The sequence below is a fragment of the Dyella sp. OK584 genome, from assembly GCF_057787755.1.
This window is the reverse complement of sequence record NZ_CM173542.1, coordinates 3,322,381-3,380,051: the sequence shown is the minus strand read 5'-3', so window position 1 is coordinate 3,380,051 and position 57,671 is coordinate 3,322,381. Positions and strand designations below refer to the sequence as shown.

General features: G+C 61.1%; 49 protein-coding genes and 1 pseudogene (2 of these 50 only partly in view). 28 read left to right on the top strand and 22 right to left on the bottom strand.

The window, feature by feature from the left end; genetic code table 11:
* The 3 genes from AC3CBN_RS15255 to AC3CBN_RS15245 all read right to left on the bottom strand — a co-directional run.
* Positions 1 to 696 carry the 5' portion of an SDR family oxidoreductase gene (locus AC3CBN_RS15255; RefSeq protein ID WP_488633853.1) on the bottom strand. 75 nt of this gene lie to the left of the window's left edge, so 696 of the gene's 771 nt are visible here — the first part of the coding sequence; the start codon lies at positions 694 to 696; its stop codon lies off the left edge, out of view.
* Positions 697 to 784: 88 nt separating this feature from the next.
* Positions 785 to 1,882: a LysR family transcriptional regulator gene (locus AC3CBN_RS15250; protein WP_488633852.1), complete on the bottom strand. Its 1,098-nt coding sequence runs from the start codon at positions 1,880 to 1,882 to the stop codon at positions 785 to 787.
* A 358-nt stretch (positions 1,883 to 2,240) separates the two neighbouring features.
* Positions 2,241 to 2,828 (bottom strand): TMEM175 family protein, encoded by a 588-nt coding sequence (locus AC3CBN_RS15245; protein ID WP_488633851.1) that lies wholly within the window; start codon positions 2,826 to 2,828, stop codon positions 2,241 to 2,243.
* 284 nt (positions 2,829 to 3,112) lie between these two features.
* On the opposite strand from AC3CBN_RS15245, the gene AC3CBN_RS15240 reads away from it, so the two are divergent.
* From AC3CBN_RS15240 to AC3CBN_RS15225, 4 genes are all read left to right on the top strand, one after another.
* Entirely contained in the window at positions 3,113 to 3,877 is a 765-nt protein-coding gene (locus AC3CBN_RS15240; protein WP_488633850.1) for an SDR family oxidoreductase, read from the top strand.
* 226 nt (positions 3,878 to 4,103) lie between these two features.
* Positions 4,104 to 4,583, top strand: a complete 480-nt coding sequence (locus tag AC3CBN_RS15235) for a carboxymuconolactone decarboxylase family protein (RefSeq protein ID WP_488633849.1) — start codon at positions 4,104 to 4,106, stop codon at positions 4,581 to 4,583.
* 57 nt (positions 4,584 to 4,640) lie between these two features.
* On the top strand, positions 4,641 to 5,084 hold the full coding sequence (locus tag AC3CBN_RS15230) for a cupin domain-containing protein (RefSeq protein WP_488633848.1): 444 nt from the start codon (positions 4,641 to 4,643) through the stop codon (positions 5,082 to 5,084).
* Between the two features lie 349 nt (positions 5,085 to 5,433).
* Positions 5,434 to 6,255: an alpha/beta fold hydrolase gene (locus AC3CBN_RS15225; RefSeq protein ID WP_488633847.1), complete on the top strand. Its 822-nt coding sequence runs from the start codon at positions 5,434 to 5,436 to the stop codon at positions 6,253 to 6,255.
* Positions 6,256 to 6,406: 151 nt separating this feature from the next.
* Here the strand turns inward: AC3CBN_RS15225 and AC3CBN_RS15220 are convergent, their stop codons facing one another.
* Positions 6,407 to 7,342 (bottom strand): RNA polymerase sigma-70 factor, encoded by a 936-nt coding sequence (locus tag AC3CBN_RS15220; protein ID WP_488633846.1) that lies wholly within the window; start codon positions 7,340 to 7,342, stop codon positions 6,407 to 6,409.
* Between the two features lie 411 nt (positions 7,343 to 7,753).
* Between AC3CBN_RS15220 and speC the strand changes: the two genes are divergently transcribed.
* Entirely contained in the window at positions 7,754 to 10,006 is a 2,253-nt protein-coding gene (gene speC / locus AC3CBN_RS15215) for an ornithine decarboxylase (RefSeq protein WP_488633845.1), read from the top strand.
* A 348-nt stretch (positions 10,007 to 10,354) separates the two neighbouring features.
* A complete protein-coding gene (locus AC3CBN_RS15210; RefSeq protein ID WP_488633844.1) occupies positions 10,355 to 11,251 on the top strand; it encodes a transporter in 897 nt (298 codons plus the stop codon).
* A 65-nt stretch (positions 11,252 to 11,316) separates the two neighbouring features.
* Here the strand turns inward: AC3CBN_RS15210 and AC3CBN_RS15205 are convergent, their stop codons facing one another.
* From AC3CBN_RS15205 to AC3CBN_RS15170, 8 genes are all read right to left on the bottom strand, one after another.
* Complete coding sequence (locus tag AC3CBN_RS15205; RefSeq protein ID WP_488633843.1) at positions 11,317 to 12,951, bottom strand: 3-(methylthio)propionyl-CoA ligase; 1,635 nt, start codon at positions 12,949 to 12,951, stop codon at positions 11,317 to 11,319.
* 188 nt (positions 12,952 to 13,139) lie between these two features.
* On the bottom strand, positions 13,140 to 15,074 hold the full coding sequence (locus AC3CBN_RS15200; protein ID WP_488636744.1) for a DUF1302 domain-containing protein: 1,935 nt from the start codon (positions 15,072 to 15,074) through the stop codon (positions 13,140 to 13,142).
* A 467-nt stretch (positions 15,075 to 15,541) separates the two neighbouring features.
* Positions 15,542 to 16,093 carry an RBBP9/YdeN family alpha/beta hydrolase gene (locus tag AC3CBN_RS15195; protein ID WP_488633842.1) on the bottom strand — a complete coding sequence of 184 codons (552 nt, stop codon included), beginning with the start codon at positions 16,091 to 16,093 and terminating at the stop codon, positions 15,542 to 15,544.
* A gap of 33 nt (positions 16,094 to 16,126) precedes the next feature.
* Entirely contained in the window at positions 16,127 to 17,443 is a 1,317-nt protein-coding gene (locus AC3CBN_RS15190) for an MFS transporter (RefSeq protein ID WP_488636743.1), read from the bottom strand.
* A 188-nt stretch (positions 17,444 to 17,631) separates the two neighbouring features.
* Entirely contained in the window at positions 17,632 to 18,720 is a 1,089-nt protein-coding gene (locus AC3CBN_RS15185; RefSeq protein ID WP_488633841.1) for a beta-keto acid cleavage family enzyme, read from the bottom strand.
* Positions 18,721 to 18,788: 68 nt separating this feature from the next.
* A complete protein-coding gene (locus AC3CBN_RS15180; protein ID WP_488633840.1) occupies positions 18,789 to 19,637 on the bottom strand; it encodes a TauD/TfdA dioxygenase family protein in 849 nt (282 codons plus the stop codon).
* Positions 19,638 to 19,646: 9 nt separating this feature from the next.
* Complete coding sequence (locus AC3CBN_RS15175) at positions 19,647 to 20,627, bottom strand: quinone oxidoreductase family protein (RefSeq protein WP_488633839.1); 981 nt, start codon at positions 20,625 to 20,627, stop codon at positions 19,647 to 19,649.
* Positions 20,628 to 20,695: 68 nt separating this feature from the next.
* Entirely contained in the window at positions 20,696 to 21,709 is a 1,014-nt protein-coding gene (locus AC3CBN_RS15170; protein ID WP_488633838.1) for a universal stress protein, read from the bottom strand.
* Positions 21,710 to 22,176: 467 nt separating this feature from the next.
* On the opposite strand from AC3CBN_RS15170, the gene AC3CBN_RS15165 reads away from it, so the two are divergent.
* From AC3CBN_RS15165 to AC3CBN_RS15135, 7 genes are all read left to right on the top strand, one after another.
* Positions 22,177 to 24,864, top strand: coding sequence for a LuxR C-terminal-related transcriptional regulator (locus AC3CBN_RS15165; protein ID WP_488633837.1), 2,688 nt, complete (start codon positions 22,177 to 22,179; stop codon positions 24,862 to 24,864).
* A 367-nt stretch (positions 24,865 to 25,231) separates the two neighbouring features.
* Positions 25,232 to 26,581 carry a DUF1329 domain-containing protein gene (locus AC3CBN_RS15160; RefSeq protein ID WP_488633836.1) on the top strand — a complete coding sequence of 450 codons (1,350 nt, stop codon included), beginning with the start codon at positions 25,232 to 25,234 and terminating at the stop codon, positions 26,579 to 26,581.
* Between the two features lie 305 nt (positions 26,582 to 26,886).
* The gene (locus AC3CBN_RS15155) at positions 26,887 to 27,954 is read left to right on the top strand and encodes a WD40/YVTN/BNR-like repeat-containing protein (RefSeq protein ID WP_488633835.1); all 1,068 of its coding nucleotides are present in this window, start codon (positions 26,887 to 26,889) and stop codon (positions 27,952 to 27,954) included.
* A gap of 19 nt (positions 27,955 to 27,973) precedes the next feature.
* Positions 27,974 to 30,418, top strand: a complete 2,445-nt coding sequence (locus AC3CBN_RS15150; RefSeq protein WP_488633834.1) for an efflux RND transporter permease subunit — start codon at positions 27,974 to 27,976, stop codon at positions 30,416 to 30,418.
* Between the two features lie 336 nt (positions 30,419 to 30,754).
* Complete coding sequence (locus AC3CBN_RS15145) at positions 30,755 to 31,096, top strand: VOC family protein (RefSeq protein WP_488633833.1); 342 nt, start codon at positions 30,755 to 30,757, stop codon at positions 31,094 to 31,096.
* 145 nt (positions 31,097 to 31,241) lie between these two features.
* Entirely contained in the window at positions 31,242 to 31,838 is a 597-nt protein-coding gene (locus AC3CBN_RS15140; protein WP_488633832.1) for a hypothetical protein, read from the top strand.
* Positions 31,839 to 32,428: 590 nt separating this feature from the next.
* Positions 32,429 to 33,088 (top strand): DsbA family oxidoreductase, encoded by a 660-nt coding sequence (locus tag AC3CBN_RS15135; protein ID WP_488633831.1) that lies wholly within the window; start codon positions 32,429 to 32,431, stop codon positions 33,086 to 33,088.
* A gap of 428 nt (positions 33,089 to 33,516) precedes the next feature.
* Here the strand turns inward: AC3CBN_RS15135 and AC3CBN_RS15130 are convergent, their stop codons facing one another.
* Positions 33,517 to 33,759, bottom strand: coding sequence for a hypothetical protein (locus AC3CBN_RS15130; RefSeq protein WP_488636742.1), 243 nt, complete (start codon positions 33,757 to 33,759; stop codon positions 33,517 to 33,519).
* 422 nt (positions 33,760 to 34,181) lie between these two features.
* Here AC3CBN_RS15130 and AC3CBN_RS15125 point away from each other — a divergent pair, with 422 nt between their 5' ends.
* Positions 34,182 to 34,322 (top strand): hypothetical protein, encoded by a 141-nt coding sequence (locus AC3CBN_RS15125; RefSeq protein WP_488633830.1) that lies wholly within the window; start codon positions 34,182 to 34,184, stop codon positions 34,320 to 34,322.
* A 106-nt stretch (positions 34,323 to 34,428) separates the two neighbouring features.
* Here AC3CBN_RS15125 and AC3CBN_RS15120 read toward each other — a convergent pair whose 3' ends face one another.
* From AC3CBN_RS15120 to AC3CBN_RS15105, 4 genes are all read right to left on the bottom strand, one after another.
* Positions 34,429 to 34,776 (bottom strand): zinc ribbon domain-containing protein YjdM, encoded by a 348-nt coding sequence (locus AC3CBN_RS15120; RefSeq protein ID WP_488633829.1) that lies wholly within the window; start codon positions 34,774 to 34,776, stop codon positions 34,429 to 34,431.
* A 472-nt stretch (positions 34,777 to 35,248) separates the two neighbouring features.
* Positions 35,249 to 35,605 carry a response regulator gene (locus AC3CBN_RS15115; protein ID WP_488633828.1) on the bottom strand — a complete coding sequence of 119 codons (357 nt, stop codon included), beginning with the start codon at positions 35,603 to 35,605 and terminating at the stop codon, positions 35,249 to 35,251.
* A gap of 76 nt (positions 35,606 to 35,681) precedes the next feature.
* On the bottom strand, positions 35,682 to 36,482 hold the full coding sequence (locus AC3CBN_RS15110) for a hypothetical protein (RefSeq protein ID WP_488633827.1): 801 nt from the start codon (positions 36,480 to 36,482) through the stop codon (positions 35,682 to 35,684).
* The gene (locus AC3CBN_RS15105; RefSeq protein ID WP_488633826.1) at positions 36,466 to 36,699 is read right to left on the bottom strand and encodes a CopG family transcriptional regulator; all 234 of its coding nucleotides are present in this window, start codon (positions 36,697 to 36,699) and stop codon (positions 36,466 to 36,468) included. The genes AC3CBN_RS15110 and AC3CBN_RS15105 overlap by 17 nt, the downstream gene beginning before the upstream one ends.
* A gap of 76 nt (positions 36,700 to 36,775) precedes the next feature.
* On the opposite strand from AC3CBN_RS15105, the gene AC3CBN_RS15100 reads away from it, so the two are divergent.
* The gene (locus tag AC3CBN_RS15100; RefSeq protein WP_488633825.1) at positions 36,776 to 38,476 is read left to right on the top strand and encodes a SulP family inorganic anion transporter; all 1,701 of its coding nucleotides are present in this window, start codon (positions 36,776 to 36,778) and stop codon (positions 38,474 to 38,476) included.
* A gap of 312 nt (positions 38,477 to 38,788) precedes the next feature.
* Here AC3CBN_RS15100 and AC3CBN_RS15095 read toward each other — a convergent pair whose 3' ends face one another.
* Both AC3CBN_RS15095 and AC3CBN_RS15090 read right to left on the bottom strand, forming a co-directional pair.
* Positions 38,789 to 39,403 (bottom strand): nucleotidyltransferase family protein, encoded by a 615-nt coding sequence (locus AC3CBN_RS15095; RefSeq protein ID WP_488633824.1) that lies wholly within the window; start codon positions 39,401 to 39,403, stop codon positions 38,789 to 38,791.
* Positions 39,400 to 40,500 carry an XdhC family protein gene (locus AC3CBN_RS15090; protein WP_488633823.1) on the bottom strand — a complete coding sequence of 367 codons (1,101 nt, stop codon included), beginning with the start codon at positions 40,498 to 40,500 and terminating at the stop codon, positions 39,400 to 39,402. The genes AC3CBN_RS15095 and AC3CBN_RS15090 overlap by 4 nt, the downstream gene beginning before the upstream one ends.
* A gap of 293 nt (positions 40,501 to 40,793) precedes the next feature.
* Here AC3CBN_RS15090 and AC3CBN_RS15085 point away from each other — a divergent pair, with 293 nt between their 5' ends.
* The 3 genes from AC3CBN_RS15085 to AC3CBN_RS15075 all read left to right on the top strand — a co-directional run bounded on the left by AC3CBN_RS15085 (position 40,794) and on the right by AC3CBN_RS15075 (position 44,904).
* Positions 40,794 to 41,273 carry a (2Fe-2S)-binding protein gene (locus tag AC3CBN_RS15085; RefSeq protein WP_488633822.1) on the top strand — a complete coding sequence of 160 codons (480 nt, stop codon included), beginning with the start codon at positions 40,794 to 40,796 and terminating at the stop codon, positions 41,271 to 41,273.
* Positions 41,274 to 41,335: 62 nt separating this feature from the next.
* Entirely contained in the window at positions 41,336 to 43,618 is a 2,283-nt protein-coding gene (locus AC3CBN_RS15080; RefSeq protein WP_488633821.1) for a xanthine dehydrogenase family protein molybdopterin-binding subunit, read from the top strand.
* Positions 43,615 to 44,904 (top strand): c-type cytochrome, encoded by a 1,290-nt coding sequence (locus tag AC3CBN_RS15075; protein WP_488633820.1) that lies wholly within the window; start codon positions 43,615 to 43,617, stop codon positions 44,902 to 44,904. Before AC3CBN_RS15080 ends, AC3CBN_RS15075 begins: the two co-directional genes overlap by 4 nt.
* Positions 44,905 to 45,073: 169 nt before the next feature.
* Here the strand turns inward: AC3CBN_RS15075 and AC3CBN_RS15070 are convergent, their stop codons facing one another.
* Together AC3CBN_RS15070 and AC3CBN_RS15065 are read right to left on the bottom strand one after the other, a co-directional pair.
* Complete coding sequence (locus tag AC3CBN_RS15070; RefSeq protein WP_488636741.1) at positions 45,074 to 45,760, bottom strand: LysR substrate-binding domain-containing protein; 687 nt, start codon at positions 45,758 to 45,760, stop codon at positions 45,074 to 45,076.
* A 99-nt stretch (positions 45,761 to 45,859) separates the two neighbouring features.
* Positions 45,860 to 45,970 (bottom strand): annotated as a pseudogene (locus tag AC3CBN_RS15065) (helix-turn-helix domain-containing protein); the annotation flags it as partial.
* A gap of 189 nt (positions 45,971 to 46,159) precedes the next feature.
* Here AC3CBN_RS15065 and AC3CBN_RS15060 point away from each other — a divergent pair.
* The 9 genes from AC3CBN_RS15060 to fdhE all read left to right on the top strand — a co-directional run bounded on the left by AC3CBN_RS15060 (position 46,160) and on the right by fdhE (position 55,593).
* A complete protein-coding gene (locus tag AC3CBN_RS15060; protein WP_488633819.1) occupies positions 46,160 to 46,360 on the top strand; it encodes a hypothetical protein in 201 nt (66 codons plus the stop codon).
* Positions 46,357 to 47,094 carry an SDR family oxidoreductase gene (locus AC3CBN_RS15055; protein WP_488633818.1) on the top strand — a complete coding sequence of 246 codons (738 nt, stop codon included), beginning with the start codon at positions 46,357 to 46,359 and terminating at the stop codon, positions 47,092 to 47,094. Before AC3CBN_RS15060 ends, AC3CBN_RS15055 begins: the two co-directional genes overlap by 4 nt.
* Positions 47,095 to 47,171: 77 nt before the next feature.
* Positions 47,172 to 48,260, top strand: a complete 1,089-nt coding sequence (locus AC3CBN_RS15050; RefSeq protein ID WP_488633817.1) for an alkene reductase — start codon at positions 47,172 to 47,174, stop codon at positions 48,258 to 48,260.
* Positions 48,261 to 48,650: 390 nt separating this feature from the next.
* Entirely contained in the window at positions 48,651 to 49,325 is a 675-nt protein-coding gene (locus AC3CBN_RS15045) for a VOC family protein (protein WP_488633816.1), read from the top strand.
* Positions 49,326 to 49,744: 419 nt separating this feature from the next.
* Positions 49,745 to 50,587 (top strand): hypothetical protein, encoded by an 843-nt coding sequence (locus AC3CBN_RS15040; protein WP_488633815.1) that lies wholly within the window; start codon positions 49,745 to 49,747, stop codon positions 50,585 to 50,587.
* Positions 50,588 to 50,635: 48 nt separating this feature from the next.
* On the top strand, positions 50,636 to 53,068 hold the full coding sequence (gene fdnG, locus AC3CBN_RS15035) for a formate dehydrogenase-N subunit alpha (RefSeq protein WP_488633814.1): 2,433 nt from the start codon (positions 50,636 to 50,638) through the stop codon (positions 53,066 to 53,068).
* A 10-nt stretch (positions 53,069 to 53,078) separates the two neighbouring features.
* Entirely contained in the window at positions 53,079 to 53,993 is a 915-nt protein-coding gene (gene fdxH / locus AC3CBN_RS15030; protein ID WP_488633813.1) for a formate dehydrogenase subunit beta, read from the top strand.
* Complete coding sequence (locus AC3CBN_RS15025) at positions 53,990 to 54,646, top strand: formate dehydrogenase subunit gamma (RefSeq protein WP_488633812.1); 657 nt, start codon at positions 53,990 to 53,992, stop codon at positions 54,644 to 54,646. The genes fdxH and AC3CBN_RS15025 overlap by 4 nt, the downstream gene beginning before the upstream one ends.
* On the top strand, positions 54,643 to 55,593 hold the full coding sequence (gene fdhE, locus AC3CBN_RS15020; protein ID WP_488633811.1) for a formate dehydrogenase accessory protein FdhE: 951 nt from the start codon (positions 54,643 to 54,645) through the stop codon (positions 55,591 to 55,593). The genes AC3CBN_RS15025 and fdhE overlap by 4 nt, the downstream gene beginning before the upstream one ends.
* Positions 55,594 to 55,612: 19 nt before the next feature.
* On the opposite strand, the gene AC3CBN_RS15015 is transcribed toward fdhE, so the two are convergent.
* Positions 55,613 to 56,665 (bottom strand): permease, encoded by a 1,053-nt coding sequence (locus tag AC3CBN_RS15015; RefSeq protein WP_488633810.1) that lies wholly within the window; start codon positions 56,663 to 56,665, stop codon positions 55,613 to 55,615.
* Positions 56,666 to 57,008: 343 nt separating this feature from the next.
* Between AC3CBN_RS15015 and selA the strand changes: the two genes are divergently transcribed.
* Positions 57,009 to 57,671 carry the 5' portion of an L-seryl-tRNA(Sec) selenium transferase gene (gene selA / locus AC3CBN_RS15010; protein WP_488633809.1) on the top strand. Its footprint extends 771 nt past the window's final position, so the window shows 663 of its 1,434 coding nt (coding positions 1-663); its start codon is at positions 57,009 to 57,011; its stop codon lies off the right edge, out of view.

Sequence of the window (57,671 nt, the reverse complement as noted above, 5' to 3'; positions counted from 1 at the left end):
GCCTTCAGCCGGCAAGAGGGTGTTTGGTTCGAGTTTGGCTCCGAAATACAGCGCCTGGTCGTCTGCAACCACTTCGTGTGGATCGCGAGTGACCGTCAGGTAGCGCTTGACGAGATCCGAAAGGCGAATCTTGTCGGGGCCCGCAATCTCCACCACGCCATTGACCGGGGTGCCCAGTGCGTAGTCCGTCACCGCATCCGCGACGTCATCCGATGCAATCGGTTGCATGAATGCGGAAGAGAGGCGAATTTCCTTTTCGATGCCTCCCGCCTTCACGATGCTGCTGAGAAACTCGAAGAATTGTGTGGCTTGTACGATCGTATAGGGGGTGCCAGATGCACGGATGATCTTTTCCTGCGCGATCTTTCCGCGAAAATATCCGCTCGCCGCAAGACGATCGGTGCCGACGACCGACAATGCCACGTGATGCTTCACCGCTGCTTTCTTCTCTGCTGCAAAGAGATTTCGGCCAGAAATCTCGAAGAAATCCAGGACAGCCTGATCCTCGAACGAGGGGGAGTTTGCGACATCGATGACGACGTCGGTTCCCGCCATCGCTTTGTCCAGGCCTTCGCCGGTAAGGGTGTTGACGCCCAAGGACGGCGACGCAGCCAACACCTCGTGACCGCGCTTACGCAGCCTGTAGACGACCTTGCTGCCAATAAGTCCGGAACCGCCAATGACAACGATTTTCATGAGAGACCCCTGCTCGGTGTAAATGCTGTTGGCGCGGTGAATTCATGCTAGGTCCGGTCCAGGGTGTCCGGTAGGCTCGGCAACGGGCTCACGGTGTTGCCTGCGACGCATCAATCGAGTTGGCATGCGAAAAATGGGGGTGAGAAGTGCTTTGGCCTTGAGCGCGAAGATCACCAGCTTCGCCTGGAGCGGCACGTGTGACTGAGGACAGGCCAGTTACGTACTGAAGATCAAGCGCGCGCACGGCCTCGGTGATGTAGTCGATGAACACGCGGATTCGAGCGGGTAGGTGCTGCCGGCACAAGTAGCACAAGTAATGCCCGCGATCGTCGGGTGCGTACTGAGCAAGGCAAACCACCAGCCTGCCTTCGCGCAGGTGCTCACTTACCTGATAGCAACCCATTTGGGCGACGCCTACACCGTCGAGAACACTTTGCAGGACAAGGTCGGCATCGTTATATGTGCAAGCGGATGGCGGTGTGAATTTCTGCTTTCGGCCGTCGACTTTGAACTCCCATTCAGCAATTCTGCCGGACGACATGCGGAAATTGATGCACGTATGAGCGGCAAGATCTTCCACATGTCGTGGCAGGCCATGCGCCTTGACGTATTTCGGCGATGCACAGACCAGCATCTGCATAGGAACCAGCTGCTTTGCGACAATCTGACTGTCTTCCAGATGCCCGTCGCGAAAGGCCACGTCTACACGGTCCGTGGTGAAGTCAGTGGGCCGATCGTCTAGCAATAGGTCGATGGTGATATCAGGGTAGAGCGCGCGAAAGCCGTTCAACAGGGGCGCAATGATCTGGCGTCCAAACCCTACGGTCGATGAGATCCGCAGGTGTCCCTGAGGAGGACCTTTGCGAAGCTCGCGCATATCTTCCATGGCCTGGACGATCCGTTCGACCCCTGGACGGCAGTTCGCATAAAACAGCTCCCCTTCGCGAGTGAGCGACGTGCTTCGGGTAGTCCTCAGGAAGAGTCGCACGTCGAGTTGGGCTTCAAGTTTCTGCACGCTCCGGCTGACTGCCGATCGGCCGATGCCAAGGCGATCGGCGGCACGGGCGAAGCTGCCCTCATCCGCTACGGCAATGAAGGCGACGACACCGGCGTAGCTGGCCGAAAAGCTGGACGCGAGCGAATCCGTGACCTCACCTTGAGGCTTGTCGTGATTGTTGAGCGTCATGTGCGGGGTACCTCTTGGATTTCTGCCAAATGCAAAGGGCAGAAAACGCAAGAAAGACCTGCGTTGACCGGCCCATACCCCCTAGTCGTATCAGGCACAGCGTTTGTGACATCGAAGGGCAAAAGCGCTTAACGGCGGATGGAGTCATCGCGGGTCCGCTGGTCGCTCGGCCATGAATCCAGGGTTGATGCGTGCTGTAAGCGGGGAAGGCAGGTGCTGGCGCGCGCCAAACATCGCAATCGGCTCATAAGCCATGAGATGCCCGTGCTGAGCTGGACTAGAGCGGCGAGCTCAAGATGTCGGCACAGAGGTTGCTTGTTCGTCGTAGGGCAGGGCAGAGCAAGCCGGCCCGGGGGCGTTACTTCGTGCCCAGTCGCTGCTCGATGCGCTGATCAGGAACGAACCAGATCGCAGCAACAACGGCATACAACACGCAGGAAACCACGGGGCTATAGAACGCCAATCCAATGGCCAGGACCTGGATGACCATCGATATCTTGGATTTCCTGTCACGTCCAAATGCCTTGCGCAATTCCGAGCTCGATCCACCGTTGGCCTTGATGAGCGTCCGCGACAACAACTCCCACGAGACTGCGGCCAACAAAAGGGTGAATCCGTAAAAGATGGTCGGTACCTCAGCCGGTCCTGGGGACGCCTGGTTGAGCCATGTCGTTGAAAACGGAAAAAGGGATAGACAGAACAGAAAGAACAAATTGAACCACAGCACCTCGCCATCGATGCGACTGACCAATTGCATCATATGGTGGTGATTGTTCCAGTAGATGCCGACGTAAACGAAGCTGAGGATGTAACTAAGGAAGACCGTCCCTTCTTCCAGTAGCGCCGTCCAGGTTGGCTCGGTCGGCACTTTCAATTCCAGAACCATGACCGTAATGACCACGGCAACAACGCCGTCGGTGAATGCCTCCATCCGTCCCTTGTCCATGTTCCTGCCTTTTATCGTGCGGGATGCCGTTTGCATCAGCAGATAGGGTCCGAGTATCGACGACTCTTCCTGGCTTGAAAAGTGTTCGTTGCCAACACATTCTCATGGGCAAACACGCGGCATGGCATGGGCGCGTTGCCGGCAATTCGATATATCCCTCTTCGCATCTATCGAGGCAACGACCTCACGCCTACCATGGCCAAGCCACCGAATGACGCGGTGCCCGCTTGTCGCCGCGCTGCCCCATTGGATTCGGAAGCGAGAACTCGCCGATGAGGAAGCTCATGAAAATCGTCGTAGTGGGCGGTAACGGCCTCGTTGGAACCAATATCATCAACGGTCTTCAGGCCGAAGGTCGCGATGTCGTGGCGGTCTCCCGCGTTTCGGGCGTGAATATCATCACTGGCGTTGGTCTGCGGGAGGCGCTGGCCAACACCGATGTTGTCGTTGATGTCAGCAACTCTCCGTCGCTGGAGGGTGAAGACCCTTTCGAGTTCTTCAAGACTGCGGGCATCAATCTCCTTGAGGCCGAAGCCGCTGCGGGCGTTAAGCATCACATCGCGCTTTCCGTCGTCGGTACCGAGCGGCTTGCCGACAGTCCCTACTTTCGGGGAAAGGCCTTGCAGGATGGGATGATCAGAGCATCCGGCATTCCTTTCACCATCGTGCACGCTACCCAATTCTTCGAGTTTCTCCTGGGCATCATTGAGGCGAGCTTGCGTGGCCAAACGGTTCGCTTGTCTCCCGCATACATCCAGCCGGTGGCTTCGGCCGATGTTGCGGCAACGATCGTCGAGCTTGCCATGGGCCCGGCGATAAACGGGGTGATCGAAATTGCAGGGCCTGAGCGCGAGCGGCTTTCAGAGCTCATCCAGCGCTTTCTCACGGAGCTCGAGGCTCCGTATGACGTCATCACCGATGCCCTTGCACCTTATTTTGGCGCCGTACTCAAGGATGACTCCTTGTTACCTCAGGAGGGCGCGCGTATCGGTTCGATGGGATTTGGAGCGTGGCTCGATCAATCCGAATTCTGGGGAGCCGACTGGTAGTCGCACGCTGCGATGGTGCTATCGACAGCGCCCCGCGATGCCGTCCGGTACGTCCAGTGAATGCGCCTTTGCGCCGCATTGATGTCCGACAGGCAACACTGTGGTCCCCTCCACGGAACTACCGAGCGAAAGTGGCCGCGCCTAGGCTTTGAGTGGACTCGCGAGCGATCGCGAACGGATATCTCAGCCGAACTGAGTGAAAGCTCCTACCCAGTCAGGAATCACCATGACCCAACGCATCGACTACCAGAAGCAATCCCCCGAGCTGGTCAAGAAGTTCATCGAGTTCAGCAACGCTCTCAAGAAGTCATCGGTTGAGGAAACGATCCTCGACCTGGTGGATCTCAGGGCATCGCAGATCAACGGCTGCACTTTCTGCGTGGACATGCATGTGAAGGAAGCCATGCTGCATGGCGAGCGTCCGCTGCGACTGCATCATGTGGCGGCCTGGCGCGAGTCCACGTTGTTCAGTCCGCGTGAACGTGCTGCGCTGGCCTGGACCGAAGTCTTGACCCATATCCCTCCCGACGGAGTGTCCGGTGACCTCTACGAGCACGTTCGCGAACAGTTCTCTGAAAAGGAATTGTCCGACCTTACTTTCATGGTGATGTCGATCAACGGCTGGAATCGAATCAATGTGGGCTTCCGCTCAACGCCCGGCACGTTCGACAAGGCACTTGGCCTGGACAAGGCAGGGTTGTCCTGATCAGTCATCGGCGCGATCGCATCAAGGAATGCCGTCGCGCCGGAACGACCTGCGTTTATGTCCCATCCCGACCTTGAGGAACAAATCATGAATATTCTCAAAGCTCTCGCGGCGCTGCTGCTGTTGGCTGCGGGAACTGCTGTCGCACAGCAGGCGGCACCGCAGGCAACCCTGCAAGCGCAGGTGACGCCATTGATGTCCAAGGCACTGAACGACTACCCGGGCAAGGAGGTGGTGATGATCACCGTCGACTATCCGCCAGGTTCCGTGGATCCCGTGCATCGCCACGATGCGCACGGATTCATCTATGTGCTGGAGGGTTCGATCATCATGGGCGTCCGGGGTGGCAAGCCCGTCACACTGACAGCGGGGCAGACCTTCTACGAAGGCCCGAACGATGTGCACACCATCGGTCGAAATGCCAGCCAGACAAAGCCAGCAAAGTTTTTGGTGTTCTTTCTGAAGAACAAAGACGCGCCTATTTTGACGCCGGTGAACTGACGCAAGCACGCATCCTGGATGCGGCCCTTTTGCCACGACTTTGAGCGGCAGCACGGATGCTTGAACGCTTCGTTCTGCTCGCTCAATGCTCGGGTCCTGCCTTTCCTCGCAGCCGATACGACCGGCGCAGATTCTGACGGATAGCGGATCCCGCACGTGACGCGCGGGATCCCTGGCAGGACAGGCGATTGAATCCCGCCAAGAACCACTCTCTTCCCTGATCGGCAGCGACATGCCGCTGCATCGTTCTGCCTGGATATCCGGCTGCTTGCGCTATGGGCAATGGCTTTGGTGCATGCAGCTTCAGGGGCGGCACCTTCTTTCATTCAATAACCATGGAACAAAAGCAATGAGCACCATTACAACCAAAGATGGCACGGAGATCTATTACAAAGATTGGGGAAGCGGTCCTGTCGTCACGTTTTCTCATGGCTGGCCGTTGACCTCCGATGCGTGGGACGGGCAGATGCTCTTCCTGGTGCAGAACGGTTTTCGTGTTGTAGCCCACGACCGTCGCGGTCATGGCCGATCCAGCCAATCGTCGACTGGCAACGACATGAACGGTTACGCCGACGATCTTGCCGCCGTCATGGAGGCGCTTGATCTGCGGGATGCCACCATGATCGGGCATTCCACTGGTGGTGGCGAAGTGGCCCGCTATATCGGGCGCCACGGAACCGGGCGGGTTGCAAAGGCTGTGCTCATCTCCGCAGTGCCGCCGATCATGCTCAAGACACCGGCCAATCCGGAAGGTTTGCCGATGAAGATCTTCGACGATATGCGACGCGTCATCGCGAAAGATCGTTCGCAGTTCTACAAAGATCTCGCTCCGGTGTTCTACGGTGCCAATCGACCAGGTGCGCAGGTTCCACAGGGACTGCTTGACCAATTTTGGCTATGGAGCATGCAGGCCGGACTCAAGAACGTCTATGAATGCATCAAAGCGTTCTCCGAAACGGATTTCTCCGAAGACCTGGCGAAATTCGACGTTCCTACGCTGCTCCTGCACGGGGAGGATGACCAGATCGTTCCGATCAGGGACTCCGCCATAAAATCGGCCCAGATGATCAAGGGTGCCAAGGAAATCTATTACCCGGGTGGGGCTCACGGCATTACTGCTACGCAGCAAGACCAGGTCAACGCCGACCTGCTTGCCTTCATCAAGGGATAGGCTTGGCGATACGCTGCCGGATCAGAGTGACAGCGGGCGACAGCCGTGCGGTGCCGCCTGCTGTCGCTCATCCGCTGAGGTGCCGCCCTCCGAGCGCAGTCATAGATAGACTCCTGATCGCGCGCGCTCTGGCGGAAGAGGCCTGCCAGCCTCAGAGGGGCGTAAACAAACCGACTCCACGCGCGGACGCTATGCCGGCAAGTTTCTCGGGATTTCGCTGGACGCGGACGGAAGTAATAAGGTCGCCATCCGTCTCGAATGTCTGGGCCGACTCCAGCTGATTGTCGATATAGCGCAGCACGGCAGGTTGCCCGTTGATTGACGCCAGCTCGATGCGCACCGCGCTTTTGTATCGCAGCTGGGAGGCGTAAAAGAGCTGAGCGATACGTTGGCCACCAAGCAGTGGTTTACGAAGGCTTTGGACTCTCCCACCGCCGTCGCCAAGGAGCTCGGCGCTATCGGCAAGCATCGATCTCATGATGCCGAAGTCGCCCTTCGCAAGTGCCTGTGCAAAGCGCTGCATGATGCCAAGGTGTGATTCTCGCGACACCGCATAGCGCGGCCGGCGGTCACTCAGCTGGGATTTTGCGCGATGCACGATCTGGCGGCAGGCGGCCTCGCTCTTGTTGATGACCTCGGCAACTTCGGGATAGCTGACATCGAACACTTCGCGCAGCAGGAAAGCAGCACGGGCCTCGGGTGAAAGTCGCTCAAGCAAGTAGAGGAGGGCAATGGAGACCTCGCTGGAACGTTCCTGGATCTGCTCGGGTGTGTCCGGACCCTCGGTAAGCACCGGCTCGGGGAGCCAGATGCCAACGTAATGTTCGCGACGTGCCTTGAGCGCACGCAGCCGGTCAATCGAAACGCGTGTGGTGGCTGCTACAAGCCACGCTTCGGTGTTGTTGATGACTGACTGTTCGGCGCTGTGCCAGCGCAACCAGACATCCTGCACGACATCCTCAGCATCGGCGACGCAACCGAGCATGCTGTACGCAATTCCCTGAAGGCGTGCGCGGAGTCGATGGAAGATGGCATTGGCGTCGTTCACAGCGATGCGTTGCCTGTCGCTCTCGAACGGTTGTGACAACTCGGTTACTTCGCTGCCCCTTGGAGATGCTCTAACCGGGGCGCTTGATTCGAAGTAATCCGGGTGACTTGTTTCGCGGAAACCAACCCGTCCATGCGACGTTGCAGCTTTTCAGCCTGGCGACAAAGCGGCCCTCTGCCGTTGCCGCGAACCAGTGGGTGCCGCTCATGGCATGTTACGCAAATTTTACCCCGCCCATCGATGGAGGGCGACTGGCGGTGTCCGCATCGCCATCCTTGTCGTTCGCGTTGTCACTCCCGTGATGCGGCGAGCCGTTTCACGTCTGATTCGCACCTCCACGAGCAGCATGGGTGGATGCGCCCGGGGTGAGTTGCCCCTTCGAGTTCCCTGGGGATTCATTAGCTACCGGTGAAGAACGACTTGCGCAGCCCTGCTAAGGGAGAGGTAACCATGAGCATCCCCTTCATCCACTATTTTCGCATCCTCGTTGCAGGCGAGCGTAGTGAGGAAGTCAGCAGCATCATCGAGCAGGATCTGCATTTCAGGACAGTCGTCGTGCCGCCGTCGGGCATTGCCGAGGCCATCCGCTCCGGTGCCGACCTGGGCGCCATCGTGGTGTCACGGGAGCTGGCGCCCGCGGCCATTGCGGCACGCGAGGAGCGCGGTCTGCGCATGCCCATCTTCATGATTGCCGATCGCGGCGAGGAAACCTTCAACGATCCGTGCCTCAAGTCGCTCGATGGCATCGTCATCGCCGACCTGGAGAGCCGCGACTTCTACGAGAAGCGACTGCTGTCATCGGTGGAGCAGTACGTATCGAGCCTGCTGACGCCGTTCTTTGGCACGCTGATGCAGTATGACTTCGACGCGAACCGAACGTGGGCCTGTCCGGGGCACCAGGGCGGCCAGATGTTCATGCGCCACCCGGTGGGCCGTCTCTTCTATGAGCACATGGGCGAGAACGTCTTTCGCGACGATATCTGCAACGCGATGGTCTCGCTGGGCGACCTGCTGATCCACGAGGGGCCGGCGCTGGTCGCTCAACAGGCGGCTGCCCGTGTGTTTCAGGCGGACCGGACCTACTTCGTGCTCAATGGCACATCGGCGTCCAACAAGGTCGTCAACACGGCCTTGCTCACCAGCAGGGACATCGTCCTGTTCGACCGTAACAACCACAAATCCAACCACCATGGCGCGCTGATCTTTGCGGGCGCCATACCGATTTATCTTGAGGCGGATCGCAACGGTTTTGGCATGGTAGGCCCGATTGACTGGGCAGCCTTCGACGAGGACGCGATTCGCGACAAGATCAGGAAGCATCCCCGCCTCAAGGACACCGATGCGTGGAAGCGCGAGCGCCCCATCCGCGTCGCGATCATCGAGCAGTGCACCTATGACGGCTCCGTGTACAACGCCAAAAAAGTGCTGGAGAAGATCGGCCACCTTTGCGAGTACATCCATTTCGATGAGGCGTGGGCGGGCTTCGGTGCGTTTCATCCGTTGATGAAAGATCACTTCGGCATGAGCCTGGCACTGACCGAAAAGGACCCGGGCATCATCGCCACGCAGTCAACGCACAAGCAGCTGGCGGGATTCTCCCAGGCCTCCCAGATCCACGTACGGGACGCGCACATCCGGCAGCAGCCCTTCCGACTGAATCACAAGCGGTTCAACGAGATGTTCATGCTGCAGGCATCGACGTCACCGTTCTATCCGTTGTTCTCGAGCCTCGATGTCAACGCGCAGATGCACGCCGACAAGGCGGGACGCGTGCTGTGGGACGACATGGTGCGGCTCGGCATCGATGCCCGCAAGGCGATCCGCAAGCGGTTTGCTGGCTTCCTCAATCCCTTTGTGCCCGACACGGTGAAATACCAGGGCGCGCGCGTAAAATGGGAAGACGTACCCACCGATGTCCTTGCCACCGGGCAGCAGTACTGGCAGCTCGATCCGAGCGAGAAGTGGCATGGCTACCGTCACCTTGGCCACGACGCGGCGATGGTGGATCCGACCAAGCTGATGCTGACGACGCCTGGCGTCGATCCCGAGACCGGCACCTATGCCAGCACCGGGATACCTGCCACGATTCTTGCCAATTATCTGCGCGAGAACCACGTCATCCCGGAGAAGAACGATCTCAACAGCATTCTTTTCCTTATGACGCCCGCGGTGGGCGAAGGCAAGATGGCGATGCTGCTGGCAGCGCTGGAGCGCTTCAGGGATCACTACGAGGCGGACAACCCGCTGACCGAAGTATTGCCAGGCGTCTCCAGTAAATACGCCGAGCGCTACCAAGGCTATACGGTGCGCCAGCTCGCCCAGGAAATGCATGATTTCTATGCGTCAAAGAACGTCAAGGAGCTGCAGCGGCTGTGCTTCCGTCATGAGTCCTTCCCGGAGCAAGCCATGTCGGCACGCGACGCCAACGAAGCGCTCGTCGGCGGTCATGTCGACTTCGTGCCCATGGATGAGGTGAAGGGAAGGATCGCAGCGACCCTGGCGTTGATCTATCCACCTGGCATCGGCATCGTCGTGCCTGGCGAGCGCTACGACGAGCACTCCCAACCGATGATCGACTACTTCCTTGCCTTCGAGGAAAGCTGCAATCGTTTTCCGGGGTTCTCCTATGAGGTGCAGGGTGTCTATCAGGTGCCGGAGGACGGCAAGATCCGGTTCTATACCTACGTGGTCAAGGAAACCTGAGCCGGCCGTGCACAACGAGCAGGCCTGTTGCCCGGCCTGCTCGTCTCCCATGCGCGCCATGGAAGCAACGGCCCGAGATGACGGCCAACTTCAAGCGCAGTCGCCCGCCTGCCGTGCATAAGTAGATTTACCTAACGCCCCGATGGCGTCTGGCGCCAGCGGCATGCGAAGGCGCACCACAATTCCTCAACACAATGAGGCGTTAAAGTAAGGCTGCTCCTGTTGAGTGCGCCTATCCGCTCCGGCTGATGGCGGGCATGACCCGAAGTGTTACTGCCACACGACACCTTTCGCTGCGCAAGTCGTCTGATCGGGTAGACCATGAGGCCATTCCTGACATATCGAGCCGTGCTGCTGGCAAGCGCCTTCGGGTTCCTGCTTCATGCGGGCTTGGTGTCCGCGCAGGAACTGGAGCCTCGAACCTATTCGGCGTCGCCCACCGGCACTAATTTCATCGACGTAGGCTATACCCGGCTGACCGGTGACGTTCTGACGGACCCATCGCTACCCGTCACCGACGTCCACGCCCAGATCAATACGGTTGTGCTCGTCTACGTGCGCAGCTTCGGGTTGGCCGGGCATTCGGCAACGCTGGGCGTGGGCCTTCCCTATCTCGACGGCAACCTGAGTGGCAACGTGATAGACGCTCCGACTGAAATCCACCGCTCCGGCGCGGCCGATATGAGGTTGCGGTTCGGCTTCAATCTCATCGGTAGTCCCGCCATGACTCCGGAGGAGTTTGCACGCCGGACGCCAACCGCCTCGCTTGGCGTGAGCTTGACGATATCGGCGCCGACGGGCCAATACGACTCCGCCCGACTCGTCAACATCGGCACCAACCGTTGGTCGTTCAAGCCGGAGATCGGCATCTCCAAACCCATGGGGAACTGGTTTCTCGAGGCGTCGGCCGGCGCGTATTTTTTCACCACCAACGACAACTTCCACGGTGGGAACGTGCGAAGGCAAGATCCTTTGGCAGTGGTGCAGCTGCATGGTGGCTACACTTTTCGCCCGGGACTCTGGATCGCCGGCGACATCGGCTACGTGGATGGCGGCGGCACGAGCCTCAATGGCGTTTCCAAAAAGGACCGGCAATCGAACGGCCGTTATGGCCTGACCTGTTCAGCACCCATCGCCCGTGGCTGGTCGGCCAAGATCGCGTTGTCCAATGGACTGGTGACGCGCGTCGGCGGCGACTACAAGTCCATTACCTTTGCGGTGCAATACCGATGGTTCGATCGCTGACCGGGTGAAAGCGGCTATTCAATCGGCGAGGTCGATTGATGATGCTGGCTCCCGGATCAGGCGGGCTACGCCGTCGAGCTGACCGCGTAGTGGTCGCCGTACTGCTCTCTAAGCTTGTTCTTGAGCACTTTGCCGGTGGCGCCAAGCGGAAAGCTGTCGATGAAGACGACGTCGTCGGGCTTCCACCACTTCGCCAGCTTGCCTTCAAAGAATGAAAGCAGCTCGTCCTTTTCCAGCGTGCCGCCCGATGTTCTCGTGATCAGCAGCAGCGGGCGCTCGTCCCACTTCGGGTGGCGTACGCCAATGCACGCAGCACTTGCCACGCAAGGGTGAAGGCACGCCACGTTTTCGATGTCGATCGAACTGATCCACTCGCCACCGGATTTGATGACGTCCTTGCTCCGGTCGGTGATCTGCATGAATCCGTCACTGTCGATCTTTGCCATGTCGCCCGTGGGGAACCAGCCATCACGGAGCGATGGGGCAGACAGGTCGCCGAAATAGGCGCTGGCCACCCAGGGGCCGCGGACCAATAGATCGCCAACGGCCTCGCCGTCCCATGGCAACGCATGGCCATCGGGGTCGACGATCTTCATGTCGATGCCAAACACAGCTCTTCCCTGTTTGGCCTGAATGGCATAACGCGCTTCGTCATGGAGTGCGAGCTGGTGTGGCTTGAAGCTGCAGACCGTGCCCAGTGGGCTGAGCTCGGTCATGCCCCATGCGTGCAGCACGTCCACCTGATGCACTTTCTGGAATTGCGCTGCCATGGCTGTGGGGCAGGGCGCTCCGCCAATCACAGTACGCTTCATGGAAGAGAAGGCGTTGGCACGGCCGGAAACATGCGAGAGCAGGCCTTGCCAGATGGTGGGTACGCCGGCGGACATGGTCACTTTCTCGGCTTCGATCAACTCGTAGAGCGACTTGCCATCAAGCGCCGGCCCTGGAAGCACAAGCTTCGCGCCAACCATGCAGGCAATGAATGGCAACCCCCACGCATTGACGTGAAACATCGGCACCACCGGCAGGATGGTGTCGCGTGCGGAGCCATTGAATGCATCCGGCAAAGCACCGGCATACGAATGGAGCACGGTGGAACGGTGACTGTACAAAACGCCTTTCGGGTTGCCTGTGGTTCCTGACGTGTAGCAAAGCGACGAGGCCGTGTTCTCGTCCATCGACGGCCACGTGTAGTTGTCGTCGTAGATGTCGATCAGGTCTTCATAGCAAAGCAACGCGCCATCCGGATGCTCGGCTGGCATGCGGTCCGGATCGCACATGGCTACAAAAAGCCTTGGTGTGGTCAGGCGTGCTCTCAGCGCCTCAATGATGGGCAGGAAGGTCAGGTCAAAGAAGATGGCCCGATCGTCTGCGTGCTCGACGATATAGGCGATCTGGTCAAGATGGAGCCGCGGGTTGATGGTATGCAGCACGGAACCTGCGCCCGATACGGCGAAGTTGAGCTCAAGATGGCGATAGCCGTTCCATGCGAGCGTAGCTACGCGATCGCCTTGACCGATACCGAGACTGGCCAGTGCGTTTGCCATGCGCCGGGATCGCGCAGCAAGGTCGGCGAACCGATAGCGATGAATGTCGCCCTCGACTCGTCGTGACACGATCTTCTGGTCGGCATGGTGTCGTTCGGCGTGGGTCAGCAGGGACGCGACAAGCAGCGGCTGCTGCATCATCAAGCCATTCATGGTCGGGCTCCACGTAGTCGTGAGAGAAGTGGGGCGAAGCTCGCCTCGAACGCGTGTATCGCCCGCTTGCCTCTCAGCATGAGGCGAGGGTTGAAGTGGTTGTCGCGTGATGGTGCCAAGAGCTTCAATCAATACGGGAGTCACCCGGCATCTGCGCTTGTCGCGCGACGATGCCGGGTGGGTCTCGGTCAGAACGTGGTCTGGAAGGTAAGGTCGATATAGTTTCTGTCGCGCAGGAGCGAGGCAAGTCCGGCGCTGGACGTCACCACGCCGGCCGAGTTGGTCGCAATGCGGCCAAGGTAGCCGATGTACTTCAGGTCAAAACGGTAGCGCTGCTGCACATCCGCACCCAGGCCGATGGAGTAGTTGCCGTTATGCTTGTTGCCGCCGAAGGTGACGGCCGAGTTGCCCGACAGGCCCATGGCGTAGGTGAGCGGCATCAGCAGATCCACGCCCGGGTAGACCTGGAACCAGGTCGGTGTGAAGTTCACCTGGGTACCGAAGAAATTGCGCGTTGGCTTGTCGATGCCGGTGTAGGTACTGGCCCCGGTGAACGCTGCTGCGTTCTGGGTCACCTTGTCCCAACGGCTCCACACCAGTTCGACCACGTAGTTGGCGGTATTGAACACCGGGGTCTGCGGAACGATGCCCGCAAAGTCGGTCACCGCGTGCCAGGTGTCGCCGCGGGCGCCCGCGGTCTGGCCGGGTTCGGGCAAGGCGGTAATCGCGCCCGGCACACGGCTGGCCAGTGCCGCCGGCAACACCTGCACCGGAATGCTGGTGAGCGGCATGTTGTGGCGGTAGTTCAGATCCGCACTGACGCTGACGCCAAGAATCTGCTTGGCAAAGCTGAAGCCGTAGATGTCGATATTGTCGGCGTAGCTGGCCATGTACTGGCCGATATTGCCCTGCAGAATCTGGCTGACGCTCGCCGCTGACGGATTGAAGTAACACGCCGTCGTGCCCAGAGGCCTGTAGCCGAGCGCGCGACATGTGGTTGCGGGCAGGGCAGCCACGGCTGGCAGCACGATGACCTGCGGCTGGATATCCGACGTGTTGCGATAGTAGAGGCCGAGCGTGGCATCGAGCACGTCCGGCGTCCAACGTGCGGAAATGCCCCAGTCACCCGACTGGTCAGGCTTGATGTCCTGGCCGCGCAGCACGCGCTGGGTTGCGTTGATGTAGGTCGATTGACCGCCTTGGAGAATGGCATCGTTCGGCGCCATATAGGAGCCGGATTCCGGGTAGTGCACCTGCTGCCAGCCGATGTAGTACTGCGCGGCGAACGAGAGGTTGGGCGTTGCCTGGATCTGCGCGGAAATCTGCGGGCGCGGGCGGAACAGTTCCTTCGCCTGCGCGCCGGGCACCGTCAACAACTTGCCGATGTCCAGCGAGGACTGGCCGTAGCTGATGGCGTGGATCGGATTGAGCAGCGCCTCGCCCCAGAATACGTTGTAACGACCGGCCTTGGCGTTGATGTCGACATCGCCAATGGTGAAGCCGCCGAACACGAACGCATCCAGCAACTCGCCCGAGGGGCCGTGGAAGTATCGGTCGGTGTAACCGGGCAGCCCCAGTGCGGGTGCGCCGTTCACGATGTGGTTGGACGACGCAACGTGATTGTTGTCGAGCTGATCGTAGGCCTGGTCGTACCAGCCCGTGCCACTGAATCGGAAGCCGTAGCGCTTCTGGAAAATGAAATCGAATTCGCTGATCAGATCGACGCGATTGGTGACGATGCTGTTGTTGCCGAAGTTGCGGTCACCGTCATCGTAGTTCGGGCTGGCGAGAATCGCCGTCTCTTGCGAATGCACGCGCTTGCCGAGGTTGTAGCGAACGGTGTTGTCCCACCGTACCTGGAGGTCAGAATTACCCGTGTCGAACTCCACTGCGTGCACCGTTCCTACGGAGCCGAGTGCAACTGCCACAGCAAATGCCATCCGGCGAACGGCTGGCAGGCCGCGACGCTCAATCGCCCCATTCAACTTCTTCATGCAATCTTCCTCCCCCAATGTCTTGTGCAGTGTCTGCAACCCCGGCGAGCGTCCGGCCACTACAAGCAGCGCGTCGCGGTCCTGGCATATGCCGGCCTTGATCACGTTGTTGTTCTGTGGTCGGAACATCACGCACGGGTTCGTTTCGCCAAGCCGCCCAATGAAGTTCCCCCCCCCAGTTGCGCGGCGAATTTCCAAGGAGTGATCACTACTGCCGGACCTGCGCTATCGCTGGTCGCGCGCCATGTCATGGGCCCGCATGGGATGTCTCTCCCTTGTCCAGCGAGGCCGCCAGTGGTGGCTTCTCGTATGACGAGATTCACGCCGATGCTTGCGGAAGGCCCCCCCCAGTCCGGTGGGGGAAGTGGAGGGATGGTGAAAGTCGCGGTGCTGAAAGCCAGCGTTGCGGCCGGGATCGATGAACTGATCAGGTTCGTCGGCCGCTGCGACGCGCGCTAGGTTGCTGCGTCGGTCCGCTCACCCCTGAGGGGCATCAATGATTGCGGCAAGGTGCGGCGGGCAGTTCCGGCGTTCGCGCGCAAGATCGCGATACACGCTTGCCAAGCGAGCGGGTGTGATCGCACCCGCTAATGGATTCAAAGCAACGTATCGATCAACTTCTCAGCCATCGGCCATGGACCATACCCGGCAGCCGGGTTGAGATGACCAGCGCCGCCCAGTTCAAAGAGAAGGCTGCCCCAGCATGCGGCCAGTTCAGCCGCTCGTTGCGCGCTGCACAGCGGATCGTTGTTGCTGGACGCAAGGATGCTTGGGAACGGCAGGCGCATGCACGGTATGGGTAGCCAGTCGTGATCGCGCAGCACGTCCGAGGTTGGATAGCCCGCCGGCAACGGTGTCTCCAGGTCGGCGGGCGCGGCCAGCAATGCGCCATGGATAGGGCGGCGGTGTGTTTGAGCCCAATGCGCGGTGATCATGACGCCGGCACTGTGCGCCACAAGAATCACCGGGCCATCAATGTTGGCGAGTGCCTCGTCCAGTGCGGCCACGCGCGCGTCACGACTGAGCTTGTCGTGTTCCAGTGGTGGCACGGAGCGGGCGTTGGGAAGCTTGGCCTCGAGCAGCGTTTGCCAATGGTCGGCGACATGGTCCCGGAGACCGGGAACCATCAGAATCGTTGGGTTAGTCACGGAATGCATCTGTCAGGTGTTGGTGTCAAAGGGCTACGCGTCAACTGCGAGCGCCTGGGCCTGGACCTTGGCTATGTCTTGCGCGTAGTGCAGACGACCGACCCAGAAAGCGAATGCGGCGAACAGCGCAATCGACGGCACCAGTTTGAACGTATCCAGGAGGCCGACGTGGTCTGCCATGACGCCCGTCAACAGCGGGCCCGGAGCAAGGCCGAGCAGGTTGTTGGCAAGTGTGAGTGTGGCGAAAGCCGTCGCATGAATCGGTGTTGGCGTGAGGTTGGCGACCATGGCGCCAGCAGGGCCACACGTGCCCGCGACGAGGAACATGCCCACGCCGATGACAATGAGCTGCGTCATGCCCGGCGTGAGCTGGAACGCCACGCCGAGGATGACGGCGGTGGTCAGGCAATAGATGATTGCCATCGCCAACTTTCGCGGTGGCGAGTGGCGTGACACGCGATCCGTGACTGCCCCGCAGATGACCATGCCGATGGCCCCGATCAACACGAAGGCGGCAGCGGTGACACCGGCCTTGTCGGGCGTCATCGCGTAGTAGCGATTGAGGTAGCTTGGCATCCAGGCAATGATCGCGGCCATGATGAACAGCTGTAGTCCGCTGCCGATATAGGCGCAGATCACCGAGGTCGTGGAGAAGAGGCCGGCAAACAGGTTGCGCAGGGACAGGTTGAATCCCGGGCGGCTCTTGCGCAGCTGCGTTGCCGCTGCATCGCTACCGCGCAATCGGCGCTCATTGACGGTCAGTGCGTAGGTCACGACGAGGGCTGCGCCGAAGATCGCCATGGCGACAAAAGCCCAGCGCCAACCGAACCGCGCAGCGAATACACCGCCGACGGCCATACCGACCACGGAACCGAACGCGCCGCCGGCCATGAACGCACCGGTCAGCGTCGAGCGCAGATGCACCGGGAAGATGCTGATGATCAGCGCAATGCCGACGCTACCGTATGCCGCCTCGCCGAGACCTACAAAGAAGCGTGCGGTGAGCATTTCACCGTAGTTGGTGGCCACGCCGCAGGCGAGCGTGGCAAGACTCCAGAGCGTGGCCATCAAAATGATGCTGCGCACGCGCCCCCATCGATCCGCAAGCACCGAGAGAGGAAAGGTCAGCACTCCCACCAGCAGCGCAACAATGCCGGAGAGCGAGCCAAGCTGCGTGTCTGACAGACCCCACTCGGCTTTGAGCAGCGGAAAGACTGCGTTGAGCACCTGGCGAGACATATAGTCGGACAGCAACAGTCCAAAGGTGAGTGCAAACACTACCCATGCATACATTCGCGGTGTAACAGACGGTACTGCCAATGTGGCCGGTGACGTCTCAGCAAGTTGCATTTCCACGTTATGTTCCTCGTTGCAGGCCAGGGACCGGCCGTGCGTGGCGAGACAGGCCGCGCGACAGGCGCAGCACGAAGGGCAGGGCGGTCATGCCCGTACCCTTGGTGGCGATGAAGGGATCGTCCATTCCCAAAGCGAACTCATCATCGGCATCTATGCCGGCTTTGACGACGCGACGGCACGCGTCACGCGGTGGCCCGTTCGGCCGTTACGGATGACGCCACGAGGCTGGCAAGACCAGGCTTTGCAGGTTTGCGATTCGGCGCAAGGCCGTTGGCGGCCAGTGTCTCCTCGATGGTGTCGTAGAACACACCGATCTGCAGGATCTCGCGCGCCTCCTTGCCGTTGGCGATGTCGCGACCGAACTCGCGCGAAATGCGCACCAACTGTTCGATCTGTTGCACCGTCGTCATCTTGGCGGTGCGCGACTGGTTCCACAGGTTGTCCTCGATGCCGCAGCGTACGTGCAGGCCCATGGCGATACCCATCATGTTGACGGGCAGCACATTGCGCATGCTGCTTTCCACCGTCAGCATCGAGCCGTCGGGGATGGCGCGCAGGAAGTTGGCCATGTTGTAGATGTTGGGCGCATCCATGCCGCCGCCGATGGCCACCCAATTCATTACCAGCGGCCCCTTGTAGACGCCGCGGCGAACCAGGCGCTCCACCGTCTCGTAGCTGTTGATGTTGTAGAACTGGAAGGCGCTCTGGATGCCGGCGGCGCTGAGGCGTTTGATGTGCTCCTCGATGAAGCCCGGGCCAGACGGCACGATCATCTCGCGATAGGCCTGGTAGGTCTGCGGTTCGGCGATGGAGGTACCGGCGAGGTCAGCCATCTCCATCTGCTCGACGATGTTCATCTGGACCGTATTGACGGTGACCGTCACCTGATCCGGCTTGGGGTCGAGTTCGGCCAGCATGTGGCGGGTGTCGTCCTTCAGCCACTTGGCGCCCGCGCCGTCGGTTTCTGGCGCGAAGGAGATCGAGCCGCCGACCTGGATCACCATGTCCGGCACTGCCTTGCGCACGCCAGCGATCAGCTCATTGAACATGGACAGACGCTTGGAGCCCTTGCCGTCCAGCTCGCGCACGTGCAGGTGCAGCACGCTGGCACCGGCGTTGTAGCAGTCGACCGCCTTCTGGATCTGCGCTTCCATGGTGACGGGAATGTCTTCCGGAAAATCCGAAGGGATCCACTCGGGACCATAAGGCGCCGCCGTGATGACGAGCTTTTGCTGGTATTCGGGGATGAGCGAACCGTCAAGGAAGTTCATAGTCTGTCTCCGCTGGGAATTTCAATCATGCTGTGGGGCTGGGCCGCGCTCAGGCGGTGTCGCGGTGGTCAGTACGGCTTGTCACCAACGATCCCTGCGCGCTCCATCTTGCGATGGCAGGGCGGGTAGTCCATGACGGCGTAGTGCTGAGTGGAGCGGTTGTCCCAGATTGCCACGCTGTTCTTGCTCCAGCGCCAGCGCACCTGGAATTCAGGGATATAGGCCTGGCTGATCAGGTAATTGAGAAGGAGGCCTGCGCCCGGATTCGCATCCTGGCCAAAGCAGACGTTGTCCTTCGTATGGAAATTGCTGAAGTGCGTGGTGAAGGCGTTGACGAACAGCACCTTCTCACCCGTTTCAGGATGCGTGCGCACGACCGGATGCTCGGCATCGGGGTATTGCGCCTTGAGCGCGTGACGACGCTCGACCGGCATGGCGGCGCCAAATGAAGCCTCGATGCTGTGGCGCGCCCGCAGGTTGGCGATCTGCGTCTTCACATGGGGCGGCAGCATTTGGTACGCCGACACCATGTTGACCCACATGGTGTCGCCTCCCACCGGCGGGCACTCCACGCAGCGCAGCACGCAACCCATGGGCGGCGCGTCACGCCAGGTGGCATCGGTGTGCCAAGCGTTCTCGTAGCGATCGACCGGCGCATCGGGTGTCTTGTAGATCTGCACCAACCCAGGCGCATCGGGATGGCTGGGCACGACCGGATGGTCCTCCAGCTCACCGAAACGGCGCGCGAAGGCGGCGTGGTCCTGGCGGCTGATGTCCTGGTCGCGCAGAAACAGCACCTTGTGCTTCAGCAACGCAGACTTGATCTCGGCGAACAAACCGTCGTCGTGGACGGCATCGGCAAGATTGACGTCAAACAGTTCGGCGCCAATGTTGCAGGTGAGTTGTTCAATACGCATGGCGTTGCCTCAGATGACGAAGATCGACGATCCGGTGGTCTTGCGTGCTTCGAGGTCGCGATGTGCCTGTGCTGCATCCTCAAGCGCATACCGCTGGTTGATCTCGATCTTGATGCGCCCCGATGAGACGTGGCCAAACAGCTCGTGGGCGAGCGTGTACTTGTCGGCCGGGTCGGCGATGTAGTCGGCCAATGCCGGGCGAGTGAGGTACAGCGAACCCTTCATGGCAAGAAGCTGCGGATCGAACGGCGGAATGGTGCCGGAGGCCGTGCCGACGCACACCATCAAGCCACGGCGACGCAGCGAATCGAGTGAGGCCATGAAGGTGGTTTTGCCCACTGAGTCGAATACCACCGACACACCCTTGCCGCCAGTCAGTTCGCGTGCGCGCACAGCGATATCCTCGTGGCTGTAGTTGATGACTTCGTCGCAGCCGTGCGCCAGTGCAACGGCCGCTTTTTCCTCGGTCGATACAGTGCCGATGACGCGCAGGCCAAGAATCTTGGCCCACTGCGAAACGATCAGGCCAACACCGCCGGCGGCTGCGTGCAGCAGGATCGTTTCACCGGACTGGAACGGATAGATGCGGCGCATCAGGTAGGCCGCTGTAAGGCCGCGCATGGTCATCGCCGCGGCGGTGTCGCACTCGATGGCGTCCGGCAGCTGGATCAGGGGTGCCGCAGGCACCAGCCTGGCGGTGCTGTACGCACCGAGCGTGTTGATGAAGCCCGTGTAGGTTACGCGGTCGCCGACGGCGACGTTCGTCACTTCCGGGCCAAGGGCCTCGACCACGCCGGCGGCTTCAACGCCAATGCCGTTGGGTAGCGGAATGGGGTAGGTGCCATTACGAAAATACGTGTCGGCGAAATTGAGACCAACCGCATGGTGGCGCAGTCGGACCTGGCCCGGGCCGGGCGCGCCGACCTGGGTCGTTTCGTAGCGCAGCACATCGGGGCTGCCGGCTTCATAAAAACGGATGGCGTGTTCCAAGCGATTCTCCTTGACTCAAAGCGCCGGCGTCAGGCGCCGGATACTGCTGATAAATGCGTTGTGTGGATTCATGGCGGCGCAAGGTGAGCGATGCGCGAAAAGAGTTGCCGGTACGCCGCCTGGGTTTCGCCATTGGCGCGCGGACCGTCAGGGCGGGTGGCTGCCGACTGGATTTCGTTCCAGTCGGCTTCGGTGAGGTAGCGCTGCGCCACAGGCAGGATCACGCCTTCGACTCGCCCCATGTGTTCCCACATGAAACGCGCGTAGGTCTCGACTGCACTGCGAAGTTGCGCGAGGGTTGCCTGGTGTTGGTCGTAGCGCTCGACCATGTCGCCTAGTGCCTCGGCCATGGCGCGTTCGCGTTCGTGCTGACGCTCTAGTTCGTCCAGTTCGGCGTGGACTACGGCGGTACGGCCGCGCAACACAAAGAACAGGTAGTCGTGTTCCTTGGGCTGATGCAGTGCCAAGGGAAATTCCGCGATGTAGTGAGCCATGGCCCGCATCAGATCGACGTCCGCTGCCGCGCCCTGACGGTCGCAGTGGGCGAGCAAATGCAGCCATGCGTGCAACACGGTGGCCAGCGAGCGGTGCTCGTCGCGAATGACGTCAACCATCGGATGGGTGTGTTCGGGATGCCTCGTCGAGGACACCAGCACCGGCAGTTCGCCCGCCGTCAGCACCTTGAGCGTCTGTGAACCGAGCGGCATGTCCACGGCGGTGCGGCGACTGTGTGATGCCATGAAAATGAGGTCGCAACCGACCTTGCGGGCCGCATCGAGAATGGCCTCGTGCGGCGTATCGCCCGTGCAGATGCTTGAGTCGCACGGAACACCAAGAGCACGCGCCGCCGCTTCGGCCTTGGTCAGGAGCGCGCGTGCGCGGTCCTGGTATGCATCGACGTATTCGGTCGGCGAAGCAGGATGGAGCGGCTCACTTTCGCCGTTGACGGAATGGGCATGACTGTCATGCACATGCAGAAAGCTGACCCGAGCTCCCAGCGCGCGCGCCAGGTTGACGGCCCTGCTGACCGTCTCGATCGAGAGATCGCTGCCATCGAGCGGAACAAGAAGATGACGGTACATGCAGACTCCAGACAGGTGTGCTACCCGTGACTCCGGGCGGCGAACCCACCACACGCTGCGGTGGCCGCCGGAACATTTGTCCTTGCGTGGGTAGCGATGAAATCCACCGTCGCTCTTTCTCCGAAGCACTTCCCTGCCGTACGGGAACCCCTCGCGCAAAGGACCATCTCCGGGACTTTCCCCTGCCGAGTTGGCATTCCCACCAACTCGGCCACAGCCGCAACGCGACCGGAACGCCAGACCTGTTTTGTCACGGGATCAAGGCTACGTATGCCTTGCCGCGGATACCCCCCCCGGCAAGGAGGGGGAGTGCCGTGAAGGCGAGGTGATGAGTGGTCACGTCAGACGCGGCGTGTCTACAATGTTTTTGTGACGCAAGTCGGTGATGGGAGCCACACGGTGCAGTGCAACGTCGACATCGCGTCATCCGTTCGGGAAATCCGCGCCAGCCCACCTGGATCTGCTTGATGGCCATTACGCCCGGCGGGGCCGCGCCCGCCATCGCCGAACTTGTTCTGAAAACGACGCCGCCACGAGCGCCCCGTTATCTGTTGGTACGGCCACGACTAGGGCTGGACGACGAACAGTTCCGCGATCGCCCGTTCATTCTGGTCCAGGCGCCTGCGGGATTCGGCAAGACCTCGTTGCTTGCGCAGTGGCGACACGAGTATCTCGCCCGAGGCTGGGCCGTGGCGTGGATATCGGCCGATGGAAGCCCCGACCCTCAGCGCATGTTGCACAGCCTTGTACTGGCGGTGCGCATGGGATGTGGTCGGCCACAGTTCGGCGCCACGCTGATCGAGAGCGCATCCGCGGCGTTTGGCGAGTACGAAGGCGTCACGGCATGGCTGAGCGAAGTCGCGCAGGCTTCGCTGTCGATGGTGCTCATGATCGACGAAGCCGAACGCCTGCACGCAAGCAGCCAGCTGGCACTCAACTATCTGCTGCACAACGCGCCGCCCAACTTGCGCGTGGTCGCAGCGGGGCGCGGCGAACTGGATTCGATGGTGACGGACCTGCGCGCCTATGGCCAATGCACCTCCGTGGGCATCGAGACACTACGTTTCACCCTTGAGGAGACCATTACCCTCGTGCGCAACCGCATTGGTGCGAAGGCTGATCCGGACACATGCGCACGGCTGCACGAGATGACCGAGGGCTGGCCGCTCGGCTTGCAACTTGTTCTGGCGGCGATGGAACGAGGAAGCGATCTTCGCAGCGTGGTAAGCCCGCACTCGCCCGATTCACGCAACCAGTTGGTGGAGGCCCTCACGGCTAAGCTGGCACCGGAAGATGTCGCTTTCCTCACTCGCGTTGCCGTGGTTGATCAGCTGCATCCGGATCTTTGTATCGCACTCACCGATGACGAAGAGGCGCCACAGCGGCTTGTACGATTGGCGCGGGACACGCCGATCTTCGTGGTCGGCGAGGATTCGGACTGGTATCGACTGCATATGCTTGCGTGCGACGCACTGCGATTGCGTCTGGCGGATTTGCCTGAAGAGGAGCGGGCGGATTTGCACAGCCGGGCGCAGGACTGGCTGGCCGCACACGGCATGCTCACACAGGCAGCACGCCATGCGCGTGAGGCGGGCAAGGAGGGCGTGGCCGTCGATCTGGCCCAGAAAGGCCTTTACGAAGCGGTGATCCAGGGCCACATGGGCACGATGCGCGAGTGGCTCGATGTGTTGCCCGAGTCGGTGCTCGATCAACATCCGCAATTGCGTCTGGCCGCTGCATGGTCGTTGGCAGTAAGCGAACGCCACGAGGAAGCCGAGCGGATGGTGGGGCTCATCCTGTCACGGCCGGACGTCAACCTTGCCTTGCGCTATGAGTGCGTGCTGATTGCCAGCGGCGCTGCTTACTACTCGGATGATCCTGACCGTTGTGTCGGCATGCTGGCGCCGTGGAAGGACGCTTCACCGGGTACCGAACCCAAATTCCAGCGGATGCATGCCAATCGCCTGGCCATGATGGCGCTCTTGCAGGGCGATCCGGCTGGTGCACGACGCCTGTGCAACGCGCCGGGTCCGGAGCTGCCGCGGGAGCCGGATTATGCCGCACGGTGGCGTGAATTCATCCTGGGCCTGAGTTTCCTGTGGGAAGGGCAGATTCTGCTTGCCGAGGATGGGCTGCGCTCGGCGCTGGGCTCCATTGATGCCAAGTTCGGCCGCCGGCACCCGCTGTCCTGCATGTTCGCCGCGCTGCTTGCATCGATCGCCTACGAACGTGACCGTCTGGATGAGGCAGTGGCGCTGCTCGCCAATCGGCTGGATGTGCTTGAGCGGGTAGGCGCGCCGGAGGCCATCCTGGTCGGGTACCGCACGGCTACCCGCGTGGCCGCGGCCCAGGGCGAGGAGCATCGTGCACTCGACATGCTCGAGGCGGCCTTTGCCATTGGCGTCGCGCGACGACTGCCGCGCCTGTGCATTGCCAGCCTGGGCGAGCAGGTGCGCATGCACGCAAGCCGTTTCCGCCGCGAAACCTGCAGTGCGCTGATAGCAAGGATTGACGAGCTGGTCGCCAGCGAAAGCCCTCGGCGTGGGCCGTTGTGGCGACGCAACGTGGAGCTGGTGAGTGCCATGGCCCATGCGTATGCCGCTATGGCCTCGCAGGACTGGCCAGGCGTGTTGGAGTCGGTGTCGCGCGCTGCCCCCTTGGCCGAGCAGGCGAAGCTGGGCCGCTTCCACCTCGAATGCATGGCGCTTCGTGCCTTTGCGCTGGATCGCAATGGCGAGGACGGCCGCCCGCTCATGATCGAAGCCATGAGCCTGGCCAAGACCTACGGCTTCATGCGCCTCTTCGCCGACACCCATCCGGTGCTTACCGACTGGGCTTACCGGGTCATGGAGGAGGCGAGTGGCGAATCCGCGGCCGGCACAGCGTCGCCATCGCGCGTGATACCGCCGCCTGCGGAACAGCGGCAGGGTGGGCCGCGCGTCATGCCCAGCATGGTGTTGACGCCGAAGGAGCGCGAGGTGCTGGAGTTCCTTGCGCGCAATCTGTCGAACAAGGAAATCGCCCAGGCCATGGCCGTCGGTGAAGCCACGGTCAAATGGCATCTCAAGAACCTGTTCGGCAAGCTGGGCGTGGGCACCCGTAGGCATGTCGTTCATCGCGCGCAATTGCTCGGCCTGATCCAGGGGCTGGAATAGCCGCGCAGGTGCACGGGCGCCCCGCTCGTGCATCCCAAACTGAACGTGATGACCCGGCAAGGGGCCTCGCTGCGTCCCGTCGTCGACTTTTTTCTCCCTCCCCCGGCGTTTTGGGGGGGGTGTGGTTCCTCGTACTCCGAACAATGGGTATGGACCGCTTTCGCGTATCCCTTGTCGCAGGACGGGGTCACGGATACCGGCAACAAGAGCGAGGCAACGTACAGAGCGACGGTGGCGCGCCAACGCGTACCCCTGTCCCGGCAGAGTGACGCCGGCTGGTGCGAGACGGAGCCTGTGCTTACGCCAAGGGGACGGTGATGCAAAGCCGGACCCTGACACTGGAATCACAATCGTGAGGAGTATGCGCATGCAATTCCGCAAAGCCCTGATAGCCGGGTCCATTGCTGTTCTCATATCTGGCGTGGGTCACGCTGGCGTTTCGTCCGAAGAGGCGAACAAGCTGGGCGCCACGCTTACCGGCGTCGGTGCAGAAATGGCCGGCAGCAGTGACGGCGTTATTCCCGCGTACAGCGGTGGGCTCACCACGGCGCCGTCCGGATTCAAGGCGGGCAGCGGTATCCGTCCCAATCCGTTCGCCGCTGAAAAGCCGGTGCTCACGATCGACGCGAAGAACCTGGACAAGTACTCGGCCAACCTGACCGAGGGCACCAAGGCCCTGATGAAGAAGTATCCGGGCTACCACATCGACGTCTATCCGACGCATCGCACGGCGGCGTTCCCGAAGTTTGTCGTCGACAACACTGCCAAGTGCGCAGTGGAAGCGAAGACGGTCGGCGAAGGCCGCTCGATGAGCGGCTGCCATGCCGGCTTCCCGTTCCCGATGCCACAGACCGGCTTCGAAGCGATGTGGAACCACCTCGTGCGCTTCAACGGCGTGGCGTATGACGTCAAGTACCGCAACTACAACGTTGATGGTTCGGGACACGCCACGCTGTCCACGGAAGGCGTAGCCGTCGAGGAATATCCCTACTGGGACACCAACAAGCCGTCTGCTGATGTCTTCTGGCAGCAGCGCCTGACCTACACCGGTCCGGCGCGTCGCGCGGGTGAGGCGATGCAGATCGTCGATCCGCTCAACTACAGCGACAAGGGCCGCAAGGCATGGCAATACCTGCCTGGCCAGCGTCGCGTGAAGGTCGCGCCGGATCTCGCGTTCGATACGCCCAACCCGGGCTCGGGCGGTTCATCCACGTTCGATGACGTGTTTCTCTTCAACGGCTCGATGGAACGCTACGACTTCAAGCTGGTGGGCAAGAAGGAAATCTACGTTCCGTACAACGCATACAAGATGGCCTACGAGTCGAAGGCCGACGATCTGCTGAAGCCGAGTTTCCTCAACCCCGACGATGTGCGCTGGGAGATGCATCGCGTGTGGGTGATCGAAGCGACGTTGGCGGCAGGCAAGCGCCACATCTACAGCAAGCGCACGTTCTATCTCGATGAGGACAGCTGGGCAGCCGTGGCGTCCGAAGCCTATGACGCACGCGGACAGTTGTTCCGTACCGGCTTCGCCTACATCACGCCGGCCTACGACATGCCCGCGCCGGTGGCCGACTTGCACGGCATCTACGACCTGATCGCCGGCTCGTACTCGCTGACGGGCTTCTCCGGTGAAACGGGTGGTGTTCGTTACGGCAAGCCGCTGTCGGATCGTGAATGGTCGCCGGAATCGTTGGCAGGTTCGGGAGTTCGTTGATCGCCCGCGTAGGGCAGTCATGAGACATGTCGCGGGACGGTAACGTCACCATTCCGCGACGCACTCGCATGGGGATGACGGTGGTGGCGCAGGTATTTCATGTCTGCGGCGACCGGGGGGGGACTTCTCGGGGGAGAACAGGCACGCGCTGTCGCCCGGCAAGGACAGCGCCCCACCGTCATCGACCACGCACTTTGGTTATTCGTTCACACAAGCCCCTGAAATACATGACGTCGAGACTGGCCACGTGCTGGAGCCGGCGACTCGAGATTCAGGAGCAGGCCTTACGATCTTCGGGGCATTCCATGTTTCTGCCATCAATCTGTCGCGCGTTGGTCGCGCTTGCACTTGCGCTTCCGGCCGTGTCAGTCGCCGGCTTCGCCGATGTGATGAATACACCGGCCAGCATGAGCCCGCTTGCATCCAAGGGATTGCTTAATGGCCTCGCTTTGGCCGGCAAACGCATCGTCGCTGTCGGACAGCGTGGCCACATCGTCTACTCCGATGACAACGGCACCAACTGGCAGCAGGCCAAGGTGCCCGTTTCGTCCGATCTGGTGGCCGTGAGTTTCCCGACGCCCGAGCAAGGCTGGGCCGTGGGACACGACGGCATCGTGCTGCACACCGCCGATGGCGGCGCGAACTGGGCAACCCAGTTGGACGGCCACCGCATGGGTCCGTTGATGATGGATCAGCTTCGCGCACGCGCGGCAAAAGGCGAGCTCGGCACGCCGGAGGAGGCCAGCAAATTGCTCGATGAGGCTGGCCGCATTGCGGCGCAAGGCGCTGAAAATCCTTTCCTCGATGTGTGGTTTACCGACGCCCGCCATGGCTTCATCGTCGGCGCGTTCAATCTCATTTTTCAGACGTCGGACGGCGGCCAGACCTGGACGTCGTGGTTCGAGCGCACCCAGAATGCCGAGCGCCTGCACTTGTATGCCGTGCGCGGCGTCGGTTCGGACGTCTATATCGCCGGAGAGCAGGGTCTTGTGCTCAAGCTCGATCGGGAGGCCGGACGCTTCCGCGCACTAAGTACACCCTACAAGGGCACGTATTTCGGTGTCGTGGGAACCGGCCCGGTCGTGATCGTCTATGGCCTGCGTGGCAATGCCTATCGCAGTACCGACAACGGTGCTCATTGGGCGCCGATCGATACAGGCATCCAGGAAGGCATTACCGGCGCCACCACTTTTGGTTCGGAGGGCTTCGCCCTCGTCAGTCAGGCTGGCAGCATGCTGCTCAGCTACGACGCCGGCGCGCACTTTGCCCCATACCGACTGGCCAAACCATCACCTGCATCGGCAGTGGCCGTGTCCGGTGATGTGATCGTGACTGCCGGCGCGCTCGGCGTGAAAGCCCAGGCGCTGCATTGAGCCGGCGAGGAAACACCCTATGAACACTTCAACCGAACACCTCGACCGCATGCCAGTGGTGCGGGCCATCGACGATTTCGATACCCGCTCGGGCAATCTGCTGGAGCGTCTGGTGTTCAACCACCGCCTCATCATGGTCATGGCATGCATTGTCGCGACCGTGCTTCTCGGGTGGCTGGCAGTAACGAGGCTTAGCTTCAACGCCAGCTTCGAGAAAATGATACCGAGCCACCACCCGTATATTCGCAACTACCTGGACAACGCCGGCGAGTTGCGTGGTCTGGGCAATTCGCTGCGTGTGGTGGTCGAAAACCAGGACGGCAACATCTTTGATCCGAAGTACCAGGAGGTGCTGAAGAAGATCAACGACGAGCTGTTCCTCACCAGCGGTGTCGATCGCGCCTGGGTCAAGTCATTGTGGACGCCATCGGTTCGCTGGACCGAGGTGACGGAAGAGGGCTTCCGCGGCGGCCCGGTCATGCCGGACAACTACGACGGATCGCCGCAAGGCACCTCGCAGCTCAAGCTCAACATCGCGCGCTCGGGCATCGTCGGCCGCTTCGTCGGCAACGACTTCAAGTCCAGCATGATCTTTGCGCCGCTGCTCGCGAAAAATCCGGACACCGGCGCGCCCATCGACTACCGCACGCTGTCGCGCTCGCTCGAAGACATGCGGGCCCGCTATGAAGCCACGCCGGGCGTGAAGATTCGCCTGCATGTCATCGGCTTCGCCAAGCTTGTTGGCGACCTGATCGAAGGCCTGGTCAAGGTGATGAGCTTCTTTGGCATCGCGGCGCTTATCGCGACGCTGGTGATTTTTGGCTATACACGTTGCGTGCGAAGCACGGCGCTGGTCATCCTCTGCTCCGTGGTGGCCGTGGTCTGGCAGCTCGGCCTGGTGGCCGCGCTTGGCTTCGCGCTCGATCCGTTCTCGATCCTGGTGCCGTTCCTGATCTTCGCGATCGGTGTCTCGCATGGCGCGCAGAAAATGAATGGCATCATGCAGGACGTTGGGCGCGGCACGCATCGTCTGGTCGCTGCGCGCTACACCTTTCGTCGCCTGTTCCTGGCCGGCGTCACGGCGCTGCTGGCGGATGCCGTGGGTTTCGGCGTCTTGATGGTGATCGACATTCCGGTGATCAAGGATCTCGCGCTGACGGCAAGCATCGGCGTGGCCGTGCTGATCTTCACCAATCTGCTGTTGTTGCCGGTGCTGCTTTCCTTCACGGGTGTCGACCCGGTGGCAGCCGAGCGGAGCCTGCGTGCCGAGCGCGACCAGTTGGAAGGGAAGGGCGGCCGCTCCGCGTGGCACATTCTGGATCGCTTCACTACGCGCCGCTGGGCCGTGGCGGCGCTGGGCGTGTCGGCGGTGCTGGCTGTGGCTGGCTTCGCGGTGAGCACGCACCTGAAGATCGGTGACCTTGAGCCGGGTGCGCCCGAGCTGCGTGCCGGTTCACGCTATAACCGGGACAACGCCTATATCACTGGCAATTACTCGCTATCGAGCGACGTGTTCGCCGTGATCGTCAAGACACCGCCAGAGGGATGCCTCAAGTATGCGACCCTGGTCGAAGCAGACCGGCTGGCCTGGACATTGCGACAGGTGCCAGGCGTGCAGGCCACGGTCTTCCTTGGCGATGCGGTGCGCCAGATCACGGCGGGCTCGTATGAGGGAAGCCCCAAGTGGCTCACCATCGCGCGCAATCAGGACGTGCTCAACTACGGCGCGCAGCAGGCATCGGTAAACAATCCGGATCTGTTCAACAACGCTTGCTCGATCATGCCGGTGATCGCTTATCTCGCCGACCATCGCGCCGAAACGCTCGATCGCGTGGTCGCAGCCACGACTTCATTCGCCACCACCCACGGCGCGCCGGAACGTCACTATCTACTGGCTGCGGGAAGCGCGGGCATCGAGGCTGCGACGAATATCGTTGTGCGCCAGGCCGATCGCACGATGCTGTTCTATGTCTACGGCGCGGTCATCTTGCTTTGCTTCGTGACTTTCCGCTCGTGGCGCGCGGTGGTGGTTGCCGTCGTTCCGCTGATGCTCACGTCCATCCTGTGCGAAGCACTGATGGTTGCGCTTGGCATCGGCGTGAAAGTCGCCACCCTGCCAGTCATCGCGCTAGGCGTGGGTATCGGCGTGGACTATGCGTTGTATCTGCTGTCGATCCAGCTTGCCCAGCAACGCGCCGGCGTACCGCTCGCGCAGGCTTACCGAAACGCCGTGCAATTCACCGGCAAGGTCGTTGCCCTGGTCGGCGTCACGCTAGCCGCTGGCGTGGTGACCTGGGCCTTCTCGCCGATCAAGTTCCAGGGCGATATGGGCATCCTGCTCACCTTCATGTTCCTGTGGAACATGGTGGGCGCCCTCGTGCTGATTCCTGCGCTGTCGCACTTCCTGTTGCGAGACGTGACATGGCGAGCCCCAGCCATGGTGAACTGCAGCGACGAGAAGTAAGAGGCATGGATTAGGGAAGGGTGCCGAGCGAGGAGAGCCGGGGTTGCAGGAGCCTCGTCCTCCCACTCGGAGAGCTTCCGCTGTCCAGCGACACCCAACGGTAAAGGAACGCTGGCTTGTCGCCGCTTGTATTGGGCTTACTCAGGCCGATGTTGCGGTCTACCCAAAGTTTGGGTGACTTGATGATGTCCACAATCAGCGCTACTTAGCCAGGCACGCGCCAACTATCCGTTTTCGGCCCTGAGGCAGACAATGCACGGGGAGGTGTCGTCCTGGGGCGACACATCATCAATTGCGGCAATCCGAACAGCCGAGTTCGACGGCGACGGAGGTGTCATGCGACCCGTAGTTCGATCCTCCCGCGACATCATCATCCGCACGGAGCACTGGGACTATGCCGCGAGTTTTTATGGCGAGCGGCTTGGCTTCGCCATGACGCAGCCGGGCGAGACACTCAGGCGTTTCGAGACGGGTGCGTTCTGCCTGTATGTAGAGCGCGGCCCTCCGCTTGGGCCAGTGTTCGACTTTCTCGTGGCGGACGTTGCAGGAACCAGGGACCGATTGCTGGCAGCTGGCTGCACGTTGCTCGAGGAAAATCCCCTCATACCCAGGTGCTACGTGCGTGATCCGTTCGGCTTGGTGTTCAATATCGGGCGAAGCAACGACGCGAAGGAGTAGGGGATGGCTTCCGCATGGAACAGCAGCCTGAGCCCTTCTGCGCTGGTAAAAAAGCGCGCTAAACACAGCTTTTAGCAAGTTCAAAGGCATTCCAGCATATCTTCACGCCACCGCATGAGCTCAACAGGAGGTCAGCGTGTTCTGCATGAAACTGCCAGCATCAAAGTTCGCCATATCTTTACTGGTTGGAGCGGCATGGTCAGCCGGCGCGATGCCATCGTCCAACGCAGCCAGTGGCCCAAAAGAGCCAACTGCAGTATTCGCTTCGACGCAACGCGATGGATCCCACGATTTCGATTTCCTTATCGGGGACTGGAAAGCGCATGTCCGCCGCCTACCGGACCGCCTCAATAATTCCAGCACCTGGAACGAATACGACGGCATCTCCAATCACCACAAGCTGCTCGACACCAACGCCAATTTCGAGCAGTTTGAGGTGACGAGCCCAGACAAGAAGTTGCACATCAAGGCGCAGACCTTACGGATGTACAACCCGGAGTCACGCCAATGGAGCATTTACGGCCTGGACCTGGACAAGGGCGAACTCGACGCGCCAGTCATCGGTGAATTCCACGGCAATCGCGGCGAATTCTACAATCACCAAACGTGGAAGGGGCGCGTGGTCCTGGTCCGCTGGATGTGGCTCAATATTTCGCCTAAAGCGGCACGAATGGAGCAATCGTTCTCTCCCGATGGTGGCAAGCATTGGGAGGTGAACTGGATCTGCGAGTTGTCACGGTAGATGGAAGTCACTCCCGCCATGACCCATGCCCTGCGAGGCTGTCCCATCTTTCGCATCCGGAAATCGCCGGTGCTTCCGGCTTGAGCATTTCGTTGGCGGGTTCAGAACGTCACGCTTGTGACCCGAAGCGGGACGCAGGTGGCGTATTACCAACAGGCCGGGACCAGGCCGATTCGTCAGCAAAGCGCACGCCGCACGGGCGACGCGACGGCACACATAGGCCGGGCGATGCGCCGACGATGGTCAGGCGGCTTTCTTGCAGTTTGCGGAAGAGTAGCTACCGGACAGCGGCTATTCATTGCCCACCCGCGCAAGCCCACCATATGAGCCTGACTCATTTGGTGGGCTTTCTTCATGAAACTGCATCTCATCGGCGCTGCACTTGCCGCTAGTGGCTTCGCACTCTCCGTCTCGGGAACGGGTAACGAAGCTGATGAAGCTCGGATTGCAGACCAATCCGGACGTGGAGAAGCGACTCCCGCATTACACCGGCATGCTCGGCGAGCCGTCGAAATAATTTAGCTCCGTGGGCGCCGGAATCTTCTGGCGCTAGAGGGGGCATTTGCCTTCAACTAACGAGGATGTGGACATTGAATAATCAAGACAAGCGTACCCTGCAGCTGCAAGTCGTATCAGACGTAATTTGTCCCTGGTGTTTCATTGGAAAGCGCAGCCTTGACCAGGCGCTGAAGATTCTGGCCGCGCAGGGCGTGGACGTCGAGATCGAATGGCTTCCCTACCAGCTCAACCCGACCATGCCAGCAGAAGGGATGGACAGAAAGGAATTCCGCACGGGACGGTTTGGCTGGGATAACGCACTTGCCATGGATGCGCGGGCGGTAGCGGCCGGTCGTACCGCGGGAGCTGAGTTCAACTATCAACTCCAGAGCCGCACCCCCAACACGTTGGCGGCCCATGCGCTCATTCGACTGGCTCGCTCTGAGGGTGGCGCAGCGATGCAAGGACGCGTGGTCGAAGCCTTGTTCGCCGCCTATTTCACCCTCGGCAAGGACATCGGCGACGATGCCGTACTCGAACGCATCGCCGAAGAAGCGGGAATGGGGCCGGATGCTGTGCAGCGATCGGTTTCAAGTCGCAACGGAGTCATGAAACTCGACGCCGAGATCAAATCGTTGGGCTTGAGCGGCGTGCCCAGCTACCTCCAGGACGGCAAGTTGTTGTTCAGTGGCTCGCAGGACGTCGATGGCTATGTAAGGCTCCTCACAAGCGCGGCAAAAGTCGTCGCATGAGTTAGTACCTACATTTGCTGTTGCCTAGGTTATCGATGCGACTGGCAGCTCCGGAAACGGACTGCCAGTGATAGTCGCTCCTTAAGGCCATCAACGCTATCCAGCGTGGGCTGCTCAATCAAATTGCGATTGTCTTACCTCTCTGGACGCTGTTGTCCAGAGGTACTCAGGTAATGCGAGCGCGCTCAAGGGGCGCTCTGTGACTTGGTACAGTCGTTCCAGGTATTGAACGCTTGATCTCGACTAAAACGCTGGAGTAGATCGATTTGGCCGCGCTGGTTGATCAATGCCACTGCCACACCGGCCAAGTACGTTGGCCGCTGATTGCTTCTCTGGAGCACCCTGCGTCACACCTTTAAACAGTCATCGCAGGCGGCAATGGGTTGTTGTATGTCCGGATAGTTCAGATCGGAGCGCGCCACTTCGCTCTACAACAGCACTTGTCGCGTGCGAGCAAGGTATCGGTGAACTTCGTCCTCGGTCTTGGTATCGACCATATACACCGGCCGTTTCCCATTTGGACAAAGCAGCCGTGGTGTCGTACCGAATAAGCGACAGATCAGTGGGCGTTCACCGTAGACCTCACAGCCATGCTTGCCCAGGTACGGGCAGCTCAGTTCAGCCAGAGCGGCCGCATGTTCGGCCTCTGTCTTGACAGGCAATCGCGCCACCTCTTCCGAGGATGCCGTTACCGGGCCACAACAGTCATGGCAGCCGACGATGCAGGTGAACGACGGGATGCGCTGACGCAGCGCCTCAATTTTCCGATTATTGGGAGTCACAACACACTGGCCCTCTGCGAAAAACTCTTTTCAAAATGGGTTGCACGACATCATGCGGGGCTATCCCTGGCACCTGTCGTTGCGTCGACTCGTTGACGTGACCCACCTGCGGTCCTTATCGATGCCCGCAGGTGGGCAACGCCAGCGCCGAGTTCAGACGCCGCCGGAATGGTGGTCGGCCATGACCGAAATCCGCACTGTGCCTCTCGCACTCATTGCTTCAATCATTGCCATGCCGCTCATCGCCGCTCCACCATCACATGGTCACGGTGGCGATCGTGATCATGTTTCCAGTACGCCGATGAAGCATCGTGCGCACGGTGACGCCCGTGCCGGCGAAAGCCAAGGCGGCCAGGATGGCTGATGAGAAGGTCGGGCAGGCGGTGCGCGATGTTTTGCGCGACAAGTCGCCCGGCAAAGGGCTCAGCCAGACCAACGGTAAGGATCACTAAGTTGGTGACCCTTAAACATCCCAACCAAGTCAGTCGCGATGGCTTTGACGCCGGCCATATGGCGGACGATGTGTTCGACAGGTATCCCTTCAGGACAAGCTGACGCTCAGGCCTTTTTCAGAAAGCAGACCTTGAGCACCAACCCCTTGATCTTGTCGGAGTTGCCTTCGATGTGCTCGGGATCGCCATCGACCAGGCGAATATTGCGAATCACCGTGCCCTGTTTGAGCGGGATGGAGGAACCCTTGACCTTCAGGTCCTTGATCACCACGACCGAATCGCCGCTGTTGAGCACATTGCCATTGACATCGCGCACGACGACATCGGCTTCTTTGGCTTGTGCTGCGATCTGCGGCCAATCGTGTCCGCAATCGGGGCAGATGAAGTTGTCGCCATCCGGATAAGTGTTTTCCCCGCCGCAGGGCGGGCAGGCGGGGATGTCAGGTGTTGTCATGGGTACGTACCAAGTCTCGATAGGAAGCTATAGGGGTCGATGGGCGCAATGACCGCAAGAGTCACGGGGTGTCCGGCCGACGGACGTAGAAATTTCTTGGTGAAGCACTATTGCCACTCGTAGGACGCTGCTCGTACGAAGTGAGTGCGCGCGATCAAACTCAGCCACGGGTGTGTGCTTGTCAGCGCTTGGTTCGCCGCCTCGCTGCCGTCGAACAGGTCTCGTCCTTGCCAATGAACGGCGCTGCAGACGTCGGCCCAGATGCCTCGAACCACGACGCGGTCTGCCTCGGACAAGCCTTCATGGGTCAACACGGATTCCAGGAAACGCCAAGGCTTTGACCAATCAGCGAGGCCTTCAACAACAGTGAGGATGTTCGATTTGGACATCGGGCAGGGTTCGGTGGATCTCGTCTGAGCGGACTTGGTTTGGGTGGGTCGCGAACACGTTCACCTGTCTGATCCACTCGCCATCAAGGCGTGGGTGGGCGCAGTTGCCTCAGGCACTGCTCGAGTTCGACCAGCCCCACCGGTTTGGTCAAGGTCACTTCACTCGTGAGCTTGGCCCCTTCCCATCGATCAACCAGTGCATCGCGTTCGCTAAGCAGTACGACCGGAATGCCACAACGGTGAAGCACCATCATCACCTGCCTGGATTCACCGTACGGAAGGTGCGCATCGACGATTGCTGCGCGGGGTGTCACTTTGAGCAAAACATTGACCATCGACTCAAAGCCCGCCGAAACATGGACCGTATAGCCACTCTGTCGCAGATCGCGCTCAAGGGCGGTGCGAAAGGCAGCATCGTCATCGATGATCAGAACCGGCATGTACTTCTCAAGTCATGAGCGGCAACACCGCGCTCCTGGGAACCTGATAGCCGCCCAGAGCGGGTGCGCTCATTGGTTAACGACGTCGCCTGGATGAACCATTCGAATGAAAGCGCGACGACGGCACGAGGAGCCCTCGCACTGTTTCGAACAGCGGGCTGGCCACGGTCGGCTCATGCAGGTGCCTGCCCACGGCGCATGCTGCAAGTTGGGCCATTTCCAGGGGAAGCGGGGCATCGCCTCCCGGCCAGACGGTCAGCGCCATGCCTTCGACGCGTGCTGCACTATCTAGATGCGGCAACACCTCGCCGTAGACCTGGCGCTGGATCTCCGTAGTAGATGGAGCCTGCTCTGATGCAATCAGAACGCGGCATCGGACCTGGTTGGCGTTCTTGAGGTGGGTGCTGTACGCATCCAGGCTTTCGGAAAACAGGTCGCGATAGCGCAAGGTCTCCGGTCCCGGCGGTTGATTCGAGCCGACCTCCACCACCGCGGCTGCAAAACGGATGGGCAGGCGCCGAATCAAGGTGGCCAGCGTGCTTTCCGCGGCAGCGGCATCCCGCTCCAGGGTGCGGCTCAACTGGGGTGCTACCTGATGGATCCAGGACGTGTCCTTGGGGGCGGTCAGGGCCGCCGTGTCTCCGCGCAGATTTCTCAGCGCCGCACAGGACTGGGCAAGCATGCCCCACGCTGCCGAAACCGTCGGCCAGCACAGGAGCTGCACGAAGACCTGTTTCCCCTGAGCCGCGCCGGCGTATTCGCCCATGAACGCCATCTGCTCCGGGCGCAGGCCGGTGAACTGCTGCGCGGGTCCCGGTGGCGCCGCGATGGCTGATTCCTTGCCGAGGGTGCGAGGCCGGTTACTTGCCGCTCGCATGACCGCTCCCCGTGCGCTCCCCAAACGGTTGCTCCGGCATGGTTTGGTCCTCCGCATGCCACGGCTGACCGGTCGTGCGCTCGATGTAGTCACGGATCAGTCGGCGAACGACCTGCGACGGTGTCGCGTCCTCGGCCGCACACAGGCGCTCGAAGACGGCCTTTTTGCGAGGGTCGATCAGGATGGTCAACCGGGCGGTGCGGTTTTCAATCGTCATGGGGTACTCACATGGGATGTGTATGACATGATAATACCATGATCATCCAGGTCACCGTCCGGAGGGTGTGATGGGCATGAGCAAGGGCCGCCTGTACGGTCGTTTGTTTGTTCCGAAACTCTTCACGGTGCTGCGGGAAGGTTATGGCTGGCACGACCTCCGGGATGACACCGTCGCCGGGTTGACGGTCGCCATCGTGGCGTTGCCACTGGCCATGGCGCTTGCAATCGCCAGTGGCGCCACCCCGGAAAAAGGGCTTTACACCGCCATCATCGCGGGCTTTCTGATCTCGGCGCTCGGCGGCTCACGCGTGCAGATCGGCGGCCCAACGGCAGCCTTCATCCCGGTCGTGTTCGTCGTCATCCAGCGGTTCGGCTTTGGTGGCCTGATTTTGTGCACGCTGTTGGCGGGACTGATGTTGATCGGCGCCGGCCTGCTGCGACTGGGTACCCTGATGAAATACATGCCCCAGCCGGTCATCACCGGTTTCACGGCGGGCATTGCGGTTAGCATTTTCTCCAGCCAGGTGAAAGATGCCCTTGGCCTGACCATGCCTGCCGTGCCGATCGATTTTCTCGAGCGATGGGTGGCTTATACCCACTACCTGCCTACGGCACGCCCGGCCGCCATGGCCCTCACGGTGGGTGGGTTGCTGGTGATCGTGATCGTCCGCCGCTGGCAACCGACGTGGCCCAGCTTTCTCATGGCCCTGATTTTGTGCACGGTCGTGAGCGTGGGTTTCGCACTGCCGGCAGAAACGATCGGCAGTCGCTTCGGCGGGTTGCCCTCCGATTTGCCGCTGTTCCACATGCCGGACATTCCCTTCGCGCGGACGCGCGAATTACTGCCCAGCTCGTTCACCATCGCCTTCCTGGCGGGCGTGGAATCCCTGCTGTCGGCGGTGGTGGCAGATGGAATGATCGGTGCGAGGCATCGATCCAATGGTGAGCTGGTGGCGCAGGGCATCGCCAATGTCAGTTCGGCGCTGTTCGGCGGCCTGCCTGCGACGGGCGCCATCGCCCGCACGGCCACCAATATCCGCGCCGGCGGTCGCAGCCCTGTCGCGGGCATGATTCATGCCGTCTTTCTGCTGATCTTCATGCTGGCCTTGGCACCGCTGATGAAATTCGTGCCGTTGGCCGCACTGGCGGCCGTGTTGCTGGTAGTGGCCTGGAACATGAGCGAGATCGAGCAATTTCGCCATACCTTGTCTGCCCCAAAGGGGGATGGGTTGGTTCTCTTGCTCACGTTTGGTCTGACCGTGTTCTTTGACCTTACCGTCGCGATTGAGGCGGGTCTGGTGGTTTCGGCGTTCGTCTTCATGTTCCGCATGGCCGATGCGGTCGAAGTCAGCGCCGGGATCAAGCTGTTGGAGGAAAACGGCGACACTGCTGACGACACCTCGCAACGGGCAAAACTCCCACCCGGTGTCGAGGTATTCCAGATCAGTGGCCCCTTGTTCTTCGGGACGGCGAACCGATTGGATGAACTGCTCGATCAGTTTCAGAAGCAACCCAAGGTATTCATTCTCCGCATGCGCCTCGTCCCCATCATGGATGCCAGCGGTGTTCATGCGCTCAAAGTCCTGCTGGAACGCTGTCGCCGCCATGGCATCGTGCTGATCATCTCGGGGCTGCAATCTCAACCGCAGCGAGTGGTCCGGCAAATGGCCGTGTACCCACGCGAAGGAGAACTCTATTTTGCTGAGCACTATGAGGCGGCCTTGGCTCTATCGCGACGACTCGCAGAACTACCACGCGATGTGATCGAGAAATGACTCGCCTTGCTGCCAAGGCTCCCACATCAGCGCCTTCGGATTGTTTGTACAGGTGCCTTGGACAACACTCCTTCCGCTTGCGCGTCTATAGCGTGCTGCGTTCACCAGCTGAAATCGCAACCCAAAGCAGACATCATCAATATTTCTTCCCCGAGTCGGTCTTCTAGCGGTGTGAAGAAGGCACATGTCTGTATACAGGTCTACAAAAACCGGCAACGAGTCCGCGCGGGTGGTGTCACGCCCAACGCCCTTCAACAAGCCTCACGGCGCGACTGGCAAGTGTCTTTATTTCGGGGGCGGTCAAGGTCCGTCTCAGTCGAGCCCTTGATGAGCCAGCCACGCTGCATGGTCGGCAGGTGTGTCAATGTCGAAGGCGGCTGAGGGAAGGTCGTGAGCATCGACGCGGTCGCCATAGTGTTCGAGTAATCGCCGGGCGCCGTTGGTTCCTTGCAGCGAGGCCAGCTCGTCGAAGTAGGCACGCGGGAACAGGCAGGGTGGTCCAAGGTGGCCTTCGAATCGCGCGGCCTGGATGCGCCCGGGTGCAGAGACATGTGCTTCTGCCAAGCCTTTTAGGTCCGTGGCCCTGATGCCTGGTTGGTCCGCCAGCAGCACCAGTAGTGCATGCGGCATGACTTCCATCGCCATGGCGGTTTTGACACCAATCGCCAGTGAACTGCCCATGCCGGATGTCCAGTCAGGGTTCTCGGTGAGATGCACCGGCAAGCCGGCGAGGCATGGCTTGACCGCGTCTGCATGGGCACCGGTCACCACGATCACCGGTGAGAGACCGGCGTCGAGCGCAGCCAAGGCAGCACGGCGCACCATGGGCATGCCTTCGATGGGTAGGGCCTGCTTGGCCGCCCCGAAGCGGCTGGCGTTTCCCGCGGCGAGCAACACGGCGGCTACGCGCTGCCCGTGGCCATTCATGGATGTATCGAGGTTTGTGACTGGGACAAGGGACCGCCGTCTCTGCCGTTGCGCACTGCCAGGATTTCCGCGGCGACCGACAGGGCAATTTCATGCGGCGTTTCCGAGCCAACGTCCAGCCCCGCGGGAGCATGCAGCCGTGCCTGGGTCTGGGGAAAAGCCTCGCGCACTCGTGCCGTTCGCTGACGCGATCCAATCACGCCGAGGTAGCCCACCGGCGTCTCCAGCAAAGCTTCGAGGTAGGCCAGATCACGCTCCAGTCGGTGCGTCATAACGACGGCAGACGTCGCATTGTCCAGTGCTATTTGCCCGGTGAGTGCCCGTGGCGAAGCGTTGATGCGGCGAATGCCATCGCACGCATCAATGGTCTCGTGCGTGTAGTCGACCAAGGTGGTTTGCCAGCCCAGTCGCACCGACAATTCGGCGAGTGAGCGGGCGCTGGCACCGTCGCCAACGATGACTAGTGCGTGCAGCGGGTGCTGCGATTCGACGAGGACCTCGTAGCGTTTCCCGTAGACGGCCACGTGCCGGGTGATCGCCGCGTTCGCTGGTGTCGCCCGGATCGGGAGCAGCTCGGTGGCTATCCGATCGCGAAAAGTCGGATCTTCGATATTGCTCCAGTGGATGCCATCGCCCTGTACCAACCGAAGCGGACGGGGGGCGAGTACTTGCCCATCTACCGCATAAACAGTGGCCATGGCACCGGCGACACGGTGCGCATGCATGTGCGCGACGGTTTCAAGGAAGGCCAGGTCACCCGGCTCTCGCAGCGGTTCGATGAGTACTTCCAGCTCGCCGCCGCAGCCCGTTTCAAGCATGACGTCCAGGTTGGCATGGCGCCCGTACTCCACCAATGCCGGCTGACCACTTTGGATGACCCCTTGCGCACGAAGCGCGATGTCCCGTTGCGGGCAGCCCCCCGACAGCTCGCACACCATGCGCCCGTCGCGCAGCACGAGCATGCTCGCACCCGGACGGCGGAAAGTGGACCCGCGAGTCTGCGTGATGGTGACCAGTGCCGCACCACCCTGGCCCGATCCCAGGTTTAGCGCCCGGGCTGCGCGGTAAAGCGGGTCGAACTCTTGGACGACGTTCATGAATCGAGGCCAAGGAGGGTCCGGGTGTCATGTTCGGTCATAACGCCCAACCAATGCCAGCGCCTGCCGCCAGCGTCGATCGGGCCCGCGGTGGGCTCGGAAGGTTGTGTTCTCTGTAAGACCGCCACGTCTTCACTTGCCTTTCCTTTCTGCAGGAGGAAAATTTGGCAGTGTTTTCACACGGCCCGAAGTACTTCGCGCGGTGATGACAACACGTTAATCGCATCTGGCCTCGGTTCGCGGATCCACGGTCCGAGCGAGCCGCGACGACACGACCTCGCAGGGAGATCCGCATGATCGTGCTTTCCATCAATGGTCAGGAAACGCAGGTTGATGTTCCCGATGACATGCCGCTGTTGTGGGTGTTGCGTGATGTCATTGGCTTGACCGGCACCAAGTTCGGATGTGGCATTGCGCAGTGCGGTGCGTGCACCGTGCATTTGGACGGCCAGCCGGTTCGATCCTGTGTATTGCCGGTGAGCGGTGCGATAAACAAGAAGATCACGACCATCGAAGGTATTGGCGCCACGGATGTCGGCAAGCGCGTGCAGCAAGCATGGCTTGGCATCGAAGTGGCGCAGTGTGGCTACTGCCAATCGGGCCAGATCATGTCGGCAGCTGCGCTGCTCACGCAGACGCCGCAACCGACCGATGCGGACATCGATACGGCCATGTCCGGCAACCTGTGCCGTTGCGGAACCTACGTTCGCATACGCGCAGCTATTAAGCAGGCTGCTACCGGGCAAATCACGTTGCCGCAGACCATCGTTTGAGCCATTGCGATGAAGTTGATGGTACGCAGTTGCATGCATCGGACACCGATCGAGAGGACGTCATGACGATTCGCGTTAACCATGATCTGGACGACACCGGTCTGCAGAATCCTTCCCGCCGTGAGCTGATCAAGCGCGGTGGTCTGGTGGTTGCCTTCATGTACTTGAGTGGCCCCATGCGTGCCTGGGGGCTGGCGGACACCGCGCGTATCGATCAGGGTCAGCCGCTTTTCGCGCCCAATGCCTATGTGCGCATCGGCAACGATGGCAGTGTGCAGCTGGTCATGCCGAGCATCGAGATGGGGCAGGGCGCATATACGGGCCAGGCCACATTGCTCGCCGAAGAGCTTGACGTGGGTCTCGACCAGATCACCGTCGACCACGCACCTCCCAACCGCAAGCTTTACAGCAACCCTCTGTTAGGCGATCAGGCGACGGGCGGTTCGACCACCATCCGTTATTGCTGGTCCACCCTGAGAAACGCGGGCGCCGTCGCGCGCTACATGTTGGTGAGTGCCGCGGCTCAGCGTTGGAAGGTGGACTCCACGCAATGCACGGTCGCGCGCGGCGTGGTTACCCACACGCCAACCGGCCGCACGCTCCGTTATGGCGATCTGGCCGATGCGGCAGCGCGCGTGACGCCTCCTGACAAGGCGTCGCTGAAAGACCCCAAGGATTTCCAGCTCATCGGCAAGCCGCTGCGTCGCGTCGACACACCCGGGAAAGTAGACGGCAGCTTGCCCTTCGGCATCGACATACGCGTACCAGGCATGAAAGTGGCCACGGTGCAGGCCTGCCCCACGTTTGGCGGGCGGCTGGCCTCGGTGGACGATACGCGCGCTCGCGCCGTGCCCGGGGTGCTCAAGGTGGTGGAGCTGGACAACGCGGTGGCGGTGATCGGTGAGCATTTCTGGGCGGCCAAACAAGGTCTGGACGCGCTGGATATTCGCTGGGATCGCGGTGCCAACGGCGGCTTTACTACGGAGCAGCTGTTCAAGGACCTGGCCCAGGCATCCGAGCATGGCACGCCGATCGTGGCACGTGACGTCGGACATGTGGATGGCGTGAGTGGCAAGCTCGTTTCCGCCACCTATCAATTGCCGATGCTCGCGCATGCCACGATGGAGCCGATCAACACGGTGGTCCATGTACGGCCTGACGCATGCGAAATCTGGGTCGGCTCGCAGGTGCCTGCGCGGTGTGTCGATGTCGCTACCAAGATCACCGGCCTGCCGGCCGAGCGCATCATCGTGCACAACCAGTACATGGGTGGTGGCTTTGGGCGGCGCCTGTTCGAGGATTCCGTTGAGCAGGCCGTCGCCATCGCCAAGCAGGTGGACTATCCCGTCAAGGTGATCTGGACCCGCGAGGAAGACATCGCGCAGGACCGCTACCGTCCTGCCTATTACGACCGTATCTCCGCGACACTTGACGGTCAGGGCAAGCCGGTGGCGTGGACTCATCGCACCACAGGCGCTTCGGTGTTGGCGACATTCGCTCCGCCGGCCATGGGCAAGAACGGGCTCGATCCGGACTTGGTGGAGTGCGCGGCGGATCTTCCCTACGAAGTGCCAAACATGCGCGTGGAATGGGTGCGGCATGACATGCCCGCCGGCCTGGCGGTCGGTTGGTGGCGTGGTGTGGGGCCAACGCATACCGTGTTTGTCGTCGAAAGCTTTGTCGATGAGCTTGCGCATGCTGCAGGCAAAGACCCTGTTGCCTATAGAAAATCGATGCTCGGCGACCATCCACGTGCCTTGGCCGTATTGGAGTTGGCCACGCAGAAAGCGGGTTGGGGGCAGGGCACGCTGCCGCCGCGACACGGGCGAGGCGTCGCCCTGGCCGCACCGTTTGGCAGCTACCTGTGTGTAGTGGTGGACGTGGAGGTGTCGCCGCAAGGCGAGATCCGCCTGCTGCGCGCGGTGACCGCCGTTGATTGCGGCATGGTGGTCAACCCGAACACCGTGGAGGCGCAGATTCAGGGCGGACTGGTGTTTGGCTGGAGCGCGGCGCTCTACAGCGGCATCACCCTGAAGGAAGGCGCAGTGGAGCAGCGCAACTTCAATGACTATCGCGTGATGCGACTCAACCAGATGCCGTCCATGGAGGTCCACATTGTCCCCAGTAATGAGCAGCCCGGTGGCATTGGCGAAACCGCTACCGTCATGTCCATGCCTAGCTTGTTGAACGCCATCTTCGCGGCCACAGGCGTGCGAGTAAGGACCTTGCCGATCGACACGTCGGCGCTGGTGTCGGACAGCAATGCGCGCAAGGCCGTCTTGTCCGCAGCGACGCCGTCGGAAGCCCCCAGCGATGTTGCCCCAGTTGCGAGGATGCCCGTATGAAGATCGGTCGCCTCATCGGTGTGCTCGTCATCCTGATCGTGCTGGCTGTACTTGGTTTCAGCGCCTACGCCTTGCTCACCGTGCGCAACGGTGGCAACGATCAGGCCCTTCAACCAGCCAGCGCCGGTGCCCCGGCCAGCATCACCACCGCGTTGGCGCGCGGCGAATACCTCACGCGCGCAGCCGATTGCGCTGCATGCCACACGGTGCCTGGTGGCCAGGCCTTCGCCGGTGGCGTGGCTTTCAAGCTGCCTATGGGGACCATCTATTCCACCAACATCACCGCCGATCAAGAGACGGGCATTGGGACCTGGAGCGACGACGATTTCGTGCGCGCCTTGCATGCGGGCGTGAACAAAGCAGGCCAGCCGCTATATCCCGCCTTTCCTTACACGTCCTATACGGCGCTCAGTCGCGAGGACATTCTGGCCATCAAGACCTATTTGTTTAGCCTTCCCCCGGTTCACGCGCCGGCGCAGTCCAACGACCTGTCGTTCCCTTATAACCAGCGTTGGACCCTCAGTCTCTGGAATGCGTTGTTCCTCAAGAAGCAGCGTTTTGCGCAAGAGCAGGGCAAATCCGAAGCATGGAATCGCGGCGCCTACCTGGCCACAGCGCTTGGTCATTGCAGCGAATGCCACACGCCAAGAAACAGCGCCTTTGCGGTGAAAACCGCCGAGGATCTTGCCGGCGCCGAGCTGCAGGGCTGGACGGCCTACAACATAACCGCGGACAAGGATCACGGCATCGGCGCATGGAGTGACCAGGAGCTGGCCGAGTACCTGGCCAAAGGACACGCCGCAGGGCGCGGCACGGCTTCCGGCCCCATGGGCGAAGTGATCGAAAACAGCCTGCAATACCTGACGCCGGAGGACATATCCGCCCTGATCGCTTACCTGCGCGACGTGAAGCCACAGCAGGGCGGCGTTGCACTTCCGGCGGTGGCGGCCACGGGTAGTGGATCGGCAAAAGGTACGGCTGGCCTCGGCGAACAATTGTTCGTGGGCGCTTGCGCGGGTTGTCATCTAGACAACGGGCAGGGACGCCAATCCGACTATGCATCACTCGCTGGCATCCGCTCCGTGAGAGATCCTCAGGCGACCAACCTCACCCAGGTGATCCTGCATGGATCTCAGCTGCGCGTGGGTGCTCAACATGTCTTTATGCCATCGTTCGGTCGCGCGTATTCAGACGCCGAAATTGCCGCCTTGTCCAACTACGTCGTCAATCATTTCAGCGGGCAGCATGGCGCGCTTAGCGCGGAAGACGTCGCGAAGCGCCGATGAAGCGTGTGCACCCGTGCCGCTTACCTCGCCGGGTACGCGCTCGGCCTGTTTGATAAGGTCTTCTCACTCACCGAACTCTGCAGGCTCAAAGGCGAGTTGAAGTCGTCACCTGTGGATTCCGGCGCGCTTGCTTAGCGCCACCGCCTGGGTCCCATAACGGTTCTGATGCTCAAGAAGTTTTTTGGCTTTCATAGCCAAGGCGCTGTCGCAGCCGCGGCGCGGCAAAGTCCAGGAATGCACGCAACTTCAACGGTACGTGGCGCTGCCTTGGATACACCAGGCTGGCAGGCATGGGTGTTGGTTCGAAAGCTTGCAGCAGCCGTACCAACGCGCCGGACTTCAATGGATCGGCGACCTGGTCTGACAGGACGCGGGCAATGCCGGCATCGGCGATCGCGGCAATGACCGCAGCTTCTGCCGAATTCACAGTGAGGCGCGACGCCACCTGGATGATTTGAGTCGTTTGTTCAAAGCGAAACTCCCACTTATCTGCGGCCGAGTAACCCTCGTAGGTAATGCATTCGTGTGCGACGAGATCGCTTGGTTCTTTTGGAACGCCGTGCGATGCCAGGTAGGCAGGGCTGGCGCAAAGCACGCGACTCAGGAGTGCGATGCGGGTGGCGATGATGTCGCTATCCGGAAGCTCTCCCAGACGGACGGCGACATCGACATGTTCCTCGAGCAGGTTGGTCACGCGATCACTCAACTGGATACGGGCGTGGATCTCCGGATAAGCCTGGAGAAACTCAACCAACACGGGGACAACATGGTGGCGACCGACGACTTGAGGCGCACTGATGACCAGCTCTCCCTGAGGTACTCGATATTCGCCCGCTGCCGTGCGCTCGACTTCCACGAGATCTTCCAGGATGCGCCGACATGAGGCGACGTACTCGCGGCCCGCATCGGTCAGGGTGAGCTTTCGTGTGCCTCGCAGCACAAGGCGGACGCGAAGGTGTTCCTCCAATTCCGATACACGACGACTAACCGTGGCCAACGGAATGCGCAGTTGGCGACTGGCTGCGGAAAGGCTGCCTGTGTCTACCGCCGCCAGGAGAATTCTCATGGCTTCAAGTCGGTCCATAGCCTCTCACCGGTGGAAGGGCGCCTACCAAATTTACCGGCTAGTGGGTGGATCCGGAAGGGTCTAATTTCTCGCCCACACCCGGCCAGCCCATGAAGTCACGGTTCCTGGCCGCGACCGGCAAATCTGGCGATACGCCATCCAACAGCACGAATTATTGAGAAATCTGTCATGACCAAGATCGAGAAAGTCATCTTCATGGGCAAGACCCACACCAAAGTCAACCATGAGCCGAGCGCTCAGCATGGTGAGTACGGTGTCGTCGACAGCGCAGTGACTGTATCGATGCCGACATACAGGTCAACTAACGAGGCACTGGCTTATTTGGAAGCAGGCCGCGTGAAGGGCAAAGTCGTCGTCAACATCGAGTGAGCCTGCTTTTCCCACCCTCGGAGTTTCTTATGAAAATTGAGAACGCAACCGTCCTTGTCACCGGAGCCAACCGCGGGATTGGTTTGGCATTTACACGCGAGTTGCTCGCTCGCGGCGCCCGCAAGGTCTATGCCGGCGCACGTGACCCTTCAACCATCACGCAATCCGGTGTTCAGCCCCTGCGACTCGATGTCACCAATGCAGAGGACGTGGCGGCCGCCGCAGAACTGGCGTCGGATGTGACGCTGGTAATCAACAATGCTGGCATCACGGAGCTCGGGGGCTTTCTTGCAGCAGACAGCGAAGACGTCACGCGACGCATCTTCGAGACCAACTTTTTTGCCATGTTGCTCACGAGCAAAGCCTTCGCGCCAATTCTCAAGGCCAACGGCGGTGGTGCCTTGCTCAATGTGCTGTCTGTTGCCTCGTGGGTGAACAGTGGCGCGATGGCCGCCTATGCAGCGAGCAAGGCTGCCGCGTGGTCGCTCACCAACGCCCTGCGCATCGAACTGGCGGCGCAGAAGACGCAGGTGCTCGGACTGCATATGGGCTTTGTCGATACCGACCTCGCGAGCGCATTCGATGCCCCGAAGTCCAGCGCGGAGGAAATCGTCAAACGCGCGCTTGACGGACTCGAATCGGGCCTGGATGAGGTGCTTGCTGATGAACGCACCCTGCAAGTGAAGCAAAGCATGGCGTCGGCCAGACCCAGCTACCTGCCGCAGACCTCCTGAAGCCGGCATTCGATCGCCAGGTCTGGTCTCTGTCGACAACAGGTTTTCGAACCATCTGCACCTACTGAGAAATCGTTATGCTTTTCGAACCACTCACGACCACTTCGATTCAGCTCGCCAATCGCACCGTTATGGCGCCGATGACGCGCAATCGCGCCGTCGACGCCAACACACCCAATGGGCTGATGGCTGAATACTACGGTCAGCGTGCTTCGGCAGGCCTGATCATCGCTGAGGGCACGTCACCTTCACCCAACGGCCTGGGCTACGCACGGATTCCCGGACTCTTCAATGATGCGCAGGCGAGTGCGTGGAAAAAGGTTACCGACGTAGTCCACGCTAAAGGCGGCAAGATCTTCGTACAGCTCATGCACACAGGCCGCGTGTCACATGTGGCGAACCTGCCTATGGGCGCCGAAGTGCTCGGTCCGGTGGCCAGTGCGTGTCCCGGCGAGATGTACACCGACTCGCAGGGCATGCAGCCGCGCAGCGCCCCGCGAGCGATGAGCGAGACCGACATTGCTCATACCGTCGATGAATATGCGAAGTCAGCTCAACTCGCCATCGAGGCGGGATTCGACGGTGTCGAGTTGCATGCCGCGAACGGCTACTTGATCGAGCAATTCCTCAACGCTAACGTGAATCAGCGCACTGACGCCTACGGTGGCAGCATCCATGGCCGTAATCGCTTCGCACTTGAGGTCGTTCGCGCCACCGCCGCCGCCATTGGTGCCCACCGCGTCGGGATCCGTCTGTCGCCCTATGGCGTGTTCAACAGTACGGGCGCGTTCCCCGACGTCGAGGCTCAATACTTGGCACTCACTCAGGAGCTGTCGAGGCTGGGCTTGCTGTACGTCCATGTGCTGGATCACTCGGCCATGGATTCGTATATGGGCGCGCCTCCAGTGCCTGCCGAATTCAAGTTACAGCTTCGCGCTGCGTTCAAGGGCCTGTTTATCCTTGCAGGCGGCTTCGATCGCGCAAGTGCAGAAGGTGCGCTCAAGGCGGGTCACGCAGATCTCATCGCTTTCGCGCGCTCGTTCCTCGCCAATCCCGACTTGGTGGAACGAATGCGGACGAATGAAACACTGAATGCTGTAGACATGGCAACGCTCTATACCCAGGGCCCAAAGGGTTACACCGACTATCCGATACGTGCGACTTGATTTGCCGCTTCGCCGCGGAACGTCGCCCTTTTGGCAACCCCGTGAGGGGGACTCCGCTGCGCGGGGCGCCGACCTTGCCAAAGCCAGTTCACCGATCGATTCACCGAGCGGGCAGGGCGTTAGGGAAGGTCTGAACAACCCAGCGAGAAACCATCCGATTGGTGTCAAGTCATCTCGGGCGACAACGACGCCGAAATCGGAAATCCAGGGCGACGATCAGTCGGGCTGCTTATCCGTGTCATCGTCGTCGGCCTGCCCGATGCAACGACGACCGCTTCACCCGGCTCACGGCACACTACTAGCCCCGACATTCGGGCCTTGGTTCCATTCACCGCCTTTGTTGTGGCCACCAAGGGCCGCGTTGTAGCGTCAAGTCGTTGGAGGTTTCGAATGAGCAGCGCAGCAGTCACGCCCCAGCATGCACAGGGCGTGGACATGAAGCTGGAGGTTGTCGTCATCCCAGTTTCGGACGTTGACCGTGCCAAGCGCTTCTACGCCGACCTGGGGTGGCGGCTGGATGCTGACTTCGCCTCGGATGATGGCTACTTCCGCGTCGTCCAGTTCACGCCATTCGGTTCCCAGTGTTCGGTCATTTTTGGCAAAAACGTTACGGCGGCCAGATCAGGTTCCGCCCAGGGCCTGTACTTGATCGTCTCCGACGTAGAGGCGGCCCGCAAGGAACTGGTCGATCGCGGCGTGGAGATAAGCGACGTATTCCACGGCGCCGCTGGCGTTCACGCCGGCACGGACGAGCCCTACCTGTTCGGGCGAGCTCGTGTTAACGGTCCAGACCTGGAGCGCAGCAGCTACCGTTCGTTCGCTTCCTTCAGTGATCCGGACGGTAACGGCTGGCTGTTTCAGGAGATCACCCGGCGACTGCCCGGGCGCGTGGCTGCAGACGCCACATTCACCTCTTCAAAGGACCTCGCCGCTGCGCTGCGACGGGCCGCGGCCGCGCATGGCGAGCATGAAAAACGGAACGGAGGCCAGCACGATGAGAATTGGCCTGATTGGTACGCCGAGTACCTCATAAGCGAGCAGGCGGGTAAGGACCTACCCACGTGAGAATCGTGTTGAATGCCGCGAGCTCAATATGTAGGAGTCGGTCGAGCGGTACGACTTCCGCTCGACGTCGGGCGCTACCCCCATCTGCGAACTGACCTGCCAAGGAGATGGGTGGCAAGCGTTGTTTCATCGCGGCGCGACGCATTCAGGGCCGCATCCCTACCAAGACTTTGAAAAGGCGAAGGCACACATCCTGCGCTACCTGCGGCCGCGAGAGGACAGCTTGTACGGCAAGCCGGTGACTTATGCCGCCGTGAACAGCGCACCGGCGACTGGGCAGGGGCAGTCCATCGTTACCCACCATCCGCGCCGTGCCCGTCGCCAGAGGCCTCGGTTGTGATGCACGCCTGCGACCATTTGCAGGTAAGGGTGCGCCAGCCAAGGAGCGGCAAACAAGAAGGCGCCGCCATGCCGACGCCGTGCTCGGCGCGCTGCGCCAGCAAAACCAGTCTTTGCGCGCCGAGCAGTCCGATCGTCGTGTGTTCGCTGACCGGCTGACGCGGGGCATCTGGAAACGGCATAAAGCGTGCCAGCCCCATCCTGAGATCTATGCTACATTTTTGGTCCAGACAACGGAGGCACCCCCCGTTGTCTGCAAGGAGATTTTCGAGCCACGACCCCCATTCAACGGGCGGTATGTCCAGCCAAATTTCCCGGGAGCGCAAGCGATGCCAATGACTCGCCGCGAGTTCATCAAGTTCACAGGCTTGGGACTGGCTGTATCCAGTCTCGGCATGTTGGGCTTCGGAGCCTCAGGAGTGGCGCAAGCCGCCGCCGTACGGCCCTTCAAGCTTGCCCACGCCACTGAAACGCGCAACACCTGCACGTACTGCTCAGTCGCCTGCGGCATTCTTATCTACAGCTTGGGGGATCGCGCCAAGAATGCGCTTTCCAACATCATCCATATTGAAGGTGATCCCGATCATCCTGTGAATCGGGGCACGCTGTGCCCGAAGGGTGCGGCGCTGCTCGACATTGTGCATGCGCCCACGCGATTGAAAACACCGCGTTATCGTCCGCCGGGCGGCACCGAGTTCAAGGACGTCTCCTGGGACTTCGCACTGGATCGCATCGCCCGACTGATGAAGGACGATCGCGACAAGAATTTCATCGCGAAGAATGCCGCTGGCGACACCGTCAATCGCTGGACCAGCGTTGGCATGCTGGCGGCCTCGGCGTCGTCCAGTGAAACCTCCTACCTCACGTGGAAGGTGGTTCGCTCGCTCGGCATGGTGGTGTTCGACAACCAGGCGCGTGTCTGACACGGACCGACGGTGGCCAGTCTGGCCCCATCATTCGGTCGCGGTGCAATGACCAACACCTGGCAGGACATCAAGAACGCCAACGTCGTCATTGTCATGGGTGGCAACGCCGCTGAAGCGCACCCTTGCGGTTTCAAATGGGTGATCGAAGCAAAGATAGAGAACGGCGCCAAGCTCGTGGTGGTCGATCCGCGCTTTACGCGCACGGCCTCGGTGGCCGACTACTACGCGCCGATTCGCCCCGGCACGGACATTGCGTTCCTCAATGGCGTGATTCATTACCTGCTCGAAAAAGACGCCATCCAGCACGAGTACGTGCGGGCGTACACCAACGCGAGCCTGATCGTGAAGGACGGTTTCGGTTTCGAAGACGGCCTGTTCAGCGGCTACAACGAGGAAACCCGCACCTACGACAAGTCGAGCTGGGACTACGAGCTGGACAAGGACGGCTTTGCCAAGTTTGACGACACCTGGCAAGACCCGCGTTGCGTCATCAATCTGCTCAAGCATCACGTGTCCCGCTATACGCCGGAGATGGTGTCCCGAATTTGCGGCACGCCACAGGACAAGTTCCTGCAAGTGTGCGGGCTGATCGCCAGCACCTGCGCGCCAGACAAGGCCATGACCAGCCTGTTTGCACTCGGTTGGACGCAGCACTCGGTGGGCGCGCAGAACATCCGCAACATGGCGATGGTCCAGCTGCTGCTGGGGAACATCGGCGTGGCAGGCGGAGGCATGAATGCCTTGCGTGGCCACTCCAACATTCAGGGATTGACCGACGTCGGACTGCTTTCCAATCAGATGCCGGGCTACATGAACCTGCCCACCGACAAGGAAACCAACTTCGACATCTACATGTCGACCCGGCAGTTCAAGCCATTGCGTCCCGGCCAGATCAGCTACTACCAGAACACCCGCAAATTCTTCGTGAGCCTGATGAAGGCGCTGTATGGCGATGCTGCCACGCCGGAGAACAACTGGTCCTTCGACTGGCTGCCCAAGCTCGACATACCGTTGTACGACATCATCAAAGCGTTCGAGATGATGAACAACGACCAGATGACGGGCTACCTCTGCCAGGGCTTCAATCCGCTGCAGGCGTTTCCGGATCGCGGAAAGATCCGCCGCGGTTTGAGCAAGCTGAAATTCCTGGTGACGATGGACCCATTGGATACCGAGACCTCGCGCTTCTGGCAGGACTTCGGTCCGCAGAATCCTGCCAATTCCGCCCAGATCCAGACCGAAGTGTTCCAGCTTCCCACCACGTGTTTTGCCGAAGAAAGCGGCTCGCTGGTGAATTCGGCGCGCTGGCTGCAATGGCATTGGAAGGCGGCGGAAGGTCCGGGCGATGCCATGTCTGACATCTGGATCATGACGGGTATCTACCATCGCCTGCGCGAGCTGTATCGTAAGGAAGGTGGCGCGTTCCCCGATCCATTGCTCAACCTTACGTGGAAGTACACCGACCCGCTCAGCCCCAATCCGGAAGATTTGGCGAAGGAAATGAACGGTCGAGCATTGGCTGATCTCACCGATCCGGCCACCGGTGCGGTCACCAAGGCTGGCACGCTGCTGGACGGCTTCGGGCAATTGCGCGATGACGGCACGACCTCATCCGGTTGCTGGATTTTCTCGGGCTCGTTTACCGAGAAGGGCAACCAGATGGCCCGCCGTGATGCCACCGATCCACGCGAGCAAGGCATTGCGCCAAACTGGGCGTGGGCATGGCCGGCCAACCGACGCATTTTGTACAACCGCGCTAGCGCCGATCCGCAAGGTAAGCCATGGAATCCGGCCAAGCCTGTCATTTCGTGGAACGGCACACGCTGGGTGGGCATCGACGTGCCCGACTACACGCCTACGTTGAATCCATCCGCGGGCGTCAGTCCGTTCATCATGAACGATGAAGGTTTGGGCCGCCTGTTCGCCCGCAAACTCATGGCGGAAGGGCCATTCCCCGAGCACTACGAGCCGCTGGAATCCCCGGTGGAGAACGTGCTGCACCCAAAGGTAAACAACAACCCGGCGGCGCGCGTGTTTGCTGACGACCGCGCAGCATTTGGCAGTCCAAAGGACTTCCCATATGTGGCAACTACGTACCGCCTCACCGAGCACTTCCACTTCTGGACCAAGCATGCGCTGATCAACGCAATCCTTCAGCCGGAAGAATTCATCGAGATCGGCGAAGTGCTTGCCAAGGAGAAGGGCATTGTGCAGGGCGGCTGGGTCAAGGTGTCGTCCAAGCGCGGCGAAGTGGTGTGCAAGGCGTATGTGACCAAGCGCATCAAGCCGCTCACCGTCGATGGCAAGCCGACGCATGTGATCGGCGTGCCACTGCATTGGGGTTTCACCGGCCAGGCCAGGAAAGGCTACGGGGCCAACACGCTGACGCCTTCCGTGGGCGACGCCAATACGCAGACGCCGGAATTCAAGGCGTTCCTGGTAAACATCGAGAAGACCAGCGCACCGGTCGCAGCCTGAGGAGGCCGTCATGTCCGATCTGCAATCGCAAGATTACATCCGGCGCTCCGCATCGACGATGACGCCTCCCTCGGCACGCAACGCCGAGGAGCAAGTGGCCAAACTCATCGATGTCAGTCGTTGCATTGGTTGCAAGGCTTGCCAGTCGGCCTGCATGGAGTGGAACGACCTGCGGCAGGAGATCGGCCACTTCGAGGGCTCTTACCAGAACCCCGATGACCTGAGTCCCAATGTGTGGACGTTGATGAAGTTCGCCGAGTACGAGAACGAGCAGGGCAATCTCGAGTGGCTGATACGTAAGGATGGCTGCATGCATTGCGAAGACCCGGGTTGCCTCAAGGCTTGCCCTGCGCCGGGCGCGATCGTGCAATACGCCAACGGCATCGTCGACTTCATCAGCGACAAATGCATCGGCTGCGGCTACTGCGTGAAGGGTTGCCCATTCGACATTCCGCGCATCAGCAAGAAGGACCACAAGTCGTACAAGTGCACCTTGTGTTCCGACCGAGTGGCAGTTGGGCTGGAACCTGCGTGCGTCAAGGCGTGCCCCACCGGCGCCATCATGTTCGGTTCCAAGACTGACATGACGCACTGGGCAGGGAAGCGCATTGTGGACCTGAAAGCGCGCGGCTTCGAAAATGCCGGCCTGTACGACCCGCCCGAAGTGGGCGGCACGCACGTGATGTACGTGCTGCATCACGCGGACAAGCCATCGCTTTATTCAGGCCTGCCCGACAATCCGCACATCAGCGCGGCGGTGGAGGCGTGGAAGGGTATCGCGAAGCCGTTGGCCATGATGGGTATCGCGCTGGCTGCCGTGGTGGGCTTCTTCCACTACATCGTGAATGGCCCCAATGAAGTGACGGAAGAGGACGAGGTGCAGGGCGGGCGTGTGCTGGAGGAAGAGACGGAGAACACACCATGATCCGTTCCAACACCGTCATTGTTCGCTATACCACCGCCCAGCGGGTCAACCACTGGATCAACGCCATCTGTTTTGTGCTGATGGTGCTGTCAGGGCTGTCGATGTTCCATCCCATCATGTTCTGGCTGTCCGGCCTGTTCGGCGGCGGTCAATGGACGAGGGCGCTGCATCCTTGGATTGGCTGCGTGCTGATGGCGAGCTACATCGGGATGATCATTCAATTCTGGCGCGCGAACCTCTGGCACAAGGACGACACGGCATGGATGAAGTCGGTCGAGGCGGTGGTGGAAGACGACGAGGAACACATACCACCGGTTGGCCGCAATAACGCGGGCCAGAAGCTAGTGTTTTGGTCAATGACTCTGCTGATTCCCACGCTGTTTCTCACCGGGCTGGTGATCTGGGAGGTGTATTTCGGCGAAGCTACGTCGATCTCCGTGCAGCGCGGGGCAGTGCTGATTCACAGCACGGCGGCGTTCCTCGCCATCATCATCTGGATCATTCATGTGTATGCGGGAATCTGGGTGCGCCACTCCATACGCGCGATGACCCAGGGCTACGTGACTCCCGGCTGGGCGTGGCGCCACCATCGCAAATGGCTGTGGGATATGGCCTCCGGCCATGACAAGACTGGCATCAGGAAGCGTCCATGAAGCAGGCTGGCGCACCGCCCGAGGGCAAATGGACAGGCCCCCAGCATGCCGGCGTCAAGGCACCTGATCCGATCCTGCTCGCCAATCCAGCCAAGCGGTTCGCTGCCACGACACAGCGACTGGAACATTTGGCCGACGGTCATCCGATGGAGGCCTGGCTGCAATTCATGGCGATGCTCGCGCGTGCGCAGCACGACGTGGCCACAACGCTGGCGCCTGCTTCGGAAATCAGTGCGGCGGCTGTTGTCCAGGCCGTCGAGGCACGCTTGCCGCCGTTGGCGGCGGATGGTCATCATCGCGATGCGTCGTGGCGTGAAGGATTGAAGTTGCTGCTCGATCGCATGGATCGCAGCGATCTACCGCCTGCCGCCGTAGAGGCTATGGACCAACTGCAGCATCGCGATGCGGCCTCGCTGGAAACGCTAGCCGACCATTTCCTGCGCGGCGAGCTGGAAGCCTCGGACGTGGGGGCGGTGGTCTTCGTCGCCGCTGCGCTGCAGGTGTATTTCACGTGTTCAGCAGCTCGCCTGCAGACCGAGGATCTACGCCTGCTAGAGGAACGCGCACTTTGCCCGTGTTGCGGTTCGCCTTCGGTATCGGGCCTGATCACTGCCAGCGGTGTGACGCCCGGCGCGCGCTATCTGTATTGCTCGCTGTGCTCCACCGCGTGGAATCACGTGCGCGCGGTGTGCATCACCTGCGGCGGCACGCGCAAGCTATTCCTGCAAGGCATCGAAGGCGACGAAGGCGTGGTAAAGGTCGAGACCTGCGCCGAATGCCACACCTACGCCAAGCTGTTCTACCAACTGCAGGACACGCAGGTCGATCCGTATGCGGACGATCTTGCGTCGCTGGGCCTGGATATCCTGGTGACGGAAGCGGGCTTCGCCCGTCACGCACCCAATCCGCTGCTGCTGGTTGGCGATAGCGAAGCGGTGGCCGAATAGCCACCGCAGACAGCTCGCTTCAGTGCATGCCAAGCCATGACGCCAGCGTGCCACCAAGGATGCCAAAGCCGACCACCGCCGCGGCAAGGGCTGCCAACACCCGCAAGTTGAAGGAACGCCCGAGCATCACCAGCGACGGCAGGCTTACCGGCGGCAGGGTCATCAGCAAGGCCGCTGCCGGCCCACCTCCCAGCCCCAGCGCCAGCATGGCCTGCACGATGGGCACTTCACCCGCCGTGGGAATGACGAACAGCATTCCGGTCAGCGATAGTGCGGCAATCCAGGACCATTGGTTGCCGATCTCCGGCCCAATGTGAGGAAACATCCAGGCGCGCGTCGCGCCCAACAGCAAGACGATCACCAGGTATTCGGGAATCAACCGTACCGTCATCCGCACGAAGATGCGCGCCCAGCGTTTGAGCGTCTCACTCCATGAAAGTGGCTCCGACTCCATCGGTTGCCATGGGGTCGGCACGGCCGGGCCCGCCGCCGCCATCCGATTGGCCAGGTGGCCAAGCCCGAACACCATCGGCACGCTCAGCAGCAAGCGCAACAAGGTCCAGTGCCAGCCGAGCACGAAGCCGGTAAATACCAGTGTCGCCGGATTCAACATCGTGTTGCCAAGCCAGAACGCGACCGCCGCGCCCGGCGTCGCCCGATGTTCGCGCAAGCCCACGACCACCGGCGATGCGCAGCAGGTGCACATCATCCCCGGCACGCCCAGCAGGCCGCCGGCCAACACGCTGCCGAAACCGCGTTGGCCAAGCACTCGCTCCACCCAATGCACTGGCAGCAAGGCTTGCACGCCCGAGCCCAGCAGCAAACCCAGCACCATCGCCTGCCAGATGGCTTTGCCATAAGCCAGCGCGTAGCCGAGCGCGGCGCTCCATGACGGTGCCGGTGCGCTCGCCTGATCACCCATCAGGATCGAATGGCCGATGGAATGCTGGGACGCAGCCACAAAGGCGCGCCCGTAGTACGGATGCCATTTCACATAGAACAGGCCGGCGATAGCCAGCAACACGAAAACGGACCAGCGGACATGACGCGCTGTGTGCAGGGCGGCAGGCATGGAAATCCCCCACGAAGGGTCTGGGACATCACGGCCCTACAGGGCACGCCATTGCCGCCAGATACCGCAGGCCGAACGCACTGCGGAGGGGCAAGACCAACGCTGCAGCCAGTGCAGTCGCTTTACCCAGCATGCTACGGCGTTCGGCCAAAGTCACCATGGCGTATGCAATAGCCAGGGCGCGACCGGGGTTCTGTGAACCCGATGTGCACGCGCGAGCACCAGGCTTCCCGCACGATGGTTTGCCTTGACCGGGCTCAGTCTGCCCCGCAGCATAGGGACAACCCGAGTCATCGTCGCCGCGCACTCGAGTCCATGCCTGAGTGACCGGCGATGCCACTGGATGAGCGCCATGGCTGAACCCGAGGTCGTCTCTCTGCGCCAGCTTCCTGCGGTTGCCACTGTGTTGGCAACGGCCGAGGCGGTTTTGCTGCTGGAACGACACGGACGCATCGCGATGACCGATGCCATCCGCCGCGTGATCGACGACGCGCGTGCAGGTTTGCGCACCCATCCCGACACGGCACCCAGCGCCAACGAACTCGCGCAACGGGCCGGCGCATGGCTGGAGGCGCGCGTGCCGGGTTTGCGTCCGCTGTTCAATCTCACGGGCACCGTATTGCACACCAATCTCGGTCGTGCGGTGTTGGCAGAAGCGGCGATCGACGCAGCAGTGAGCGCGATGCGCTACGCCGTAGCTCTGGAATACGACCTGGACGAGGGCAAGCGCGGCGAACGCGACGATCACCTGCGGTCCCTGCTGTGTGAATTGACCGGCGCGGAAGACGCCACCGTGGTGAACAACAACGCCGCGGCCGTGCTGCTTTGCCTCAACACGTTTTCGCTCGGCCGCGAGGCGGTGGTGTCGCGCGGCGAGCTGATCGAGATCGGCGGTGCTTTCCGCATGCCCGACATCATGACGCGCGCCGGTACGCGCTTGCTGGAAGTAGGCACCACCAACTGCACACATGCTGCCGACTACCGCAGCGCGATCAACGAGCGAACG

Bases quoted from the DNA above. Each gene is read 5' to 3' on its own strand.
- AC3CBN_RS15250 (WP_488633852.1), bottom strand. From the start codon at position 1,882: ATGACGCTCAACAATCACGACAAGCCTCAAGGTGAGGTCACGGATTCG.
- AC3CBN_RS15245 (WP_488633851.1), bottom strand. From the start codon at position 2,828: ATGGACAAGGGACGGATGGAGGCATTCACCGACGGCGTTGTTGCCGTG.
- AC3CBN_RS15240 (WP_488633850.1), top strand. From the start codon at position 3,113: ATGAAAATCGTCGTAGTGGGCGGTAACGGCCTCGTTGGAACCAATATC.
- AC3CBN_RS15235 (WP_488633849.1), top strand. From the start codon at position 4,104: ATGACCCAACGCATCGACTACCAGAAGCAATCCCCCGAGCTGGTCAAG.
- AC3CBN_RS15230 (WP_488633848.1), top strand. From the start codon at position 4,641: ATGTCCCATCCCGACCTTGAGGAACAAATCATGAATATTCTCAAAGCT.
- AC3CBN_RS15225 (WP_488633847.1), top strand. From the start codon at position 5,434: ATGAGCACCATTACAACCAAAGATGGCACGGAGATCTATTACAAAGAT.
- speC (WP_488633845.1), top strand. From the start codon at position 7,754: ATGAGCATCCCCTTCATCCACTATTTTCGCATCCTCGTTGCAGGCGAG.
- AC3CBN_RS15205 (WP_488633843.1), bottom strand. From the start codon at position 12,951: ATGAATGGCTTGATGATGCAGCAGCCGCTGCTTGTCGCGTCCCTGCTG.
- AC3CBN_RS15200 (WP_488636744.1), bottom strand. From the start codon at position 15,074: ATGTTCCGACCACAGAACAACAACGTGATCAAGGCCGGCATATGCCAG.
- AC3CBN_RS15190 (WP_488636743.1), bottom strand. From the start codon at position 17,443: ATGCAACTTGCTGAGACGTCACCGGCCACATTGGCAGTACCGTCTGTT.
- AC3CBN_RS15185 (WP_488633841.1), bottom strand. From the start codon at position 18,720: ATGAACTTCCTTGACGGTTCGCTCATCCCCGAATACCAGCAAAAGCTC.
- AC3CBN_RS15180 (WP_488633840.1), bottom strand. From the start codon at position 19,637: ATGCGTATTGAACAACTCACCTGCAACATTGGCGCCGAACTGTTTGAC.
- AC3CBN_RS15170 (WP_488633838.1), bottom strand. From the start codon at position 21,709: ATGTACCGTCATCTTCTTGTTCCGCTCGATGGCAGCGATCTCTCGATC.
- AC3CBN_RS15165 (WP_488633837.1), top strand. From the start codon at position 22,177: ATGGCCATTACGCCCGGCGGGGCCGCGCCCGCCATCGCCGAACTTGTT.
- AC3CBN_RS15160 (WP_488633836.1), top strand. From the start codon at position 25,232: ATGCAATTCCGCAAAGCCCTGATAGCCGGGTCCATTGCTGTTCTCATA.
- AC3CBN_RS15155 (WP_488633835.1), top strand. From the start codon at position 26,887: ATGTTTCTGCCATCAATCTGTCGCGCGTTGGTCGCGCTTGCACTTGCG.
- AC3CBN_RS15150 (WP_488633834.1), top strand. From the start codon at position 27,974: ATGAACACTTCAACCGAACACCTCGACCGCATGCCAGTGGTGCGGGCC.
- AC3CBN_RS15145 (WP_488633833.1), top strand. From the start codon at position 30,755: ATGCGACCCGTAGTTCGATCCTCCCGCGACATCATCATCCGCACGGAG.
- AC3CBN_RS15140 (WP_488633832.1), top strand. From the start codon at position 31,242: ATGAAACTGCCAGCATCAAAGTTCGCCATATCTTTACTGGTTGGAGCG.
- AC3CBN_RS15120 (WP_488633829.1), bottom strand. From the start codon at position 34,776: ATGACAACACCTGACATCCCCGCCTGCCCGCCCTGCGGCGGGGAAAAC.
- AC3CBN_RS15115 (WP_488633828.1), bottom strand. From the start codon at position 35,605: ATGCCGGTTCTGATCATCGATGACGATGCTGCCTTTCGCACCGCCCTT.
- AC3CBN_RS15110 (WP_488633827.1), bottom strand. From the start codon at position 36,482: ATGCGAGCGGCAAGTAACCGGCCTCGCACCCTCGGCAAGGAATCAGCC.
- AC3CBN_RS15105 (WP_488633826.1), bottom strand. From the start codon at position 36,699: ATGACGATTGAAAACCGCACCGCCCGGTTGACCATCCTGATCGACCCT.
- AC3CBN_RS15100 (WP_488633825.1), top strand. From the start codon at position 36,776: ATGAGCAAGGGCCGCCTGTACGGTCGTTTGTTTGTTCCGAAACTCTTC.
- AC3CBN_RS15095 (WP_488633824.1), bottom strand. From the start codon at position 39,403: ATGAATGGCCACGGGCAGCGCGTAGCCGCCGTGTTGCTCGCCGCGGGA.
- AC3CBN_RS15090 (WP_488633823.1), bottom strand. From the start codon at position 40,500: ATGAACGTCGTCCAAGAGTTCGACCCGCTTTACCGCGCAGCCCGGGCG.
- AC3CBN_RS15085 (WP_488633822.1), top strand. From the start codon at position 40,794: ATGATCGTGCTTTCCATCAATGGTCAGGAAACGCAGGTTGATGTTCCC.
- AC3CBN_RS15080 (WP_488633821.1), top strand. From the start codon at position 41,336: ATGACGATTCGCGTTAACCATGATCTGGACGACACCGGTCTGCAGAAT.
- AC3CBN_RS15075 (WP_488633820.1), top strand. From the start codon at position 43,615: ATGAAGATCGGTCGCCTCATCGGTGTGCTCGTCATCCTGATCGTGCTG.
- AC3CBN_RS15060 (WP_488633819.1), top strand. From the start codon at position 46,160: ATGACCAAGATCGAGAAAGTCATCTTCATGGGCAAGACCCACACCAAA.
- AC3CBN_RS15050 (WP_488633817.1), top strand. From the start codon at position 47,172: ATGCTTTTCGAACCACTCACGACCACTTCGATTCAGCTCGCCAATCGC.
- AC3CBN_RS15045 (WP_488633816.1), top strand. From the start codon at position 48,651: ATGAGCAGCGCAGCAGTCACGCCCCAGCATGCACAGGGCGTGGACATG.
- fdnG (WP_488633814.1), top strand. From the start codon at position 50,636: ATGACCAACACCTGGCAGGACATCAAGAACGCCAACGTCGTCATTGTC.
- fdxH (WP_488633813.1), top strand. From the start codon at position 53,079: ATGTCCGATCTGCAATCGCAAGATTACATCCGGCGCTCCGCATCGACG.
- AC3CBN_RS15025 (WP_488633812.1), top strand. From the start codon at position 53,990: ATGATCCGTTCCAACACCGTCATTGTTCGCTATACCACCGCCCAGCGG.
- fdhE (WP_488633811.1), top strand. From the start codon at position 54,643: ATGAAGCAGGCTGGCGCACCGCCCGAGGGCAAATGGACAGGCCCCCAG.
- AC3CBN_RS15015 (WP_488633810.1), bottom strand. From the start codon at position 56,665: ATGCCTGCCGCCCTGCACACAGCGCGTCATGTCCGCTGGTCCGTTTTC.